Source organism: Micromonospora sp. SL1-18 (assembly GCF_047921505.1).
Lineage (GTDB): Bacteria > Actinomycetota > Actinomycetes > Mycobacteriales > Micromonosporaceae > Micromonospora.
In genome coordinates, this window is sequence record NZ_JBLROA010000020.1 from 1 (window position 1) to 56,249 (window position 56,249).

The 56,249-nt window shown below is 70.9% G+C and carries 52 protein-coding genes (1 of these 52 running past the window's edge); 33 read left to right on the plus strand and 19 right to left on the minus strand.

Translation table 11 applies throughout. The features are described 5' to 3' along the window. Positions 1-82: 82 nt before the first annotated feature. On the minus strand, positions 83-184 hold the full coding sequence (locus ACNAW0_RS12350; RefSeq protein ID WP_416287947.1) for a helix-turn-helix domain-containing protein: 102 nt from the start codon (positions 182-184) through the stop codon (positions 83-85). A gap of 11 nt (positions 185-195) precedes the next feature. Here ACNAW0_RS12350 and tnpA point away from each other — a divergent pair, with 11 nt between their 5' ends. After that, positions 196-612 carry an IS200/IS605 family transposase gene (gene tnpA, locus ACNAW0_RS12355; RefSeq protein ID WP_416287948.1) on the plus strand — a complete coding sequence of 139 codons (417 nt, stop codon included), beginning with the start codon at positions 196-198 and terminating at the stop codon, positions 610-612. A 49-nt stretch (positions 613-661) separates the two neighbouring features. On the opposite strand, the gene ACNAW0_RS12360 is transcribed toward tnpA, so the two are convergent. From ACNAW0_RS12360 to ACNAW0_RS12370, 3 genes are all read right to left on the minus strand, one after another. Then, complete coding sequence (locus ACNAW0_RS12360; RefSeq protein ID WP_416287949.1) at positions 662-1,105, minus strand: GNAT family N-acetyltransferase; 444 nt, start codon at positions 1,103-1,105, stop codon at positions 662-664. Positions 1,106-1,188: 83 nt separating this feature from the next. After that, positions 1,189-1,755 carry a cysteine hydrolase family protein gene (locus ACNAW0_RS12365; protein WP_416287950.1) on the minus strand — a complete coding sequence of 189 codons (567 nt, stop codon included), beginning with the start codon at positions 1,753-1,755 and terminating at the stop codon, positions 1,189-1,191. Between the two features lie 75 nt (positions 1,756-1,830). Then, positions 1,831-2,334, minus strand: a complete 504-nt coding sequence (locus tag ACNAW0_RS12370) for a MarR family winged helix-turn-helix transcriptional regulator (protein WP_416287951.1) — start codon at positions 2,332-2,334, stop codon at positions 1,831-1,833. 68 nt (positions 2,335-2,402) lie between these two features. Between ACNAW0_RS12370 and ACNAW0_RS12375 the strand changes: the two genes are divergently transcribed. Continuing rightward, on the plus strand, positions 2,403-3,638 hold the full coding sequence (locus ACNAW0_RS12375) for an MFS transporter (RefSeq protein WP_416287952.1): 1,236 nt from the start codon (positions 2,403-2,405) through the stop codon (positions 3,636-3,638). A 9-nt stretch (positions 3,639-3,647) separates the two neighbouring features. Here ACNAW0_RS12375 and ACNAW0_RS12380 read toward each other — a convergent pair whose 3' ends face one another. Continuing rightward, positions 3,648-4,043, minus strand: coding sequence for a cupin domain-containing protein (locus tag ACNAW0_RS12380; protein WP_416287953.1), 396 nt, complete (start codon positions 4,041-4,043; stop codon positions 3,648-3,650). Positions 4,044-4,064: 21 nt separating this feature from the next. Beyond that, complete coding sequence (locus ACNAW0_RS12385; RefSeq protein ID WP_416287954.1) at positions 4,065-4,550, minus strand: GNAT family N-acetyltransferase; 486 nt, start codon at positions 4,548-4,550, stop codon at positions 4,065-4,067. Between the two features lie 127 nt (positions 4,551-4,677). Between ACNAW0_RS12385 and ACNAW0_RS12390 the strand changes: the two genes are divergently transcribed. Continuing rightward, a complete protein-coding gene (locus ACNAW0_RS12390) occupies positions 4,678-6,231 on the plus strand; it encodes a glycosyltransferase family 39 protein (RefSeq protein WP_416287955.1) in 1,554 nt (517 codons plus the stop codon). Positions 6,232-6,262: 31 nt separating this feature from the next. Then, complete coding sequence (locus tag ACNAW0_RS12395) at positions 6,263-7,081, plus strand: TIGR04222 domain-containing membrane protein (protein ID WP_416287956.1); 819 nt, start codon at positions 6,263-6,265, stop codon at positions 7,079-7,081. Positions 7,082-7,108: 27 nt separating this feature from the next. On the opposite strand, the gene ACNAW0_RS12400 is transcribed toward ACNAW0_RS12395, so the two are convergent. Both ACNAW0_RS12400 and ACNAW0_RS12405 read right to left on the minus strand, forming a co-directional pair. After that, the gene (locus ACNAW0_RS12400) at positions 7,109-8,578 is read right to left on the minus strand and encodes a YfbK domain-containing protein (RefSeq protein WP_416287957.1); all 1,470 of its coding nucleotides are present in this window, start codon (positions 8,576-8,578) and stop codon (positions 7,109-7,111) included. 270 nt (positions 8,579-8,848) lie between these two features. Beyond that, on the minus strand, positions 8,849-9,397 hold the full coding sequence (locus tag ACNAW0_RS12405; RefSeq protein ID WP_416287958.1) for a GlcG/HbpS family heme-binding protein: 549 nt from the start codon (positions 9,395-9,397) through the stop codon (positions 8,849-8,851). A 186-nt stretch (positions 9,398-9,583) separates the two neighbouring features. On the opposite strand from ACNAW0_RS12405, the gene ACNAW0_RS12410 reads away from it, so the two are divergent. The 5 genes from ACNAW0_RS12410 to ACNAW0_RS12430 all read left to right on the plus strand — a co-directional run bounded on the left by ACNAW0_RS12410 (position 9,584) and on the right by ACNAW0_RS12430 (position 14,162). Beyond that, positions 9,584-10,711 (plus strand): sensor histidine kinase, encoded by a 1,128-nt coding sequence (locus ACNAW0_RS12410; protein WP_416287959.1) that lies wholly within the window; start codon positions 9,584-9,586, stop codon positions 10,709-10,711. Then, positions 10,708-11,340 carry a response regulator gene (locus ACNAW0_RS12415; RefSeq protein WP_416287960.1) on the plus strand — a complete coding sequence of 211 codons (633 nt, stop codon included), beginning with the start codon at positions 10,708-10,710 and terminating at the stop codon, positions 11,338-11,340. The genes ACNAW0_RS12410 and ACNAW0_RS12415 overlap by 4 nt, the downstream gene beginning before the upstream one ends. After that, entirely contained in the window at positions 11,337-12,017 is a 681-nt protein-coding gene (locus ACNAW0_RS12420) for an ankyrin repeat domain-containing protein (protein ID WP_416287961.1), read from the plus strand. The genes ACNAW0_RS12415 and ACNAW0_RS12420 overlap by 4 nt, the downstream gene beginning before the upstream one ends. A gap of 131 nt (positions 12,018-12,148) precedes the next feature. Next, positions 12,149-13,615, plus strand: a complete 1,467-nt coding sequence (locus ACNAW0_RS12425) for a hypothetical protein (RefSeq protein WP_416287962.1) — start codon at positions 12,149-12,151, stop codon at positions 13,613-13,615. Positions 13,616-13,769: 154 nt separating this feature from the next. After that, positions 13,770-14,162, plus strand: a complete 393-nt coding sequence (locus tag ACNAW0_RS12430; RefSeq protein ID WP_416287963.1) for a hypothetical protein — start codon at positions 13,770-13,772, stop codon at positions 14,160-14,162. A 45-nt stretch (positions 14,163-14,207) separates the two neighbouring features. Here ACNAW0_RS12430 and ACNAW0_RS12435 read toward each other — a convergent pair whose 3' ends face one another. Both ACNAW0_RS12435 and ACNAW0_RS12440 read right to left on the minus strand, forming a co-directional pair. Then, positions 14,208-15,374: a mandelate racemase/muconate lactonizing enzyme family protein gene (locus ACNAW0_RS12435; protein ID WP_416287964.1), complete on the minus strand. Its 1,167-nt coding sequence runs from the start codon at positions 15,372-15,374 to the stop codon at positions 14,208-14,210. An 11-nt stretch (positions 15,375-15,385) separates the two neighbouring features. After that, entirely contained in the window at positions 15,386-16,417 is a 1,032-nt protein-coding gene (locus ACNAW0_RS12440) for a LacI family DNA-binding transcriptional regulator (protein WP_416287965.1), read from the minus strand. A 196-nt stretch (positions 16,418-16,613) separates the two neighbouring features. On the opposite strand from ACNAW0_RS12440, the gene ACNAW0_RS12445 reads away from it, so the two are divergent. From ACNAW0_RS12445 to ACNAW0_RS12475, 7 genes are read left to right on the plus strand one after another with little or no spacing between them, the layout of a single operon-like run. Then, complete coding sequence (locus ACNAW0_RS12445) at positions 16,614-17,492, plus strand: ABC transporter permease (RefSeq protein WP_416287966.1); 879 nt, start codon at positions 16,614-16,616, stop codon at positions 17,490-17,492. Positions 17,493-17,508: 16 nt separating this feature from the next. After that, on the plus strand, positions 17,509-18,525 hold the full coding sequence (locus ACNAW0_RS12450; RefSeq protein WP_416287967.1) for an ABC transporter substrate-binding protein: 1,017 nt from the start codon (positions 17,509-17,511) through the stop codon (positions 18,523-18,525). A 5-nt stretch (positions 18,526-18,530) separates the two neighbouring features. After that, the gene (locus tag ACNAW0_RS12455; protein WP_416287968.1) at positions 18,531-19,352 is read left to right on the plus strand and encodes an ABC transporter ATP-binding protein; all 822 of its coding nucleotides are present in this window, start codon (positions 18,531-18,533) and stop codon (positions 19,350-19,352) included. A gap of 25 nt (positions 19,353-19,377) precedes the next feature. Next, entirely contained in the window at positions 19,378-20,529 is a 1,152-nt protein-coding gene (locus ACNAW0_RS12460; RefSeq protein ID WP_416287969.1) for a Gfo/Idh/MocA family protein, read from the plus strand. Next, positions 20,526-21,689 (plus strand): dihydrodipicolinate synthase family protein, encoded by a 1,164-nt coding sequence (locus ACNAW0_RS12465; protein WP_416287970.1) that lies wholly within the window; start codon positions 20,526-20,528, stop codon positions 21,687-21,689. The genes ACNAW0_RS12460 and ACNAW0_RS12465 overlap by 4 nt, the downstream gene beginning before the upstream one ends. Beyond that, complete coding sequence (locus tag ACNAW0_RS12470; RefSeq protein ID WP_416287971.1) at positions 21,686-22,525, plus strand: sugar phosphate isomerase/epimerase family protein; 840 nt, start codon at positions 21,686-21,688, stop codon at positions 22,523-22,525. Before ACNAW0_RS12465 ends, ACNAW0_RS12470 begins: the two co-directional genes overlap by 4 nt. Then, a complete protein-coding gene (locus tag ACNAW0_RS12475; RefSeq protein ID WP_416287972.1) occupies positions 22,525-23,616 on the plus strand; it encodes a glycerate kinase in 1,092 nt (363 codons plus the stop codon). The genes ACNAW0_RS12470 and ACNAW0_RS12475 overlap by 1 nt, the downstream gene beginning before the upstream one ends. 65 nt (positions 23,617-23,681) lie before the next feature. Here the strand turns inward: ACNAW0_RS12475 and ACNAW0_RS12480 are convergent, their stop codons facing one another. From ACNAW0_RS12480 to ACNAW0_RS12490, 3 genes are all read right to left on the minus strand, one after another. Further along, positions 23,682-24,656, minus strand: a complete 975-nt coding sequence (locus ACNAW0_RS12480; RefSeq protein WP_416287973.1) for a ThuA domain-containing protein — start codon at positions 24,654-24,656, stop codon at positions 23,682-23,684. 127 nt (positions 24,657-24,783) lie between these two features. Beyond that, on the minus strand, positions 24,784-26,889 hold the full coding sequence (locus tag ACNAW0_RS12485; protein ID WP_416287974.1) for a PQQ-dependent sugar dehydrogenase: 2,106 nt from the start codon (positions 26,887-26,889) through the stop codon (positions 24,784-24,786). Between the two features lie 38 nt (positions 26,890-26,927). After that, on the minus strand, positions 26,928-27,878 hold the full coding sequence (locus tag ACNAW0_RS12490) for a LamG-like jellyroll fold domain-containing protein (RefSeq protein ID WP_416287975.1): 951 nt from the start codon (positions 27,876-27,878) through the stop codon (positions 26,928-26,930). A gap of 224 nt (positions 27,879-28,102) precedes the next feature. Here ACNAW0_RS12490 and ACNAW0_RS12495 point away from each other — a divergent pair, with 224 nt between their 5' ends. From ACNAW0_RS12495 to ACNAW0_RS12505, 3 genes are all read left to right on the plus strand, one after another. After that, complete coding sequence (locus tag ACNAW0_RS12495; protein WP_416287976.1) at positions 28,103-29,143, plus strand: LacI family DNA-binding transcriptional regulator; 1,041 nt, start codon at positions 28,103-28,105, stop codon at positions 29,141-29,143. 101 nt (positions 29,144-29,244) lie between these two features. Then, on the plus strand, positions 29,245-29,553 hold the full coding sequence (locus ACNAW0_RS12500; protein WP_416287977.1) for a hypothetical protein: 309 nt from the start codon (positions 29,245-29,247) through the stop codon (positions 29,551-29,553). Between the two features lie 44 nt (positions 29,554-29,597). Then, a complete protein-coding gene (locus ACNAW0_RS12505) occupies positions 29,598-29,882 on the plus strand; it encodes a hypothetical protein (protein WP_416287978.1) in 285 nt (94 codons plus the stop codon). A 111-nt stretch (positions 29,883-29,993) separates the two neighbouring features. Here ACNAW0_RS12505 and uxaC read toward each other — a convergent pair whose 3' ends face one another. Continuing rightward, positions 29,994-31,442, minus strand: coding sequence for a glucuronate isomerase (gene uxaC / locus ACNAW0_RS12510; RefSeq protein WP_416287979.1), 1,449 nt, complete (start codon positions 31,440-31,442; stop codon positions 29,994-29,996). A gap of 173 nt (positions 31,443-31,615) precedes the next feature. Between uxaC and ACNAW0_RS12515 the strand changes: the two genes are divergently transcribed. The 9 genes from ACNAW0_RS12515 (at position 31,616) to ACNAW0_RS12555 (ending at position 41,386) form a co-directional block, all read left to right on the plus strand. Continuing rightward, positions 31,616-32,605: a LacI family DNA-binding transcriptional regulator gene (locus ACNAW0_RS12515; RefSeq protein WP_416287980.1), complete on the plus strand. Its 990-nt coding sequence runs from the start codon at positions 31,616-31,618 to the stop codon at positions 32,603-32,605. 70 nt (positions 32,606-32,675) lie between these two features. Further along, positions 32,676-33,893, plus strand: a complete 1,218-nt coding sequence (locus ACNAW0_RS12520; RefSeq protein WP_416287981.1) for an ABC transporter substrate-binding protein — start codon at positions 32,676-32,678, stop codon at positions 33,891-33,893. Beyond that, positions 33,890-35,035 (plus strand): ABC transporter ATP-binding protein, encoded by a 1,146-nt coding sequence (locus ACNAW0_RS12525; protein WP_416287982.1) that lies wholly within the window; start codon positions 33,890-33,892, stop codon positions 35,033-35,035. The genes ACNAW0_RS12520 and ACNAW0_RS12525 overlap by 4 nt, the downstream gene beginning before the upstream one ends. Further along, positions 35,032-35,958 (plus strand): ABC transporter permease, encoded by a 927-nt coding sequence (locus tag ACNAW0_RS12530; protein WP_416287983.1) that lies wholly within the window; start codon positions 35,032-35,034, stop codon positions 35,956-35,958. Before ACNAW0_RS12525 ends, ACNAW0_RS12530 begins: the two co-directional genes overlap by 4 nt. Beyond that, positions 35,958-36,848 (plus strand): ABC transporter permease, encoded by an 891-nt coding sequence (locus ACNAW0_RS12535; protein WP_416287984.1) that lies wholly within the window; start codon positions 35,958-35,960, stop codon positions 36,846-36,848. The genes ACNAW0_RS12530 and ACNAW0_RS12535 overlap by 1 nt, the downstream gene beginning before the upstream one ends. Further along, positions 36,845-37,447, plus strand: a complete 603-nt coding sequence (locus ACNAW0_RS12540) for a bifunctional 4-hydroxy-2-oxoglutarate aldolase/2-dehydro-3-deoxy-phosphogluconate aldolase (protein WP_416287985.1) — start codon at positions 36,845-36,847, stop codon at positions 37,445-37,447. The genes ACNAW0_RS12535 and ACNAW0_RS12540 overlap by 4 nt, the downstream gene beginning before the upstream one ends. Further along, positions 37,444-38,388 (plus strand): PfkB family carbohydrate kinase, encoded by a 945-nt coding sequence (locus tag ACNAW0_RS12545; protein ID WP_416287986.1) that lies wholly within the window; start codon positions 37,444-37,446, stop codon positions 38,386-38,388. Before ACNAW0_RS12540 ends, ACNAW0_RS12545 begins: the two co-directional genes overlap by 4 nt. Continuing rightward, complete coding sequence (locus ACNAW0_RS12550) at positions 38,385-39,905, plus strand: UxaA family hydrolase (protein WP_416287987.1); 1,521 nt, start codon at positions 38,385-38,387, stop codon at positions 39,903-39,905. Before ACNAW0_RS12545 ends, ACNAW0_RS12550 begins: the two co-directional genes overlap by 4 nt. After that, entirely contained in the window at positions 39,902-41,386 is a 1,485-nt protein-coding gene (locus tag ACNAW0_RS12555) for a mannitol dehydrogenase family protein (protein WP_416287988.1), read from the plus strand. The genes ACNAW0_RS12550 and ACNAW0_RS12555 overlap by 4 nt, the downstream gene beginning before the upstream one ends. 70 nt (positions 41,387-41,456) lie before the next feature. On the opposite strand, the gene ACNAW0_RS12560 is transcribed toward ACNAW0_RS12555, so the two are convergent. The 4 genes from ACNAW0_RS12560 to ACNAW0_RS12575 all read right to left on the minus strand — a co-directional run bounded on the left by ACNAW0_RS12560 (position 41,457) and on the right by ACNAW0_RS12575 (position 46,990). Continuing rightward, positions 41,457-42,890, minus strand: a complete 1,434-nt coding sequence (locus tag ACNAW0_RS12560; protein WP_416287989.1) for a glycoside hydrolase family 28 protein — start codon at positions 42,888-42,890, stop codon at positions 41,457-41,459. A gap of 72 nt (positions 42,891-42,962) precedes the next feature. Then, positions 42,963-44,381: a glycoside hydrolase family 28 protein gene (locus tag ACNAW0_RS12565; RefSeq protein ID WP_416287990.1), complete on the minus strand. Its 1,419-nt coding sequence runs from the start codon at positions 44,379-44,381 to the stop codon at positions 42,963-42,965. Between the two features lie 102 nt (positions 44,382-44,483). Further along, the gene (locus tag ACNAW0_RS12570; RefSeq protein ID WP_416287991.1) at positions 44,484-45,491 is read right to left on the minus strand and encodes a LacI family DNA-binding transcriptional regulator; all 1,008 of its coding nucleotides are present in this window, start codon (positions 45,489-45,491) and stop codon (positions 44,484-44,486) included. 53 nt (positions 45,492-45,544) lie between these two features. Beyond that, complete coding sequence (locus ACNAW0_RS12575; RefSeq protein ID WP_416287992.1) at positions 45,545-46,990, minus strand: glycoside hydrolase family 28 protein; 1,446 nt, start codon at positions 46,988-46,990, stop codon at positions 45,545-45,547. A gap of 187 nt (positions 46,991-47,177) precedes the next feature. On the opposite strand from ACNAW0_RS12575, the gene ACNAW0_RS12580 reads away from it, so the two are divergent. Beyond that, a complete protein-coding gene (locus ACNAW0_RS12580) occupies positions 47,178-48,272 on the plus strand; it encodes a LacI family DNA-binding transcriptional regulator (protein WP_416287993.1) in 1,095 nt (364 codons plus the stop codon). A 244-nt stretch (positions 48,273-48,516) separates the two neighbouring features. Beyond that, the gene (locus ACNAW0_RS12585; protein ID WP_416287994.1) at positions 48,517-52,257 is read left to right on the plus strand and encodes a carbohydrate-binding domain-containing protein; all 3,741 of its coding nucleotides are present in this window, start codon (positions 48,517-48,519) and stop codon (positions 52,255-52,257) included. A 136-nt stretch (positions 52,258-52,393) separates the two neighbouring features. Here ACNAW0_RS12585 and ACNAW0_RS12590 read toward each other — a convergent pair whose 3' ends face one another. Then, on the minus strand, positions 52,394-53,551 hold the full coding sequence (locus ACNAW0_RS12590; protein ID WP_416287995.1) for an MFS transporter: 1,158 nt from the start codon (positions 53,549-53,551) through the stop codon (positions 52,394-52,396). A gap of 132 nt (positions 53,552-53,683) precedes the next feature. Here ACNAW0_RS12590 and ACNAW0_RS12595 point away from each other — a divergent pair, with 132 nt between their 5' ends. The 3 genes from ACNAW0_RS12595 to ACNAW0_RS12605 form a co-directional block, all read left to right on the plus strand. Further along, a complete protein-coding gene (locus ACNAW0_RS12595; protein ID WP_416287996.1) occupies positions 53,684-54,502 on the plus strand; it encodes a LysR family transcriptional regulator in 819 nt (272 codons plus the stop codon). Positions 54,503-54,577: 75 nt separating this feature from the next. After that, positions 54,578-54,832: a hypothetical protein gene (locus tag ACNAW0_RS12600; protein WP_416287997.1), complete on the plus strand. Its 255-nt coding sequence runs from the start codon at positions 54,578-54,580 to the stop codon at positions 54,830-54,832. 22 nt (positions 54,833-54,854) lie between these two features. Further along, positions 54,855-56,249, plus strand: the 5' portion of a protein-coding gene (locus ACNAW0_RS12605) for an RNA-guided endonuclease InsQ/TnpB family protein (protein WP_416287998.1). Its footprint extends 63 nt past the window's final position; 1,395 of the gene's 1,458 nt are visible here — the first part of the coding sequence; it begins with the start codon at positions 54,855-54,857; its stop codon lies beyond the right edge, outside the window.

Below are 56,249 nucleotides of genomic sequence, written 5' to 3' on the forward strand. Positions count from 1 at the left end.
AGGCGCATTGGGCGGCCACCCCAAGGGTGACCTTGCGCTGCCGCCACGCGAACTGGCGCTGCTCCAACGCGGTGTTGTAAAGTCAGCGGCACGTGTGCCCCCACGAGGCCAAGCGATCCGCCTGCTCCCCGGTGGGATACAGCCGGTACTTCCGACCCATGTCCGCCTTCACGCTCCACATCATACACTTGGTTTATGGCCGATACCTACCCCATTCGCACCGGCAGACACTGCACTTTCCTGCTCCACGCCCACTTGGTCTTCCTCACGAAGCACCGAGCACGAGTCTTCACCGACGAACACCTGCGCTACCTCGAACAGGTAATGCGCCAGGTGTGCGAACAGTTCGAGTGCGAACTGGTCGAGTTCAACGGCCAGGACAACCACGTCCACCTACTGGTGAACTTCCCGCCCAAGGTGACCCTGTCCAAGCTGGTCAACTCCCTCAAAGGCGTGTCCTCCCGCTACCTGCGCCGCGACTACCCCAACATCCGCCGCCACTTCTGGCGCGGCACCCGGCTATGGTCCGGCTCCTACTTCGCCGGCTCCGTCCAAGGCGCACCCCTGACGGTCCTGCACCAGTACATCGAACAGCAGAACCAGCCGGGATAAAGCACACTCGGGCCTTGGCGACCCTCCCACGCGGACCTTCACCCCCGCCCTAATCGGCGGAGCACTGGCCCGCATCCTGGTAGCTGTGGCGGGCGTAGAGGGCGCGGGCCTCGACGAGGTCGGCACGGGTGTCCAGCCGGATCCGGTCCGCCCCGGCCGCCCGGGCGTACGCCTCAACGGCGGCGAGCAGGGTAGCTCCACCGCCGGTGCCACGCTGCGCGGGACGAACGTAGACGCGGGTGAGTTCCGCCCAGTGGGGACGCCAGCGCAGGCCGGCACACGCGGCGAACTGCCCGTCGCGGCAGGCCAGCAGGAGCACACCGGTGGGCGGGGCCAGGTCGTCGCTGGGCATCTCGGCCAGCGCCGCGGTCACCTCCTCCGGCCGTTCCGGGCGGCCATACCAGCGGCGGACCATCTCCGCCATGTACTCGCGCAGGAGGATCGCCGCGTCGGGGGCGTCGGGCGGGGTGAGGCAGACAGTCCAGGTCGTCACCGTCCGATCGTCGCCGGATGGTCAACGGGTTTTCCGGTCACGGCCGCCGGTAGACGCCGTGGCCGCTGGTCGTGCGTGTCGGCTCAGGCGGGCACGGCCGCGGTGAAGTCGACCTCGGCGGTGCCGACCGTGCCGGCGGTCCGGCCGGGCGCTGTCTGATAGCGCCAGTAGAGGTTGGTGTGGGCGATGACCTGGTCCGGCGGCGGCGCGCCGTAGGACGAGAGATCCTCGGTGGTGTGGGCGTCGCCGACCAGTGTCGCGTCGTAGCCGCGGGCGATCGCGCCGTGCAGGGTCGAACGGATGCACGCGTCGGTCTGCGCGCCGGACACGAAGAGCCGGCCGACGCCGCGCGCGGCGAGCACCGCCTCCAGGTCGGTGTCCTCGAAGGAGTCGCCGTAGGCCTTCTGCACCAGCGGCTCGGCGTCGCGTCGCACGAGCTCGGGCACGTACTGCCAGCTCTCGCTGCCTGAGGGGAACTCCTCGCTGTTGTGCTGGACCCAGACGACCTCGACGCCGGCGGCGCGCGCCTTGTCGACCAGGGTCGCGATGTTGGCGACGATCCGGTCCCGGTCGTGCGCGTGCGCCACGACGCCGTTCTGCACGTCGATGACGAGTAGGGCGGTGTTCGGTCGGTCGATCAGGGTGGTCATGGCTATGACTCCTCCGGGAGGTGCGAATTCTGGTCCGCGGCCACCCTAGACCGGCCTACGGACAGAATGCAGCGGTCAGGACCGGGCCGGCGGACGCTCGGCGGCGAGAGCGGCGCGGCGCAGTAGGTCCGACAGCAGTCGCCGCTCCTGCGGGATGAGCGCGCCGAGTACCCGGTGCTCCTCGTCGCCGACCACTCCGAGCGCGCGCCGCCAGGCTGCCCGGCCGGCGTCGGTCAGCTCGACGTCGATCCGCCGCCGGTCGACCGGGGAGGGGATCCGTCGGACAAAGCCGCGGCGGACCAGCGCGTCCACCCGGGCGGTGATCGAGGCGGGCGCCATGCGCAGGTCGCCGGCGAGCTCTGACGGTGCCGCCCGGCCGCCCCGCCCGGCGAGGGCGTGCAGGGTGCCGTACTCCTTCTCTTGGAGGTCCAGCTCGGCCAGGGCCCGGTCCTTCACCTCGCGTAGGTGCCGGGTGAGGACCGACATGCGGGTGACCGCGCCTTCCACGTCGGGGTCCAGGTCGGGCAGGACGGGCAGCCAGCGTGCCACGTGCTGGTCGGTGCGGTCGCGGTCGGTCACCCCACCACGGTACGCCGTCACCGAAATATTCGTTGTCAAACTATTCGACGTCTAAGTATTCTTCCCGGGTGACTCATCCCCTCCGGCTGCGCGCCTTTCGCCTGCTCTTCCTCGGCCGTACGGTCTCGGCCGTCGGTGACGCCGTCGTGCCCACCGCCCTGGCCCTGGCCGTGCTCCGCGCCACCGGCTCGACCGGCACGCTCGCGGTGGTGCTCGCCTGCGCGATGGTGCCCCGGCTGCTCCTGCTACCCCTCGGTGGCGTGGTCGCCGACCGCTTCGACGCCCGCCGGGTGGCCATCGCCACCGACCTGGTGCGCTGCGCCGCCCAACTCGTCGTCGGCGTCGAACTGCTCGGCGACGCCCCCGCCCTGGTCCACCTCGCGGTCGCCTCCGCCGTCGGCGGCGCCGCCTCGGCCTTCGCCATGCCAACCGCGTCTCCACTGGTGGCGGGCACCGTCGACACCGACGGCCGGCAACGGGCGAACGCACTGATGGGCGCCGCCGGCAACGCCAGCCGGCTCGCCGGCCCCGCCCTGGCCGGCCTGTTGATCTGGGCCGCCGGTCCCGGCTGGGCGTTCGTGCTGGACGCCGCGTCGTTCGCCGTCAGCGCCGTGCTGCTGTCGGTCATCCGGGTCCGGCACGTGGCCGTCCCGCACCGGCCGCTCCGGGCCGACCTGGTGCTGGGCTGGCGGGAGGTCCGCTCCCGCGACTGGTACTGGTCGAGCATGCTCGCCCACGGCGTGTGGAACGGCGCCGCTGCGGTGCTGCTCACCCTCGGCCCGGTGGTCGCCGTCGACCGGCTCGGCGGGGAGGGCGTCTGGGTGCTGCTCCAGCAGGCCGGCGCGGTCGGCCTGCTGGTCGGATCGCTGCTCGCCGCCCGGATGCGTCCCCGCCGGCCAGTGCTGCTGGGCAACCTGGCCCTGGCCACGTACGCCGCGCCGTTGCTGCTGCTCGCCGTCGCCGCGCCCGCCCCGGTGAGTATCAGCGCGTACTGCCTCGCGCTGGTCGCGCTCGGCTTCCTCAACCCGGTCTGGGAGACCGTCGTGCAGGGCCAGTTCCCGCCCGAGGTGCTGGCCCGGGTCACCTCGTACGACTGGCTGATGTCGCTGGGCGCCATGCCGGTCGGGTACGCCCTCGCCCCGCTCGCCGCCGGGGCCTGGGGTCCGTCCGCACCCCTCGCCGTAGCCGGCGTGCTGGTGCTGCTCGCCTGCGTCGGCACCGCCGCCGTCCCCGGCGTACGCCGGCTGGGCTGGCCGGTCAGCGCCCCGGCCGCACCCCCGGAACAGGTGCCGGCGGGGCGCTGACCGGCCCGGTCACAGCCGGTGCCCGGTGGTGGCGTCCACGTCGGCGGGGACCTCGTCGTGCCGGTCCCCCACGCTGGACGTGCCCGACGGCTCGAACATCAGGATCGACGCGCCGTCCGGCGCGGACGGCCGGTGCTCCACCCCGCGCGGCACCACGAACACCGCGCCGCGCGGCAGCACCACCTCCCGCTCGGCGCCGTCCGCGCCGTCGCGCAGAGCGATCCGCAGCTCGCCGTCGAGCACCAGGAAGAACTCGTCGGTGTGGTCGTGGGAGTGCCAGACGTGCTCGCCCGCCACCTTCGCGATCCGTACGTCGTAGTCGTTGACGATGGCGACGATGCGGGGGCTCCACAACTGGTCGAAGCGCCCCAGGGCGGCGGCCAGCTCGATCGGCTCAGCTCTCATGCGTCAATCCTTGCGTACCGGTCACAGAGGGCGATGCATGACATGCAACCCCACCCGGCCCAGGGTGGGGTGGGCGAAGGATTCCGGCACCGTGCCGATCACCGCGAAGCCCAGCCGCCGGTACAGCTCCACAGCCGCATCGTTGGTCTCCACCACCGCGTTGAACTGCATCGCGGCGTACCCCCGTCGGCGGGCCCAGTCCAGGGCGTACTCGGCCAGGGCCCGGCCGACGCCGCGGCCCCGGGCGTGGGCGGCGACCATGAAACTGGCGGTGGCCACGTGCGCGCCGGGGCCGGGTCGGTTGGTGCCCATCTTGGCGGTGCCGAGGATCCGCCCGCCCTCGTCGGCGACCACCGTGTGGCCGGGCGGTCGTTCCACCCACACGTCGTAGGCGACCTCGGCGGGCCACGTCGGGTCGTAGGGGAAGGTCTCCCCGCTGGTGATGACGTCCTCGACGATCGGCCAGACCTGCGCCCAGTCGGCCTCGGTGAACTCGCGAATCCGCATTCCGGGAACACTAGCGAGGCGGCCCGCCTCGCTGCGATCCGGTTTCCAGCGCTCCGTACCCGAACTGTGATCCCGCGGACCGGCGAACGGGACCGCGCGTGGCACCTGCATGGACCATCATGGGCGCATGGTCGAACCCGCCACCGACCTGGACCGTCGCGACGCTGCTCCAGCGCCGCCCAAGGTCGCCGGGCCGCCGCCACCCGGCCCCCGCACGGCCGGCCCGTGGCTGGTCGGCGGCGCTGTCACCGCCGCGCTGCTGCTGCTCGCCGGCCGTTACGGCTACCACCGCGACGAGCTGTACTTCCTGCTCTGTGGCCGTCACCTCGACTGGGGATACGCCGACCAGGGGCCCCTGGTGCCGGCCCTGGCCCGGCTGGCGGACACCATCGCGCCCGGCAACCTGGTGGTGCTGCGCACGCCGTCGGCACTGATCGCCGGCGCGGCGGTCGTCCTGGTCGCGGCGATCGCCCGGGAGTTCGGCGGCGGCCGGGGCGCCCAGCTGCTCGCCGCGTTCCTCGGCGCCGTCGCGGGGATCGTGCTCACCCCCGGCCACCTGCTCAGCACCACCACGGTCGACCTGCTGGTCTGGCTTGCCGCCGCCTGGTGCGCGGTGCGGATGCTGCGCACCGGGGACAGCCGCTGGGCCCTCGGCATCGGGCTGGCGCTGGGCGCCGGCATGCTCAACAAGCTACTGCCCGCCCTGCTCGCCGTGGGCCTGCTGGCCGGGGTGGCGATCGCCGGGCCGCGCCGGCTGCTGCGCGACCGGTGGGTGCACGCCGCCGCCGGCATCGTCGTCGTGCTGGCCGCGCCGTACCTGGTCTGGCAGGCCGCGCACGGCTTCCCCCAGCTGTCCGTGGCCTCCCAGATCGCCGGCGGCGACAGCTCCTACAGCGGCCGCCTCGACGCGATTCTGTTGAAACTGGTCATCATCAGCCCGGTCGCGGTGCCGATCTGGATCGCCGGGCTGGTGGCACTGCTGCGCCGCCCGGCCTGGCAGGCGTACCGGGCGATCGGCTGGGCCTGGCCGGTGGTGTTCGCCATCGTGCTGCTCGCCGGCGGAAAGGGCTACTACGACGCACCGCTGCTGCTGGTCGTCACCGCCGCCGGCGCGGTGGTCACCACCGACTGGGCGGGCCGGGGCCTGATACGGGCCCGGCAGGCGCTGCTCGCCGCCGGCGCCGCCGTGGCGGTGACCGGCAGCGTGATCCTGCTGCTGCCGGTCCTGCCCGCCGACCGGCTGCCCGGCTTCGTGGTCGACGTCAACTACGACGCGGGCGAGACCATCGGCTGGCCCGCGTTCACCGACTCGCTCGCCGCCGTCCACCGTGGCCTGCCGCCCGAGCAGCGGCAACGCGCGGTGATCCTGACCGGCAACTACGGCGAGGCGGGCGCGGTGGCCCGGTACGGGCCGCAGCGGGGGCTGCCGCGGGCGTACTCCGGGCACAACAGCATGGTCGCGTTCGGCCGACCGCCCGAGGGCGCCGACGTGGTGATCGCGGTCGGCTGGGCCCACCCCGACCAGCTACGGGGCTGGTTCACCGAGGTTACTGAGGCCGGCCGGATCGACCAGCGGGTCGATGTCGACAACGACGAGAACGGGTTGCCCATCTTCGTCTGCCGCGGGCTGCGGCGGCCGTGGGCGCAGATCTGGGAGACCGAGGTACGCCACGCCGGCTGACCACGGTCGCAGGCCGTGAATACTTGTCGGCATGCTCTGGGGTGTCAGTGGTCCGGTCTTCCTGCTCGACTATGTCGCGGGGGTGGCCGGGGCCCTCGCGATCGCGTTGTCCGTGCGGGCGCTGGCCGGGTGGCGGGCCCGCGGCGAGCCGCTGTCGACCGTCGAGCTGGCGTACCTCACCGACCGGGCCGGGTTGGCCTGCCAGGTGGGCATGGCGGCGCTGCGCCGGGTCGGCCTGGTGCACCTCGGCGAGCTGGCGACACTGTCTGTGGACGGGCCGCCACCACCCCGGTCCGCCCCGCTGGTGCGCGCCCTGCACGCCGCGCTGCGCCGGCCGCAGACCTGGGCCGCGGTGCTCGCCGACCCCGGCGTGGGCCGCGCGCTGCGCCGGCTGGTGAGCCGGCTCGTCCGCGACGGCTGGCTGCTCACCCCGGCGCAGCGGCGTCGCGTGGCGCTGGGCACCCTGCCGTTGTTCGCGGTCGCCGCCGTCGGGGTGACCCGGCTGCTGGACAGCGCGGTCGAAGTGCGCGATGCCGGCGGTCCCGCCTCCATGGCGGGCCTGCTGCTGTGCTGCCTGGCCACCGTGCTCGGCGGCTGGTGGCTGTGCGAGGTGCCGGAGACCGGCGCGGCCGCGCGGCGGCTGCTACGCCGACAGCGCCACACCTACGCCGCGCTGGCGCCGGAGCAACGGCCCGTATGGAGCGAACGCGGCACAGACGAGCTGCTGACCGCGATGGCGGTGTTCGGGCCGCGCCCGCTGCTCGCCGTCGACCCGGCCTTCGCCGAACTGGTCGGGGTCGACCCCGATCGCACGCGGCCGCGCGACTACGCCACCACCAAGCGGCGCTGATCGCGGTTTTGCGAGCGCGGCCGGGGATCAGCGGAGTTCGGCAGCGAGGTGGATCACCTTCGCGAGGTCCTTCACCTCCACGTCGTCGGTGGCTGCGCCCGCCCGCTCCGCGATCGCCGCCAGGTCGTCCAGGCGCACCTCCCGGCCGGAGGGGCCATCCTGCAGCGCCTGGGCGAAGTAGGCGGCCGCGTAGCAGGTCCGCAACCGGGGGGACGCGTCCCGGAAAGCCCGGTTCAGGTCGGTGACAGTTACCGATTCGTACGCTTCGGCGGCCTCATGGTTCCCAGGATCGGTCCATCGCACGTGCACGCCGGCGACCCGGGCCGACGGGGACGGCTCGTCGGCGAGCCGGACGGCGTAGAGCGCCGTGACGCTGTGGCCCGGTCCGACCTCGCCGCCGTCGACGCGGTCGTCGCGGAAGTCCTCATCGTCGATCGCCCGGTTGTCGTATCCGATGAGGCGGTAGGACCGCACGGTCTTCGGTTCGAAGCTCACCTGCACCTTGGCGTCGAGCGCCCGGACGCTCAATGTCGCCGGCAACTGTCGGGCGAACACCTTTCGGGCCTGGGCCCGCTCGCTGACGTACACCACGAAGCCGTCGCCCTTGTCGGCCAGTTGCTCCATCAACTCGTCGCCGTACTCGCTGCCGACCCCCACGCCGAGCAGTGAGATCTCCTTCTCCGCCTCGTCGCGTACCCGGCGCAGAATCGGCTCCGCCTTCGTCGCGCCCGTGTTGGCGAGACCGTCGGAGAGCACGATGACCCGGTTCGTCTTGCCGGGGCGGAAGCCGTCGCGGGCCACCCGGTAGCCGAGCACCAGGCCGGCTTCAAGGTTGGTGCTGTCCTCCGTCTGGAGGGAGTCGATGGCGTCGTGCAGCTTGTCGGCGTCGGAGAGGCGGGTCATCTCCCGGACCACCCGGGCCCGGTGGCTGAACGCGACGATGGCGATGGAGTCGGTGCGCCGCAGCTGGTCCACGAGCGTGTGCAGCGCGTCCTTGACGAGGTCGAGCCGGCCGGGCTCATCCATCGACCCGGAGACGTCGACGACGAAGGTGAGGGCGGCGTCGGGTCGGCTCTCCTCGTCCTCCGAACGGGTCTGCAGTCCGACCCGCATCAACCGGACCTGCCCGGAAGCCTCGTGGGTGTCCGGGAGGCGGGCGCCGTCGACGTGCACGGCGAAGCCGTCGCCGGCGGGCTCGGTGTAGTCCTGCCGGAAGGAATTGACGAACTCCTCGGGCCGCACCGCGGTCTGCTCCGGCAGTTGTCCGTCCATGATGAGCCGGCGGGCGTAGCCGTAGGACGCGGTGTCGATGTCGACGCCGAAGGTGGAGCGCGGATCGTCCTCCGTCGCGGTTTCGTCCCCGCCAGACCAGGGCGTGTCGCCGTGGTGACGGACGGGTGCGTGGGCCGTGTCGCTTCGCTGCGCGCCCCCGGTGGAGCACGCGGTGACCGTCATCGTGATGGCGAGCGCCGCCAGCAGCAGCGGCGTTCGTCTCATGTGGACCATCGGATCCTCCCGACAGGTTGGGGGCCGGCGATCCGGCCGTTGCGTGCCGGATCCGTCACCGTCATTGACGCAGATGGACAGTGCGGCGGATCCCGTCGTGGCCGAGCCGATACCCAAGCGTGAACGTCGTGACCACTCCGTGTGCGGAATGTGACCTGAACCGGCCGGCAATGCGCTCGCGGGCCGTTCGCGCCAGGCAGCAGCCGTCGACCCCTGGGCTACGATCTGCGGACCTGCGGGCGAGGCGCCTGCCGGCCCCAGTCAGCGCAGGGTGTCCGTCCCGGCGTTGGCGTACTGCTCGTCGAGGTCGCCTGACGGCGCGCCGCCGACTCCGATGGCCCCGACGATCTGACCGCCGACGGTCACCGGCACGCCACCGGCGAGGAACAACGTTCCGGGGATGTCGCGCAGCGTGGCGCCCTGGCCGGTGACCCGGCCGGCGAGCGCGGAGGTCGGCTGGCCGAAGGAAGCGGCCGTGAACGCCTTGCGAATCGCGGACTCGGCCGTCTGGGGGCCCGCGCCGTCGCCCTTGAGCTGTACCTGGACGGTGCCCGATCGGTCGAGGACCACGACGGTGACACGGTGGCCGCCCTTCTCGGCCGCCTTGAGTGTCGCTTTGGCTGCGCGCAGCGCCGCGTCGATGTCGAGTGACGGGTTGGTGACCACGTCGCTCCTGGCTGCGGTAGCGGCGGCGCTGTACGCGACCGCGGGCTCGGCGGCGTTGGCATTGATGGTGACGCCGGTGACGGTGGCCACAGCCACGGCGCCGGCGACCAGGCCGAGCGTGGCCCGGCGGCGGACGTTGATCATCCCAATGCTCCTCTTGTTCGACGGTCGAGTCGAGGTGACGTCCCCCAGGCTGATCGTGATCCGCGGAACGGACATGGCCCACCGGATCCAACCGCGATACATCAGACGGTTGATTCGCCCGCCGGAGACCTGCCGTACGCTGGGCATTCATCAAGATCAGCGGGAAGGCGTGAAGGAGGTGCGGTAATGCGGGAGGACCGGCTGCGCTCGGCGATGCGGTGGGGCTTTCTGCTCCTGCTGGCCGCCTCCGCTTCCCGTTATGTAGCGCACCACGGCTGGGGAGCCGCAACCGTCGGCGTGCTGGCGCTGGCCGGGGTACTACTGGCCGCGTACGCGATGAACGAGCTGGGCCGTTTCGCGCCCGGAGCCCGCTTCGCGGCGCTGATTGTCGCGTTCCTCGCGCTGGTGCTCGTCGCGCCGAGCTTCGCCTGGTGCGCGATCCCGCTGTTCTTCCTGGGCCTGCGCCAACTCCCCCAACGCGCGGTCTGGCCACTGGTCGGGCTGCTGACCGCCGCGGTCGTGATCGCGCAGATCCGCCTCGCCGACCGGTTCGACCCCAGCCTCCTGCTCGGGCCGGTCGGCATCGCCGCCGTCACCACCACCGTCTTCGTCGAACTGGACCGGCAGAACCGGGCCCGGCAAAACGCGCTCGACGACCTCCTGGCCACCCGCGATGAGCTGGATCGCAGCCAGCGCGAAGCCGGGGCGCTGGCGGAACGAGCCCGGCTGTCACGGGAGATCCACGACACCCTCGCCCAGGGCCTGTCGAGCATGAACCTGCTGCTGCAGGCGGCCGACCAGGACTGGGACACCGAGCCCGCGCAGGCGCGTGGGCATGTGCGGCAGGCCGCGGCGACCGCCCGGGAGAACCTGGCCGAGGCGCGCCGCTTCGTCCGCGGGCTGGCCTCGCCGGCGCTCGACAACGCCTCGTTGACCGACGCCCTACGGCGGTTGTGCGCGGCGACCGAGCGGGACACCGACACCCCGGTCCGATTCACCGTGGCGGGCACGGTCGTGCCGCTCGGCGTCGACAACGAGGTCGCCCTGCTACGGGTCGCGCAGAGCGCCTTGGCCAACGTCCGCCGCCACGCACACGCACACCAGACCGCGGTGACGCTGACCTACGGCGACGAGGAAGTGATGCTCGACGTGTACGACGACGGCACAGGTTTCGACCCGGCGGTCACCAGCGGATTCGGGCTGACCGGCATCCGCGAACGGATAGCGCACCTCCGCGGCACGGTCACCATCGAAAGCGCACCCGGTGAGGGCACCGCGCTCGCCGTGTGCCTGCCACTGCGGGAGGCGCGATGACGGCCCCGCTGCGGCTGATCCTGGTCGACGACCATCCGGTGGTCCGCGCCGGCCTCCGCGCGCTGCTCGGCGCCCGGCCGGACATGGCCGTGGTCGCCGAGGCGGCCACGGCTGACGACGCCGTCCGGCAGTCCGCCGCGCTGCGCCCCGACGTGGTGCTGATGGACCTGCAACTCGGCAACGGAGTCGACGGGGTCGCGGCCACCGAGCACCTCCTCGCCCTGCCGGACCCGCCGCGCGTGCTGGTGTTGACCACGTACGACACCGAGGAGGACATCATGCGCGCGATCGAGGCCGGCGCGACCGGATACCTGCTCAAGGACTGCCTGCCCGAGGAACTCTTCCGCGCCGTGCACGCCGCCGCCGCCGGACAGACGGTCCTCTCCCCGCCGGTCGCGGCCCGGCTGATGGACCGGATGCGCGGGCCGCGCACCACCCTCAGCACCCGCGAGGTGGAGATCCTCACGCTGCTCGCCCGCGGCCATGCCAACAAGGAGATCAGCCGGCGGCTGTTCATCAGCGAGGCCACCGTCAAGACCCACCTGGTCCACATCTACACCAAGCTCGGCGTCGACTCCCGTACCGCGGCGGTGCACGCCGCCGTCGAACGGAAGCTGATCCGGCTGTGAAGCGCCGTACCCTGCTGTCCCTCACCCTTACCCTCACCGTGGCCGGCTGCACGCGGCCCGACCCGACACCACTCTGGGAGGAACGCATGACCACGCCCGCCGACCAGGCCCTGCTCGCCGCGGCGAGCGCCGGCGACACGGAAGGCGTACGCGCCGCACTGGCGGCCGGCGCCGACCGGGAAACCCGCGATACGCGGCGGCGTACGGCGTTGCTGCTGGCCGTCGCGAACGACCACGTCGAGGCCGCCCGCGTGCTCGTCGACGCCGGCGCCGACCCGAACGCGCTCGACGACCAGCACGACACTCCGTGGCTGGTGACGGGCGTGACCGGCAGCGTGGCGATGCTCGAGGTCCTGCTGCCGTCGGGGCCGGATCTGACGATCGTGAACCGGTACGGCGGGATCTCGGTCATCCCGGCGAGCGAGCGTGGCCACGTCGACTACGTCCGCCGCGTCGTCCGTACCGGCATCAACGTCAACCACGTCAACAACCTTGGCTGGACCGCCCTGCTGGAATGCGTCATCCTCGGCGACGGAACGAAGCCGTACCAGCAGATCGCGGAGATCCTCGTGGCCGCCGGCGCGGACGTCCACCTGCCCGACAAGGACGGCGTCGACGCGCTGCAACACGCACGCCACCGTGGATACCAGCAGATCGTCGCCGTCCTGTCACGGTGAGCACAGCACGGGTGCTGGCCCGTCTCCACACCGATGGTCCAGGCGAAGTCGCGCTGCTGCGGCCCGGCGGCGCATGCGGCACAGTGACACCGGCGGCCGGCACACGGCCGGAACACGAAGGGCGGTGGCCGGTGGAGGGTCCGACCGGGGTGGTCTTTCCCCTGACCGACGGGACGCGCAGCACGACGGCACTGGGCCGCGCCGTGCTCGCCGACGCCCTGCGCGCGGTCGACCCGGTCGGCACGCGCTCGGCGGAGCACGAGACGAACTGGCGGCACGGCTACGTGGGCCATTTCCGCCGGCTCGTCGAGGCGGGACTGCTCTCCCGCGACGCCGCGGTGAGCATCGCCCGCGACGGTCTCGCCGCCCTGCACGCCCGGATGCGGGTCGTCGGTGCGGACGGGGCGGAGTCGCCGCTGAACGACGTCTTCGCCACCACCGACGCCGGGCAGCCGCCGCTGGAAACCGCCACCGTCGCCGGCACCGGCGAGCCCGAACGGGAACTGTCGCTGCCGTACCGCGGCCAGCGGCTGCGCGGCGACGAGCTGCACCGCCGGCTCGACACCTGGGTCACCGCCGGGGTGATCGAGCCGTCCTGCGCCGAGGCGGTCCGCGCCGTCATGGTCAACCCCGACTGGCTCGACCTGCGCGACCAGCGCATCGTCGTGCTCGGCGCCGGCGCCGAGATGGGCCCGCTGCCGTCGGTGCTGCGCTGGGGCGGCGACGTGGTCGCGGTGGACCTGCCGCGGCCCGACATCTGGCGGCGGCTGCTGCACACCGCCCGCCGGTACGCCGGCCGGCTGCACCTGCCGGTGCGCCCCGGCACCGGCGACGACGACCAGGCCCTCGCCGCCGGCGCCGGCGCGGACCTGCTGCACCGCCTCCCCCAGGCCGCGCAGTGGCTGCTCGGCATGGACGGCCGGCTCGTGCTCGGCAACTACGTCTACGCCGACGGCACCACCAACGTCCGGGTCGCCATGGCCGTCGACGCGCTCACCCGCCACCTGCAACAGTGCCGCGACGACGTGGCGTTGGCCTTCCTCGCCACACCCACCGACGTGTACGCCGTCCCCGCCGAGGCGGTGCAGCACGCCGAGCGGGGGTACGCCGCGCGCGGCCTCGCCCGCAGGTCGCTGCGCGTGCTCTCCGGCGGCCGGCTGCTGCACCGCAACTACCCGCCCGGCGCCGACCCGGGCGTCAACGACAGCCTGGTGCCGCAGCAGGGCCCGAACTACGCCCTGGCCAAGCGGCTGCAACGGTGGCGGGCGACGGTGGCACGCGAGGCCGGGACGACCGTGTCGTTCAAGGTCGCCCCACCGACGCGTACCCGCTCGGTGCTGCGCAACCGGGCACTCGCCGCCGCATACGCGGGCGCGCACCGGTTCGGCATCGAGGTGTTCGACCCGGCCACCAGCAACACCCTGATGGCCGCGCTGCTCGTGCACGACCTGCGTACCGGTGGCGGCCCGGCGCACGAGCAGCCGTGGCGGGATGAGGCGTACGGGGCGGCGCACGGCGGGCTCTGGCGGGTGCCGTACGCCCCGCGCAGCGCCCTCGGCCTCGCGGTCCTGCTCGGTCTCGGTGCCGCCCGCGGCTGAACGTGTGATCGGGGCGGCCGGGGTGAATCATGAACGGGTGGTCAAGAGACCCGGGAAAAAGCCTCGGCCGTCGCGTTCCCGGCGCGGACTGGCCCCGGGGCCGTCCGGGCTGCCTGCACCGCCGGCACCGCCCGTGTGGCGGCTCCAACTCGCGATGTACGGCTGGCTCGCGTTCACGGTGCTCGCCGGGGTCGGCTTCTGCGTTGGTGCGGGCATCTACGTCCGCGACGAGGTCGCGCTCGATCTCCATCACCGGTACGCGGTCGGGCGCGTGATCGACGTGCACACCTCTGTCCGGGGGCCGGGCTCGGTGCGGGTCAGCTATCTGGCCGACGGGCGGCAGGTTGAGGCGTGGGTCGAGCAGCCGTGGTTCGGCCGCGACGCCGACGTCGACGATGAGGTGCGCATCGAGTACCTGGCGTCGGATCCCACGGTCGCGCGCCGCGCCGGCGCACATGACCTGGTGGGGGTCGTCGTGGCGGTTGGCGTCCCGCCTCTCGTCGCACTCGCACCCGCGCTGCTGCGCCACCGCCGTCACCGGGCCTGATACCGCATCCTCCCCGGGACATTGTGATCGCCCGGCCAGGATGGTCTACCGGGCGAGGACGTCGACGGCGAGCTCCCGCACCACCGACTCGTCGACGTCCACGCCGAGCCCTGGCCCGGTCGGCACCCGGGCGACGCCGTCCTTGATCTCGACGGTCGCCCCGCTGGCGTATGACGACTCCAGGAACTGCCGCCCGTTGAGGTCCACCGGCGTGTCGATGCCGTACGCCGCGAACAGGTGCAGCGAGGCGGCCAGGCCGAGGTCGGAGTCGGTGAGGCCGGAGCCCATCAGCCGCACCCCGGCGTCCTCCGCGAGGGCGCAGAGCCGCCGCGACAGCGTCAACCCGCCGCTGCGCTGCACCTTGGCGATGGCCACGTCCACCGCGTCGAGCTTGACGAAGGTGGCCAGGTCGCTCGGGTGGCGCAGGCTCTCGTCGAGCGCGACCGGAACCGGCGACGCCTCCCGCAGGCGGCGCAGTCCGGCGACGTCGTTGGCCGGCAGCGGCTGCTCGAACGCGGTGACGTCGAGGTCGGCCAGCCGCCGGGCCATCCGCAGCGCGGCGTCCACGGTGTACGCCTGGTTGGCGTCGACCCACAGCGCGCCCTGCGGCGCGGCCTCGCGGACCGCCCGCACCACGGCGACGTCCTCGGCCTCGCTGTGCAGGCCGATCTTCACCTTGAACGCCCGGTAGCCGAGGGCGTGTCCCTCGGCTACCGCGTCGGCCACCTCGGCGGCGGTCTGCCCGGACACGATCCAGCCCAGCTCGATCGTGTTCCGGCGGCGCTGCCCCCACAGCACGCCGACGGGCACGCCGAGCGCCCGGCCGAGCAGGTCGTGCAGCGCGACGTCGACGGCGCACTTGGCCAGCGGCGCGCCGATGGTGAAGCCCCGGTTGACCGCGCGGTCGAAGGCGGTGGTCACCCCGTCGAGGTCCCAGGCCGGGCGGCCGAGGACGGCCGGGGCCAGGTACCGGTCGATGGTGGTGACGATCGACTCGGCGGTCTCATACGTCCAGGCCGGGATCGGGGTGGCCTCGCCCCAGCCGGTCAGCCCGTCGGCGGTGACCTTGACCAGCACCCGGATGCTGGGCTGGCCGGCGACGGCGACCGACCCGCCGGACACCCCGAACGAGCGCACGGTGGGTAGGGCGACGGCATACGTCCGCACCGAGTCGATGGCCAGCCCGGCCAGGTCAGCGGCGAGAGAATTCACGATGTCCTCCGTCAGTTCAGCTCGGCGGTGCTGGCCCGGAGGACCACCTCGCCGCCCATCCTCAGGATCCGGCGGCGGTTCCGCCCGGTGTTGTCGGTGAGCGCCAGCTCCATTGCCTTCTCCCCGATCTGCTGCAGCGGCAGCGCGACGGTGGTCAGCGGCGGGGTGAGGTCGCGGACGATCGGGATGTCGTCGAAGCCGGCGACGGACACGTCGTGCGGGACGGACAGCCCGTGGTCGCGCAGCGCCGCGCAGGCGCCGATGGCCATCACGTCGGTCAGCGCGAACACGCAGGTGGCGGTCAGCCCGCGGGCGAGCAGCTCGGTCATCGCGCCGTAGCCGCCGTCGCGGGTGAACGGGCCCTCCACGATGTCGGTCGGGGCCAGCGGCACGCCGGCCTTCTTCAGCTCGTCGCGGAAGCCGCCCAGCCGGTCGACGACGGTGGTCAGCGCCGGCGGCCCGGCCAGCACCGCGAACCGGCGGTGACCCAGGTCGAGCAGGGCGCGGGCCATGGCGGCCGCCCCGGCCCGGTTCTCCGGCAGCACGCTGTCGACCTTGAGGCTGCGGTGCCGGCTGACCACGGCGACCCGGCCCCCGCCCTCCAGGTAGGGCTTCAGCTCGGCGTCCAGCGCGCCCTCCCAGCGCGGGTCCTCGAATCCGGAACCGATGAGCAGGATGGCCAGCGCCCGCTCGGCACGCAGCATCGACACGTATGCGATTTCCCGCTCCGGGTCACGGAACGTGCTGGCCAGCATCACCAGCAGGTTCTTGTCCCCGACGACCCGCATGACTCCGCCGGCGATCGCGGCGAAGTACGGGTCGCTGACGTCGTGGCAGATCACCCCGACCGTGCGGTGCGACGCCCCGGCCAGGGCGCGGGCGTGCGCGTTCGGCGTGTACGCCAACTGCTCCGCCGCCGCCAGCACCCGGTCCCGCAGCTGTGGGGTCACCCGCATGCCGTTGAGCGCTCGGGAGGCCGTGGCGAGTGAGACCTCGGCGGCTCTGGCCACGTCCTCCAGCGTCACGTGCGTCCGTGGCTGCATGGACTTCCCCCTGCGGAACTTCTTGACCGGAAGATTTCGGCATGGTTACCGTAGCACCCTGAAAGCGCTTACTGAAAGCGCATTCAGGGTGGGCTCACCGGGGTGTTTCCCGGTGGGTTCGGCCCTGCTGACGGCACGCGCCTACTCAACGGCTGGGTTCCCGGAGTCGCCGGCCAGCCACGGAGAACGGAGGGTCATGGCCGCGCAGAGCACCATCGAGCAACCGGAGCCGACCGCGGCGGCCCGCACCCCCGCGTCGGTCGCCCGTCGCCGGGATCCGGCCGGCGCGGGGCTGCTCCGCTTCGTCCAGGGCGCCTGGCGCCCCGCCGCGGTCCTCGCGGCGATCTTCGTCGTCTGGTGGGCGGTGACCGCGGCGGAGTTGGTCAAGCCCTACCTGGTCCCCTCGCCGGGCGCGACCCTGGACGTCGTCCTCAGCCAGACCAGCTACTTCGCCCACCACACCTGGATCACCAGTTACGAGACGGTACTGGGCTTCGCCATCGCGATCGTGGTCGGCGTGCTGTCCGCCGTCGTCATGGTCTATTCCCCGACGGTCGAGAAGAGCCTCTACCCACTGCTGCTGTTCGCCCAGGTGATCCCGAAGATCGCGATCGCGCCGCTGTTCATCGTGTGGCTCGGCTTCGGGCTCTCACCGAAGGTCGTCGTGGCGGTGCTGATGGCCTTCTTCCCGATCGTCATCTCCACGGTCACCGGCCTCAAGTCGATCGACCCGGAGATGCTGCAACTGTCGGCGACCATGGGCGCGGGCCCCGGCCAGACCTTCATAAAGATCCGCTTCCCGGCCGCCCTGCCGCACCTGTTCGCCGGCCTCAAGGTCGCCGCCACGATGGCCGTCACCGGCGCCGTGGTGGGCGAGTTCGTCGGTGCCAACGAGGGCCTCGGCTACGTGATCCTGCAGGCCAACGGGAACCTCGACACCCCGACGCTGTTCGCCGGGCTGCTCATCATGTCGCTGCTCGGCGTCGTCCTGTTCGTGCTCGTGGAACTGCTTGAGCACCTCGTCCTTCCATGGCACGCCAGCCGCCGTACCGACACCGCTACGACGTCGCTCTGAATAGGAGACCCACCCCATGAAGTTGCGCACCCTCGCCGCCGCGCTCGTGCCGGCGCTCCTACTGGCCACCACCGCCTGCGGCTCGTCCTCGGACAAGCAGAGCAAGAACCCCCAGGGCCAGGACAAGGTCACCCTCACCCTCAACTGGTACCCGTACGGCGAGCACGCGCCGTTCTACTTCGGCAAGAAGCAGGGCATCTTCGCCAAGCACGGCATCGACCTGACCATCCAGGCCGGCCAGGGCTCGCAGAAGACCGTCCAGGCGACCGCCGCCAAGCAGACCGACTTCGGCTGGGCCGACACCCCCGCCCTGCTCTCCGCCGTCAGCCAGGGCATGGACGTCAAGAGCGTCGGCGTCTTCCTGCAGACCACCCCGTCGTCGGTGCAGTTCTTCAGCGACAAGAACATCAACTCCCCCGCCGACCTCAAGGGCAAGACCATCGCCTCCACCGCCGGCGACGCGCTGAGCAAGACCTTCCCGGCGTTCCTCAAGGCCAACGGCCTCAGCGAGGGTGACGTGACCCTGCAGAACACCGACCCGGCCGGCAAGATGGCCGCCGTCATGTCGGGCAAGACCGATGCGCTGCTCGGCTTCGCCACCGACCAGGGCCCGACGATGCAGGAGAAGGCCGGCAAGCCGGTCTCCTATCTCAAGTTCGCCGACAACGGCCTGACCTTCTTCAGCAACGGCCTGATCGCCTCCACCGACACCATCAAGGACAAGCAGGACCTGGTCAAGCGGATGGTCGCGGCCACCAGTGAGGCGTGGTCCGCCGCCGAGAAGGACGCGGGCGGCGCCGTCGCGGCGATGGCGGGCGCCTCCCAGCAGCTGCCGTCGGAGAAGGTCCTCACCGACCAGTTCAGCGCCACGGTGCAACTCCTGCACACCGACGCCACCAAGGGACAGGCCCCCGGCGTCAACGACGAGGCCGACTGGACGAAGACCATCACCGTCTTCGCCGACGCCGGCGTGATCACCAAGGCGGAGTCGCCGTCGACCTACTGGGACGCGAGCTTCGCGCCGAAGGGATGAACCCGATGACGGCCGGCAACACCACCACGCAGCGGTCCACGGACGCCACGGCGACCGGCGCCGCGGTCGAGATCGACCAGGTCGCGGTCCGCTTCCGTACCAAGAAGAAGGACGTCACCGCGCTGCGCGACGTCTCGCTGCGGATCGAGCCAGGTGAGTTCGTCTCGATCGTCGGCGCCTCCGGCTGCGGCAAGTCGACGCTGCTGAAGTTGGTGTCCGGCCTGCTGCGGCCGTCGTCCGGCCAGGTCCGCCTGCACGGCGAGGACGTGCGGGGGCCGCGGCGCGACATCGGGTACGTCTTCCAGCGCGCCGCCCTGCTCGAGTGGCGCACCGCCCGGCGCAACATCCTGCTGCAGGCGGAGATGCGTCGCATGCCCCGGGCCGAGGCACGCCAGCGGGTCGACGAGCTGATCGCGATGACCGGTCTGACCGGCTTCGAGGACGCGTACCCGAACGAACTGTCCGGCGGGATGCAGCAGCGGGTGGCCCTGTGCCGCGCGCTGCTGCACCGCCCCCCGGTCCTGCTCATGGACGAACCGTTCGGGGCCCTGGACGCCCTCACCCGCGAGCAGATGAACGTCGAGCTGCGGCGGATCTGGCGGGAGACCGGCACCACCGTCCTGCTGGTCACCCACTCCATCGCCGAGGCGGTATACCTGGCCAACCGGGTGATCGTCATGACCCCTCGACCCGGCACCGTCGCCGAGGTCATCGACGTCGACCTCCCCGTCGAGCGTGAATACGGCCCGACGATGTCGGAGCCGGAGTTCGCGCGCGCCACGGGACGCATCCGAAACCTGCTCGGTGCGACGACGACCGCCGAATAACACCGGACCTGGGAAGGAAACACACGTGGAGCGCACGTCTATCGGGATCATCCTCAACGGCGTGACCGGACGGATGGGCTACCGCCAGCATCTCGTCCGGTCCCTGCTCGCCATCCGCGAGCAGGGCGGCCTGCCCGCCCGCGACGGCAGCCGCATCTGGCCCGAGTTGACCCTGGTGGGCCGCAACGAGGCCAAGCTCGCCGAGATCGCCGCTCGGCATGGCCTCACGTCGTACACGACCGACCTGGACGCCGCGCTCGCCGACGACTCCCACCAGATCTACTTCGACGCGCAGGTCACCGCCCAGCGGGAGAAGGCCATCCGCGCGGCGATCGACGCGGGCAAGCACGTGTATACCGAGAAGCCGCTCGCCGAGGGGCTGACGGGCTCCCTGGAACTGGCCCGGCTCGCCGCCGCCAAGGGCATCAAGAACGGCGTCGTGCAGGACAAGCTGTTCCTGCCCGGCCTGCGCAAGCTCAAGCGGCTGGTCGACGGCGGCTTCTTCGGCCGGATCCTGTCCGTACGCGGCGAATTCGGCTACTGGGTGTTCGAGGGTGACTGGCAGACCGCCCAACGGCCGAGCTGGAACTACCGTGCCGAGCACGGCGGCGGCATCGTCGTCGACATGTTCCCGCACTGGCACTACGTGCTGGAGCAGATCTTCGCTCCGGTCACCGCGGTGACCGCGCACATCGCCACCCACATCCCCGAGCGGGTCGACGAGAACGGCCAGACCTACCAGGCCACCGCCGACGACGCCGCGTACGGCATCTTCGAGCTGGCCGGCGGCATCACCGCGCAGCTCAACTCCTCCTGGGCCGTGCGCGTGTACCGGGACGAGCTGGTCGAGTTCCAGGTCGACGGCACCCACGGCAGCGCCGTGGCCGGGCTGCGCGAATGCCGCATCCAGCACCGGGGCGCCACCCCGATGCCGGTGTGGAACCCGGACCTGCCCGCCACCGAGAACTTCCGCGGCCAGTGGCAGACCGTCCCCGACAACGAGGACTTCGACAACGGGTTCAAGGTCCAGTGGGAGGCGTTCCTGCGCCACGTCGTCGACGACGAGCCGTTCCCGTGGGACTTCCTGGCCGGCGCCCGCGGCGTGCAGCTCGCCGAGGCCGGGCTGCGCTCGGCCCGGGAGGGACGGCGGATCGAGATCGAGGAGATCAGCCTGTGACCGCCCGGATCACCCTGCCCACCCCCGGCGGCGGCAGCGAGGTGCTGACCCTGCGGGAGCCGGCCGGCTGGCAGCGGCCGGCCGGCCCGCCGGCCAGCCGGATCGCGTACGCCGCGGCGCACGTGGTCGCCGACCCGTACGCCGACAACGCCCCCGGCCAACCCGCCCGGCTGGACTGGGACGCCACCCTGGACGTGCGGCGCAACCTGTGGTCCTGGGGACTCGGCGTCGCCGAGGCGATGGACACCGCCCAGCGCGGGATGGGGCTGGACTGGGCCGCCACCCGGGAACTGGTCCGGCGCAGCGCCGCCGAGGCCGCCGCCTGCGGCGGACGCATCGTCGCCGGGGCGGCCACCGACCAGCTCAACGGTGTGCCCGACACCCTCGACGACGTCGTCACCGCGTACGCCGAGCAGGTCGCGTTCGTGCAGGAGTGCGGCGCCACCGCGGTCGTCATGGCGAGCCGCCAGCTCGCCGCGCTGGCCACCGGCCCGGACGACTACCTGCGCGTCTACAACCAGGTGCTGTCCGACACGACGGCGCCGGTGGTGCTGCACTGGCTCGGCGACATGTTCGACCCGGCCCTCACCGGCTACTGGGGTTCGACCGACCTCGACGCGGCGACCAAGACGTTCGTGTCGCTGGTGGCGGCCCACGCCGACGTCATCGACGGGGTGAAGGTGTCGCTGCTCGACGCCGAACGGGAGGTCCGGTTGCGCGAACTGCTCCCGGCCACCGTCCGGGTCTACACCGGCGACGACTACCACTACCCGGAGCTGATCGCCGGCGACGGCCGGCAGTTCAGCCACGCCCTGCTCGGCGCGTTCGCGGCCATCGCCCCCGCGGCCTCGGCGGCCCTGCAACGCCTCGACGCCGGCGACACCGCGGGCTTCCGGGACATCCTCGACCCGACCGTGCCGCTGTCCCGGCACGTCTTCGCCCCGCCGACGCAGTACTACAAGACGGGTATCGCGTTCCTGGCCTGGCTCAACGGCTCCCAGCCCGGGTTCACCATGGTGGGCGGGCTGCACAGCGGGCGCAGCGTGCCGCATCTGGTGCGGGCGTTCCGCCTCGCCGACACCGCCGGCCTGCTCCTCGACCCCGACCTGGCCGTCGACCGGATGCGCCGGTACCTGTCGGTCGCCGGGGTGAGCGCGTGAGCGCCGTCGACCCCCGCCTGGCGAAACTGTCCCTCAACCAACGCACCACCGAGTCCTGGTCGGTCCGCGAGGCCGTCGAGGGCTGCGTCCGCGCCGGCATCCCGGCGATCGGCCTGTGGCGCGAACCGGTGGCCGAGATCGGGGTGGCCGCCGCCGCGAAACTCGTCGCCGACGCCGGGCTACGGGTGTCGTCGCTGTGCCGTGGCGGCTTCCTCACCGCCGACGGCGAGGCCGGCCGCGCCGCGCTGGTCGACAACCGGCGCGCCGTCGACGAGGCCGCCGGCCTGGGCACGGACTGCCTGGTCATGGTGGTCGGCGGTCTGCCGCCCGGCTCCCGCGACCTGCGCGGCGCCCGGCAGCGGGTGACCGACGCGCTCGCCGAACTGGCCCCGTACGCGGGCGAACGCGGCGTACGGCTGGCCCTGGAACCCCTGCACCCGATGTACTGCGCCGACCGGGCCGTCCTGTCGACCCTGGGGCAGGCGCTCGACCTCGCCGAGCGGTTCCCGGTCGAACAGGTCGGCGTCGTGGTCGACACCTTCCACATCTGGTGGGACCCGGACGTATGGCGGCAGATCGCCCGCGCCGGTGCCCGCATCGCCAGCTTCCAGGTGTGCGACTTCCTCACTCCGCTGCCGGCCGACGTGCTGCTCGGCCGGGGCATGATGGGCGATGGTCACATCGACTTCCCGCCGTTGCGGCGGGCGGTCGAGCAGGCCGGATACACCGGCGACACCGAGGTGGAGATCTTCAACGCCGAGGTCTGGGCGACCGACCCGGACGAGGTCCTCGCCACCATGAAGGAGCGCTACGTCCAGCTCGTGCTGGCCGACTGATGCGGGTCGTTGTCGCACCGGACTCGTTCAAAGGCAGCCTGAGCGCCCACGACGCCGCCCGGGCCCTGGCGGACGGCTGGCTCGCCCGCCGGCCCGGTGACGACGTACGGCTGCTCCCCATGGCCGACGGCGGCGAAGGAACAGTCGACGCCTTCGCCGCCGCCCTGCCCGCGGCCGAACGCCGCACGGTGGCCGTGCCCGGACCCGACGGCAACACGGTCGCCGCCGCCTGGCTGCGGCTGCCCGACGGCACGGCCGTGCTGGAGCTCGCCCAGTCCAGCGGCCTGCCGCTGATGGCCGCCCCGGATCCGCTCGGCGCGCACACGTACGGGCTCGGCGCGGTCGCGGGGGCCGCCCTCGACGCCGGCGCCATCCGCCTCGTCGTCGGCCTCGGCGGTTCGGCGTCGACCGACGGCGGCACCGGCGCGTTGCGCGCGCTGGGGCTACGGCTGCGCGACGCCCAGGGCCGGGACCTGCCGCTCGGCGGCGCCGCGCTCGCCGACCTGGCCGAGATCGACGCCACCGAACTACTCCCACCACCGCCGGGCGGGACGCACCTGCTGGTCGACGTGACCGCGCCGCTGACCGGGCCGGCCGGGGCCGCCGCGGTGTACGGCCCGCAGAAGGGTGCCGGACCGGACGACGTGACGCTGTTGGATGTGGCGATGCGCCGGTTCGCCGCGCTGACCGACGGTGACCCCGACCAGCCGGGCGCCGGCGCGGCCGGCGGCACCGCGTACGGTCTGGCGGCCCTGTGGGGCGCCCGGATCGCGCCGGGCGCCCCGACGATCGCCGCGCTGGTCGGTCTGGTTGACGCGCTCGCCGACGCGGACGTGGTACTCACCGGTGAGGGGCGGTTCGACGAGACCTCGCTGACCGGCAAGGTGGTCGGCTCGCTTTTCGAGCAAGCCGGACGGGATACGCTACGCGTCGGCGTCGTCGCCGGCCAGGTGACCGGCCCGGTGCCCGGTTCGGTGTCGGCTGCGCTCTCGCTGGTCGAGCTTGCCGGGTCGGTCACGGCCGCGCTGAGCGACCCTGCGATGTGGCTGTTCGAGGCCGGCGGCATCATGGCCCAGCGGCTAACCCGCTGACCGGCGGCGGCGAGCGCAGGGCGGCGGGGCGTCACACCAGCGTGCGATGCCCCGCCGTTTGCTCATTACTTCTGGCAGAACGGCTTGACTCCCATCGTGCTGAGGATGCCGTTGACCACGTGCTCCTTGAAGTACTCCTTTCCGGTTAGCGGGTCGTCGTTCCAGGCCGCGACGTCGTGTCCAAGGCTCGTCACCCACGAGCGGCCACCGTCGTAGTACTGGCACCAGGACACCGGATGGAAGTCACCGTGGCCGGGGTGCCCGTTGCTGCCGGTCGCACCCCCGGGCATGGTCGACTCGTCCGCTGCGGCGAGGAAGTTGACGAACGACGGGAACGGCTCCAGGTTGTACCACTCGTCCTTGAAGTCGAAGCGCTTCGGCAGGGTGCTGGTGGACACATCCCGTGTGTTGAGCACCTCCACCTCACCGTCGCGGTGCGCGCCGTGGTCGTAGAAGTTCGCACCGCCCAGCAGGCCCTGGAACCACGGCCAGTGATACATGGCACCGAGCGTGTTGTGGATCGCGACGAAACCGCCGCCGGAGCGGACGTACTGCATGAGGGCGGTTTGTGCTGCGTCATCGAGGATGGTGCGCGAGTTGCTGAGGAAGATCACGGTGTTGTAGTTGCGCAGCCGGGCGGTGGTGATCTCGTTGACGTCCTCGGTCCAGTCAACGCGGAATCCGAACTCGTTCCCCCATCGGATCATCGCGTTCTGTGCGGCGTTCGCCGCGGTCAACGGCGGATTCATTCCGGGTTTGAGCAACGGCCCGAGGTGAGCGTGCCGGGACACGCCGGTGGCGGTGTACACGAGCGCGCGAGGCGTCTGGTTCTTCTTGAACGGGGTATTCCAGTCGTGATAGCAGGACGGGTCGACGCCACGGCAGACACCGTAGACCGAGATGTTGCCGTTGTAGCGGGCGACGGGACTGTTGTCGGCCGGTCCGGCCCCTGCGGGATGGGCGAGCCAAGCCATCAGCGCGGCCACGCCGGCCAGCGCCAGGGCAACCAGCGTGCCCTGTCTGCGATTGATGCGACGCATGTTCTTCTCCTGTTTGGTAGCACGTCGACCACCTGGAGTGTGGATGGCAGGTGTCGTTGACCCAGGACGGCGCCGGTGCGCCGGGCAGGGACGGCGGCACCGGCCGCCGCCCCTGCCGGATGGTTCGTCAGGCCGGGCTGCCCGTCACCGTGAACAGACGGGTGCGGCCGATGTTGTCGAACGAGCCGAAGCCCACCCGACCGGAGGTGAAGGTGGTGTCCTTCGCGGTCAGCAGCGGATCCCGGTGCCCGTCGACGTAGACGGCGATCTCACCGGTGGCGGGCAGGTGCACGACTCGCACCTTGTGCCAGTCGGTGTCGACGATCGCCGGGTTGGCGCCGCGGGAACGCCCGTTCCACTGCTGGTCGATCCGTTCCCGGTCGGCGTTGTTGACCTTGAAGATGCCGTTGTGCGGGTAGATCGTGTTGTCGGTGGACAGGTGCGCGTAGTAGTACTGCGTGTCCGACTGCCAGCCGAAGACGATGATCACGTCCCGGTTGGTGACCTCCACCGGCGTGTCGAGGCGCACCCGCGCGTCGATCTGCACCGACGACCAGGCCGCCGGGCCCTTGTTGAGGATGGCGTACTCGAACGGCCGGCGCGGGCCGGGACGGCTCACGCCGGCCTCGGCGAGGATCACCTCGTCGCCGTCGAACTGCCACTTCGACGGGGTCACCGGCGTCCAGTTGTCCGCACCACCGGTGTGGACGACCTTGGTCTTGCCCACGTCGCCGTCCGCCACCGTCCTCGTGCCGACCACCTTCCAGATCTTCCCGTTGGCCTTGGCGAGGATGTAGAGCTCACCGGCCGCGTCGGTGCCGAAACGCAGGTCGACCCGGTTCGGGTCACCCGGCGCGCCCGGGCCGGACAGGTCCCGCATCCGCACCAGGTCGCCGGCGGTGGTGTACAGGGCGAGCTGGTGGATGGTGGCGAGCCCGGCACCGCGCTGCATCTCGTCCGCCTCGGTGTACATGATCCGGCCCTCGACGAGGTCACCGAAGACGTACTTGCCGATCAGGGCCGGCAGCGTGTGCCCGCGGTAGACGAAACCGCCGGCCACCGCGACGCCGACGTCCGAGGTGCAGTTCCAGCCCGGGGCCGGGTCGTGGTCGTACGCGGCCACCGGGTAGATGTAGCCGTACTTCGCGTCGTCGGCCGGCAGCGGGTAGAGCTTGTCGCAGGGCTTGGTAGACGTCTTGTCGAAGACCCACGAGCCCTCGCGCTCGCTCCAGCCGAAGTTGTCCCCGGCCCGCACCTCGTAGATCGACTCGACGGCGTGCTCGCCGATGTGGCCGAGGAACATCCGGCCGGTGGCCCGGTCCCAGCTGAAGCGGTGCGGGTCACGGAAGCCCACCGCGTAGACTTCGCCCACCGCGCCGGCCTGCCCGACGAACGGGTTGTCCGCCGGGATGCCGTACCGGCCGTTGGGCGCGTTGGTGCCCTGCGGGTCGATACGCAGCAGCTTGCCGTGCGGCATCGCCATGTTCTGCGGGTCGGTGTTGCGTACGCCCACGCCGCCGTCGCCAACCGCCAGGTAGAGCAGCCCATAGTCGCTGTCGCCCGACTTCGCTGTCGGGTTGAAGTTGATCTCCTGGATGCCGTGGACCTGGCCGCCGAAGCCGATGCGCAGCAGCTCCCGGTGGGTGCCGGAGAACGTGTCCGCGGCCGGGTCGGTCGCCGTCCACTCGTTGATGACGCCCTGGTAGATGGTGTTCGGCTGGGCGTAGTCCGGCGTCCTGGTGGCGAGCGACGCCTGTTCGGTGTGGATGGTGTAGAAGCGGCCGTTGCGCTTGAAGTCGGGGTGGAACGCGACGTACCCGAAGCCCTGGCCGAGGCCGCGGCCGGAGAAGAACTGCGGCGCGAACGTCGACGCCACGTCCAGGTAGACGTGCGGCACGCCGTTCTCGACCAGGTACAGGTTGCCGTTCAGGTCCGGCACCGCCCGGCGGCCGGAGCCGTCGGGCAGCTCTGTGATCGTGTTGATCCGGGCCTTGCGCATCAGCCGCTGGTCGGTCGGGGCCGGGTTCGGTTCCGACTGGGGGAAGCTGGTGAACTCCTGCAGCACCAGCCCGAGCCGGGACTGGGTCGGCGTCTCGCGGATGGGGTCGTAGACGGCCCCGGCGGCCTGGGCGGGCCCCGCGACCAGAGTGGACAGGACGAGGGTGGCGGCGGTGACCCCGGCGGTCAGTGCGGCTCTGCGGAGCCTGCCGGTTCTGCCAGCGCGAATGAACACGCGGATTCTCCTTGTAGGTGGGACGGTCCGAGCAACGGTCAGTCGGTCATGTAGCGGTACTGCTTGGCGATGTCGCGCGCCGGGATCACGCTGTCGAGGAACATGAGGCCGTCCATGCGGCAGTCGCACGGGTTGCGTTCCAAGGTGTTCTGCGGGAAGCTTCCGCCGATCTTGATGCCGCGCGGATCGGTGGCGCTGGTGGCGTGCGGGCCGGGCCCGGACACCTTCCACGGGTCGCCGGCGACGGTGTAGAAGCCGTCGACCGGTTCGCCGTTGCGGTAGAGCGCCATGGTTCCGTTGGTGAAGTCGTAGGTGGCGGCGAGGTGCACCCACTCCCCCTTGGGCAGCAGGGTCCGCCAGTCCTCACTCGCGGCGAACGTCTGCGAGGCGCCACCGTCGAGGCGCCGACCCAGGGCGACCAGGCGCAGCTCGCCGTTGACGTCGATGAGTTCCAGCAGGGCCCGTACGGCGTGCCCGTCCGAGTCGCCGGTCAGCACACCGGCCAGGCCGATGGCGTTGAAGCGGTCGGTCGGGTTCGCGGTGGTGGAGTTGAGCGCCGGACCGTCCATCTCGCGGTTGAACCAGCCCATCACCGTCGCGCCCTGCGCGTTGTTGAACGCGCGCAGCGTCGGGACGCCGCTGGACGACCAGATCCCGGCCTTCCAGTCGTCGTTGCCGGCGACCTCCGGGTTGACCTGCCGGGTCTGCAACGCGTTGCCGCTGCCCTCGTACGCCTGGTCGGGCACCCGCATGGCCGCGCCGCCGTTGATCAGTTCGATGTCGGTCCCGGAGCGGCCCAGGTCGCGTTCCAGCGCGGGGTCGTCGGGCGCCGGGTGGTCGAAGTCGTAGAAGGCGACCAGGTGCGACCACAGTGCCGGGTGGACGTCGTGCGGACCGGGTCGGTCAGCCTGGGCCGGGCTCGCCCCCGCACTCAGGGCCAGACCCAGTAGGGCGGTGGCCGCGACCGCTGCCCGTCTGGTTCTTCTCATCGGAGGTGCTCCATTCGTCGTTGCGATGCTGGTCGCTGACGGAAGCGCTTACGTGACGTGTGCGGAACCCTGCTCGGGTCGCTGACTATGGGTACGTCTGGACGGGACAGATGGCCGGTGTCACGGGTACGAAAGCGCTTACGAAAGCGCTTTCGTACCCTATGCTGTGCCTTGCGCCACAGGCAAGAGCCCGGCGCGGATCAATGCTTCCCCAGGAGTTGCGGATGCCCAGACCCGGTCCACGGGTGCGCCTCGTCGACGTGGCGGAACGCGCCGGTGTCTCGCTGGCGACCGCCTCGCGTGCCCTGGCCGGCCGCGAGGGCGTCAGCGAAGAGGTGGCCGACCGCGTCCGGCGAGTCTCCCGCGAGCTCGGCTACGTCGCCAACCCGTACGCCCGCACCCTCGCCGGCGGCGTCAGCTCCACGGTCGGCCTGATCGTCCACCAGATCGACGATCCCTACTTCTCCGAGATCGCCAGCGGCGTCATCGAGGTGGCCGCCGAGGAAGGGCTGCTGGTCCAGATCGCCCACTCCGGCCGCGACCCGGGAAACGAGCTGCGCCAGCTGCACCACCTCATCGCCCAGCGGGTCGGCATCATCCTGATCGCCGGGTCCGGCTACACCGACCAGCGCGTGGAGGCCGAGGCGCGCGCCGAGCTGGCCGGGTTCCAGCGCGCCGGCGGCCGGGTCGCGGTCATCGGCCGGCACGCCCTGGGCGCGGACGCGGTTCTGCCCGGCAACGAGCCCGGCGGCCGCGCGGTCGGCGCGCACCTGCTGGAACTCGGCCACCGGCGGATCGCCGTCGCCGCCGGGACCCCCGGACTGACCACGGTGGCCGACCGGCTCGCCGGGGTCGCCGCCGCGCTCACCGAACACGGGCTCTCCCTCGACGAGTTGCCCGTCGTGCACAGCGACTTCACCCGCGACGGTGGCCGGGTCGCGGCCGAGCGGATCCTGCGCGAGCATCCGGAGAGCACGGCGATCATCGCGCTCAACGACGCGATGGCGATCGGTGTGCTGTCCATCCTGCGGGCCAACCGCATTCCGGTGCCCGAACGGATGTCGGTGGCCGGTTTCGACGACGTGTCGGTCGCCGCCGACCTCGCGCCGAGCCTCACCACGGTGCGCCTGCCGATGACGCAGATGGGGCGGATGGCGCTGGCCCTCGCTCTCCAGCCGCGCACGACCCGCCCGCGCCGCCGGCCCACCGGTCACACCCTGGTTGTGCGCGACTCGACCGGCCCGGCCGCGGTCCTGCCGGCCTGACCCGGGCCGTCCCGTCCCGCGGGCCCCGTCGGCACCCGATTGGTCGAGCACCCAACCGCCGCCAACGGGTTTCCCGTGCCGAGGTCGGGGAAGGCACCGGCATGGCCGATTCTTTCGTGGATGAAGACCTGGTGACGCTGCGGGCCATCGCGTACGCCGCCGGAATCCCGGACAGCGACCGGATGCCCCACGACGACCTGGTCGCCGCGCTGCGCCGGGCCGGCCTGGCCAAGCCGACAGGCGAGCCGATCGACACCAGCCTGGCCGATCCGGGCGATCCCGGCACGAACGAGGGCGTGTACCACGGCCAGGGGGTGGGGCGACGTGAGTCCGCCGGTGGCCCGGCCGCCCAGACGGCGGCGTTCCGAGCGAGTACGCCGAAACCGGAAGGTTCGGGCACCGACCACTGACCGGCGCTGCCGATCAGTTCGGCAGCCACCACACGGGAGGCGACATGAGCGACGACATCAAGCGCGTGGCGAAATCCCGAGCCGACCACCTGCCCGGCGAGACCGCGCACCGGAGCGTCGACGACCGCGGCGTGACGCGGGGCCGTACCGGGGACTCTCGCACCGCCGGCCCACCTGGCGGCACCGGCACGGTTTCCGGCGTGGAGGGCATGCCCCGTAGCGACCTCAACCTGGGTGACGAGAGCACCGGCAGCCGCGCCGCAGAGCAGGCGATCGGGGCCCGCCCCGAGGAGTCCGGCACCGAGATCGAGGACCGTACCGAACGGTGAGGGTGCGGCGGCGACGGCGGCCTCGCTTTAGCGAGGCCGCCGTCGCCGCATTGTGAGGTCGCGCAGGGCCGCGCCGCGTACGGCAGGGACCCGTCCGCCTCAGGCGACGGCCTACCCGGCGGTCGGTGAGGCGTGGCTGCCGGCAGTGGACGGCCGGTACGCCTGCTGCGGCAGGCGGTACGCCAGGTCGATCGCCGTCTCGATGGCCTCGTCCTCGGCGAGCCGGTGCTCGATGACCAGGCGGGCCAGGTAGCCGGCGTCGATCCGCCGGGCGAGGTCATGGCGGGCCGGGATGGAGAGGAAGGCGCGGGTGTCGTCGACGAAGCCGGAGGTGTTGTAGAAGCCGGCCGTCTCGGTGACGAGTTCGCGGAACCGGCGCATTCCGTCCGGGCTGTCGAGGAACCACCAGGGCGCGCCGAGCCGGACGGCCGGGTAGACGCCGGCGAGTGGGGCCAGTTCCCGCGAGTAGACCGTTTCGTCGACAGTGAACAGGATCAGCCGGAAGTTCGGGTCACGCCCGAAGGTGTTGAGCATCGGTCGCAGCGCCCGGGTGAACTCGGTGGCGATCGGGATGTCGAATCCACGGTCGGAGCCGAAGGCGTGGTGGATGGCGGTGTCGTGGTCCCGGAGTACGCCGGGGTGGATCTGCATGACGAGACCGTCGTCCCGGGACATCCGGGCCATCTCGAAGAGCATGTGGCCGGCGAACGCGGCGGCCTCGTCGTCGCTCGCGTCGCCGCGGCAGGCCGCCGCGTAGATGCGCTTCGCCTCGGCGTCCGACAGGGGCTCGGCGGCGGCGGTGAGGTGACCATGGTCGGTGGCTCGAGCCCCGGCCTGGGCGAAGGCCTCTCGTCGGCTCCGCAGGGCCGCGATGAAGCCGTCGTAGTCCCCGGTGTCGACTCCCGACAGTTCTTGCAGCTGGCGTACCCGCTGGGTCCAGCCGGCGGACTTGACGTGGGTCAGCGCGTCGGGGCGGAACGTGGGGACCACGCGCGCGCCCAGCCCGTCGGCCCGAAGCCGGGCGTGGTCGGCCAGCGCCGAGGTGGCCGGATCGGTCGTGGAGATCAGCTCGATGTTGAAGGCGTCGAGCAGCGCGCGGGGCCGGAAGGCCGGCTCCGCGAGCCGCGCCTCGATGAGGTCGTAGAGCGTGTCGGCGGTGTCCGGGCCGGGGGCCACGTCGATCTTGAGAACCTCGACGATCTCATGCTCCAGCCAGTACCGGCTGGGGGTGCCGCGGAAGAGGTGCCAGTGGGCGCAGAACCGCCGCCAGATCTGGCGGGGGTCGGCCTCGACCTCGCCGCCGTCGATGCGGGGTACGCCGAGGTCCGCCAGCGGTACGCCCTGCGACACGAGCATGCGCGTGACGTAGTGGTCGGGTACCACCAGCAGCTGCGCCGGGTCCGAGAACCGCTGGTCCTCGGCGAACACCACCGCGTCCACGTGCCCGTGCATGCACAGCAGCGGCAGCCCCCGGGTGGACTGGTAGATCCGGCGGGCGACGGCACGGATGTCGTCTCCGGCTGGCAGGGCTCGGTCGGGATGCAGACGCAGCTGGGCCACGCAACTCTCCTCGTCGGCTAGGGCGGAACAGTCCTGCAAAGGATTGCACCGACCCTGTCCCGAGACAAGAGGCAGCTCTTTCGGCTTTATGAAATCCTTACGCACCCAGGTATTGACATTCGACTGCAATCGGTTTCAGACTGCGAGGCACGCCACAGCCGAGGAGGTGAGCCGTGCGAGCAACGATCCGAGAGGTGGCCCGTGAAGCGGGTGTCTCCGCGTCGACCGTGTCCAGAGCGCTGTCGACGCCGGAGATGGTCAACGCCGTGACTCGGGAACGGGTCCTGCGAGCGGCTCAGCGACTCGGTTACGCACCGAACCGGGCAGCCCGAGGCCTCATCACGGGCCGTACCGGGAACCTGGGGCTGATCGTGCCCGACCTGACCAACCCCTTCTTCCCCAGCGTGGTGAAGGGGGTGCAGGCGCGGGCACGGGAGGCGGACTACGCGGTCTTCCTCGCCGACACCGACGAGGACCCCGCCGCTGAGGTCGGGCTGGTCCACGCCCTGGCCAAGCAGGTGGACGGGCTCATCCTCTGCTCTCCCCGAGGGCGCGAGGAGGAGATCCGCGACCTGACCGAACACACCACACTGGTCATGGTCAACCGCCGCTTCGGCGCCATTCCGTCCGTCGTGTTCGACAGCGTGGACGGCATTCGCCAGGCCATCGCCCATCTCCAGGCGCTCGGCCACCACCGGGTCGCCTGGGTCGGCGGGCCACGGACCTCCTGGTCCAACCGGGACCGGCTGCGTGCCCTCCGTACGGCGGCCAGCGCCGCCGGCATGGAGCTGTTCGTGGTCGGTCACTTCCCGCCCTACTTCGAGGGCGGGGTCGCCGCGGCGGACCTCGTCGTCGCCTCCGGCGCCACCTCAGTTATCGCCTACAACGACGTCATGGCCCTCGGCCTGCTCAGCCGGCTACGGGACCGTGGCGTGGACGTACCGCGGGACATCAGTGTGATCGGCATCGACAACATCCAGATGTCGGTGATGTCCTCCCCGGCACTCACCACTGTGTCGGTCACCAAGGAACAGGCTGGGCGGGCGGCTGTCGACCTGCTGCTCGCCCTGCTTCTGCAGCCCGACGGCGTACGCAACACGCGCCGTGAGCTGCCGACGCAACTTCTCGTGCGCGGCTCCACCGGGGTCGCGCGAACCACCTGATCACACCCCCACCAAAGGCCACGGCCACACCCCGACTCCGGGGTGTCGTTCCCAGAGAGGGATCGTCATCATGGGCATTACCAGGCGGAGCGCCCTGATCGCCGCAGCATCGTCCGTCCTCACCCTCACCGCCGCTTGCGGAGCGCCGAACGGCTCCGGAGGCAGCGGTGACAGCACCGGCCCGGTGCCGGAGAAGCCGAAGAAGGCGGTCACGCTCAACGTCCTCGACGTGGCGGGCAACCTTCAGCTCAGCCAAGACATGATCGACGAGTTCGTGCAGAAGAACCCCGACATCATCTCCAAGGTCACCTACTCCAAGTCACCCGCCCCGGAGCTGGCCGGCAAGATCAAGGCACAGCAGAACGCCAACCGGGTGGACATCGGCCTGGTCCTGACCGGTTTGGACGGCCTCGCCGCCGGCATCGACCAGAACCTGTGGGTGGATCTGCTGCCGACCTACGCGGACCGGCTGCCGGGCATGAAGGACTACCAGGAGCCGGCCGCCGGGATGCAGCAGCTGGCGGGCAACGCCGGCGTCACCGTCGCCTACTACCCGTCCGGCCCGCTGCTGGAGTACCTGCCCGCGAAGGTGTCCAACCCGCCGACCACCGCCGAGCAGCTCCTCGCCTACGCCAAGGCGCACCCGGGCAAGGTCCAGTACGCCCGCCCGGCCAACTCCGGCCCCGCCCGGACCTTCCTGATGGGCCTGCCCTACATCCTCGGCGACAAGGACCCCAAGGACCCGGTCAACGGGTGGGACAAGACCTGGGCGTACCTGAAGGAACTCAACCAGTACGTCGATTACTACCCGAGCGGCACGAGCGAGACGATGAAGAACCTGGCCAACGGGTCCGCTGAGGTGATCGCCTCGACCACCGGGTGGGACATCAACCCGCGCGTGCTCGGGACGGTGCCGAAGGAGGCGAAGGTCAGCTCGCTGCAGGGCTTCCACTGGGTGACCGACGCCCACTACGCCGCCATCCCCAAGGGCGTCGACACCGACACCCAGGCGGCAGTGCTGGCCCTGCTGAAGTTCATGCTCACCCCCGAGCAGCAGGCCAAGGCGTACGACCAGGGCTACTTCTACCCGGGGCCGGCGGTCAAGGGCGTCGACCTGTCGATGGCGCCGCAGAAGAGCCAGGACGCGATCAAGGAGTTCGGCCGGCCGGAGTACGACGCGCTCATCGCCAACAACCCGACCGAGACGCCGCTGGACGCGAAGTCTCTCGTCGCGGCGTTCGACCGCTGGGACCGCGAGGTCGGCAGCGGGAAGGTGAAGCAGGGATGAGCGTCGCCACCTCAGGCTTCTCCGAGCTGCGGCTCGACGGGGTGTCCCGTCGGTTCGGTAGCCAGGACGCGCTGAGCGGCCTCAACCTGACGATCCGAGCGGGCGAGTTCATCGCCCTGCTCGGGCCGTCGGGCTGTGGTAAGTCCACCGCGCTGAACTGTCTCGCCGGGCTGCTGCCGCTGACCGGCGGCAGCATCTGGCAGGACGAGAAGCGGGTCGACACCCTGCCGCCGGAGCGGCGCGGTTTCGGCATGGTCTTCCAGAGCTACGCGCTGTTCCCGCACATGTCCGTACGCGCCAACATCGCCTTCGGCCTGCGGATGCGGCGGCTGTCCAAGGACGAGATCCGTCGGCGTACCGCGGAGGCGATCCGGCTCGTCCGGTTGGAGGAGCACGCGGACAAGCTGCCGGGCCAGCTCTCGGGCGGGCAGCAGCAACGGGTGGCCATCGCCCGGGCGGTCGTGCTCGAGCCGTCGCTGGTGCTGATGGACGAGCCGCTGAGCAACCTCGACGCCAAGCTCCGCCTGGAGATGCGCACCGAGATCCGCCGGCTGCACCAGTCCCTGGGGCTGACCACGGTCTACGTGACGCACGACCAGGAGGAGGCGCTGTCGCTGGCCGACCGCCTGGTCGTGCTGCGGGGTGGCCGGGTGCAGCAGATCGGGTCGCCGCAGGAGCTGCACACCCGGCCGGGCAACTGGCACGTCGCGGACTTCATGGGTTACCGGAACCTGTGGCCGATGCGGGTGCGGTCGGTGGAGGCTGGCCTCGCCACCGTGGAGGCCGACGGCCTGCGGCTGGTCGGCGACCCGGTCGCCCCGGTCGGCCCCGGTGCGGCAGTGATCGCGGGCGTGCGGCCGGAGGACGTTCAGGTCGACGCGCCGGGCGCGGAGAACGCGGTCCCGGCCGAGGTCGAGGTGGTCGAGTACCAGGGCCGGGAGTTGGCCGCCGAGGCCCGCACCGCCTCCGGCCTGCAGGTCCACGTACGCACCGAGCGGCGGATCGCCCCCGGCGATCGGGTCACCCTGAGCGTGGCGCCGCAGCGGCTGCTGGTCTTCCCCGCCGAGCCCGGCGAGCACCCCGCGCTCACCTCGGGCGACCCCGGGGACGCCGTGGTCGAAGAACCGGGGCTGGTCGGATGAGCGTCCCGACTGCGCGCCGGTCCTCGCCGGCCGGCGCGCCGCAGCCCTCGCGGGCACACTGGCAGCACCGCCTCGCCGAACGGGGCGTCGACCGGCAGCTGTGGCTGCTGGCACCGGCGGTGCTCTTCGTCGTCCTGCTCTTCCTGTACCCGTTCTTCTACGGCCTCGGCCTGTCCTTCCAGCCGACCAAGGGCGGCCCGTTCAGCGACTACGCGCGCTTCTTCGGGGACGCCTACCAGCGGGACACGATGTGGATCACGCTACGCATCGCCCTGCCGGCGGCCCTGCTGAACGTGCTCGCCTCGGTGCCGATCGCCTATCGGATGCGGGGCCGGTTCCGTGGCAAGCGGCTGGTCACCATCCTGCTGGTCGTACCGATCACGCTGGGTACGGTGCTGACCGCCCAGGGACTGCTCAACTTCCTCGGTCCGACGGGCTGGTTCAACCGGGTGCTGATGAACCTGCACCTGATCGACGAACCGGTACGGCTGGTGCACAACTACTGGGGTGTGTTCTTCTCCCTGGTCATCACCGGGTTCCCGTTCGCCTTCCTGCTGGTGCTGTCGTACCTCACTGGCATCGACCCGACCCTGGAACGGGCGGCGTCCACGCTGGGCGCGGGCTGGTGGCAGCGGTTCCGGACGATCACACTGCCGCTGCTGATGCCGGGGCTGGCGACGACGTTCTGCCTGACGTTCGTGCTGGCCTTCAGCGTGTTCCCGTCGGCCGTGCTGGTCGGTAATCCGGCCGGCGAGACCCGGGTCATCTCCATCGCCGCGTACCAGGCGGCCTACGAGCAGTACGACTACCCGTACGCGTCCGCGATCGCCATGATCATGGGCTTGATCGAGCTGGTTGTCATCTCGGTCGTGCTGTTGGGCCGTACCCGCCTCTACACCGGATCGACGGGGGGTAAGGGCTGATGAGTACCGTCACCGAGATCCGTCCTGACGCGACAGCCGCAGGCGAGGGCCGGCCCCGACGGCGGCTGGTCGGGCGTCCCGCCGCCTGGCTGGTCTGGGGCGTGGTCGTCTTCTTCTTCCTCAACCTGCTCGGCGTCGTCGGCTCCGTTCTGGTCAGCTCCTTCGGCCAGCGCTGGTTCGACACCTGGCTGCCCGACGGCTTCACCGCCAAGTGGTACGGCGAGGCGTGGCACGAGTTCGCGCTCTTCGACGTCATCGTCGTCACCCTGCAGGTCTCCCTGCTGGTCGTGGCGCTGTCACTGCTGGTCGGTGTGCCGGCGGCCTACGTGCTGGCCCGGCGCAACTTCCCCGGCAAGCGGGTCGCGTACCTGGTCTTCCTGCTGCCGATCCTCATGCCGCCGATCACCTACGGCATCCCGCTGGCGACGGTGCTCTACAAGTTCGGCCTCGCCGGTCATCTCTCGGGCGTCGTGCTGGCGAACCTCGTGCCGTCGGTGCCGTTCGTGATTCTCACGATGACGCCGTTCATCGAGCAGATCGATCCGCGGATCGAGAGTGCCGCCCGGATGTGCGGCGCGGGGCTGAGGTCCGTGTTCGTCCGGGTGCTGGCCCCGCTGCTGCTGCCCGGGATGCTCGCCTCGGCCATCCTGGTCCTGGTCCGGACCGTCGGCATGTTCGAGCTGACCTTCCTGACCGCCGGCCCGGACTCGCAGACGCTTGTCGTCGCCCTGTACTACTCGATGTCCGCGGCGGGCATCCGGGCACAGCAGTCCGTGGATGCCATGGCCATCATCTACACGTCGATGATGCTGGTGCTGCTCGTGGTCAGCCTGCGCTACGTCAACCCCACGCAGTTGGTGGCCCGGGTCAAGGAGGAGCCGGATTCATGAGCGGCGTGATCGAGCTGCTGCGCCGGCAGCGCGTCCTGCCGGTGCTGCGGCTGCCGTCTCCGACGGCGGCCACGGCGGCGGCGACGGCGATGTTCGCGAACGGCCTGCAGGTGGTCGAGCTGACCGCCACGACACCGGACTGGGCCACCGCGCTGCGGGACGCACGCCGCGAGGCGCCCGACGGGGCGCTGGTCGGGCTCGGCACCGTGACCAGCGGGGCACTGGCCGCGCAGGCCGTCGAGGCGGGGGCGCAGTTCCTGGTCAGCCCGTGGCCGGCGGCCGACGTGCGGGCGGTCGCAGACAGCGCCGGACTGCCCTTCCTGCAGGGGGCGTTCACCCCCGGCGAGGTCGCGGCCGCCGCCGCGCACGGACCGGTCAAGGTGTTCCCCGCCCATGTGGGCGGCCCCAGCTTCCTGGTCAGCCTGCGGCAGCTGCTGCCGGACGCGGACCTCGTACCGACCGGGGGGATCGCGCTGGAGGCGGTGCCGGACTGGCTGCGGGCCGGCGCGTGCGCGGTCGGCGTCGGCAGTGACCTGCTCCGGCCGGGTGCGGCCGACCGGCTCCGCTCCCTGCTGCGCGCATTCGAGGAGTCCTCATGACCCCGGACGTGCTCGTCCTGGGCGAGATCCTGGTCGAGCTGACCGCGCGGGAACCGCTGCGGGACGGCGCGTCGCTCCAGCTGGGTTTCTCCGGGGACGCGCTGAACGCCGCGGCGGCCGCCGCGGCCGCCGGCGCGCACACCTGCCTGCTGGCCCGGGTGCCCGACGACGAGCTGGGCGACGAGCTGGTGGCGCGGGTGGCCGGACTCGGCATCGACACGTCGTGCCTGATCCGCACCCGCGGGCAGCACGGCCTCTACCTGCAGCACGCCGACCCGTCCGGGCAGCGCGAGTTCGTCTACGTCCGGCGCGGCAGCGCCGGCTCCGGGTTGTCCGCCACGGACGTACCTGAAGACCTCGCCGGGCGCGCGGGCGTGGTGCTGTCCAGCGGCGTGGCCTGCGCGATCTCGACGACGACGTTCGAGGCGGTGCAGGTGGCCGCACGCGCCGCCCGCTGTTTCGTCTACGACCCCAACTGGCGGCCACGCCTGGTCGGCGCCGACACCGCCGGCGCTCACCTGCGGGCGCTGGCCCCGCACGCGCGGCTGGTCACGCCGGCCTGGCCGCGGGAAGCCGCCGCGCTGCTCGACACCGCGGTGCCGGGTCCCGCCGCGGCATGCGCCGCATTCCGCGCGCTCGGCGCGGCGGCGGTCGCCCTCACCCAGGGCGCCAGCGGCGTCCTGCTCGACGACAGCGGGCACAAGACCGAGATTCCCGCGTACCCCGCGGAGCAGATCGTCGACCAGACCGGCGCCGGCGACGTGCTGGCCGGTACCGTGGCCGCCCGGCTGGCCCTCGGCGACGGCCTGCCGGACGCGGTCCGGCTCGGCGCGGCCGCGGCGGCGCTGTCGCTGCGGGGCCACGGCGGCACGGGATACCTGCCGGAGCTCGCCGAGTCCCGCCGGCTGATCGCACAAATCGGAGTGGAGGTGCCGGGATGAGCCTGGTGGTGCTGCACGAGAGCGACGACGTCGCCGTAGCGACCACGGCGATGCCGGGCGGGATCCCCGTGGCAGTACGCGGGGCGGACGAGGTGACGCTACGCGGCGACCTGCCCGCCGGGCACAAGGTCGCGCTGCGTGACCTGCCCGCCGGGGCGCTGGTGCGTAAGTACGGCCAGGTGATCGGGCGTACGCTCGCCGAGGTCCGCGCCGGCGAGCACGTGCACGTGCACAACCTGGGCATGCCGGAGAACACCGCCATCCGTGCGGCGCAGAATGCGACGGGCTCCGCCGCCCGGCTGCCCGCCGACCTGCGGCGTACGTTCCACGGCTACCGCCGACCGGACGGTCAGGTGGCGACCCGCAATTACATCGGCGTGCTGACCACGGTCAACTGTTCGGCGACAGTGGCCCGCAAGGTGGCCCGACTCACCGAGGACCTGGCCGAAGACGTCGACGGCGTCGACGGCGTGGTCGCCCTGACCCACGGCACCGGCTGCGGCATGGCCGCCCAGGGAGACGGCTGGGACCTGCTCCAGCGCACCCTCGCCGGATACGCGCGCAACCCGAACATCGGCGGCCTGGTGGTGATCGGGCTCGGCTGCGAGGTCAACACGGTGACCGGCCTGATGGCCGACCTCGGCGTGGCCGACCACGTGCCGGTGTCGTCGTACACCATCCAGGAGCTGGGCGGGACCTCGTCGGCGGTGCAGCGCGGCGTGGACCTGGTCCGCGGCATGATGGACGACCTGACCGGCACGGCGCGTACCGAGGTGGACGTCGCGGAGCTGGTGCTCGGCCTGCAGTGCGGCGGGTCCGACGGCTGGTCCGGCCTGACCGCGAACCCGGCCCTCGGTGTCGCGTCGGATCTGCTGGTCGCCGCGGGCGCCACCAGCGTCCTCGGTGAGACGCCGGAGGTGTACGGGGCGGAGCACCTGCTGGCCGCCCGGGCCACCAGCCCGGCGGTGGCGGACGCGTTGCTGGCTCGCATCCGTTGGTGGGAGGAGTACACCCGGCAGCAGGGCACGACGCTGGACGCGAATCCCTCCCCGGGTAACAAGGCCGGCGGCATCACCACGATCCTGGAGAAGTCGCTGGGTGCGGTGGCCAAGGCGGGCCACAGCCCACTGGCCGCGGTCCGCGAGTACGGCGAGCAGATTCCCCGGCCGGGGCTGGTGTTCATGGACACCCCCGGCTACGACCCCGTCTCGGTGACCGGGATGGTCGCCGGCGGAGCGAACCTGATCTGCTTCACCACCGGCCGCGGTTCGGTCTTCGGCAGCCGCCCGGTGCCGACAGTCAAACTCGCCACCAATGCAGAGCTGGCCGCCCGGATGGTCGGCGACGTCGACCTGGACTGTTCACCCGTGGTGGAACAGGGCGTACCGCTGGACGAGATGGGCCGCCGGGTGTACGACCTGCTGCTCGACGTCGCGTCGGGGCGGCGCACCGCCAGCGAGGAACTGGGCCTGGGCGGAGAGGAGATCGTGCCGTGGCAGCTGGGGGCGGTGCTGTGAGCGACGAGGCCGAGGTCGGGCAGCGGCTGCGCCTCGACGCGCTGGACCGCCTGGCCGGGCCGGGCCGGGCCTGGGCCGGCCCGGCAGTCGATCCGCGCGCGCTGCGGGTCGGGATCGTGCACCTCGGGATCGGGGCCTTCCACCGGGCACACCAGGCCGTCTTCACCGAGTTGGCTGCCGCGGCGACCGGCCGCGACGACTGGGGCATCACGGGCGTCACCCAGCGGTCGGCGTCCGTACGCGAGCAGCTGATGCCGCAGGACGGCCTCTACACGGTGCTCGAACGGGGTGCCGACGTGGCGTCGCTGCGCGTGGTCGGCAGCGTCCGGGAGGTCGTCTTCGGTGGCGGCGAACCGGCGGCGGTCGTCGACCGGATCGCGGACCCGGCGGTACGCCTGGTCACCCTGACCGTGACCGAGAAGGGGTACCGGCGCGACGGCACCGGCGGGCTGGACCGGTCGGATCCGGAGGTGGTGGCCGATCTCGCCGGCCGGCCACCCCGGACCGCCATCGGCCAACTGGTACGCGGGCTGCAGCGCCGGCACGCGCAGAGCGGGGCACCGGTCACCGTGCTGCCCTGCGACAATCTCAGCGACAACGGTCAGGTGCTGCGCGGGCTGGTGCACGACTTCGTGGACGCGCTGCCCTCGGCGCAGGCGGCCGGATTCGCCGACTGGATCGCGAGCTCCGTGCGTTTTCCCTCCTGCATGGTCGACCGGATCGTGCCGGCCACCACCGAGCAGGACCGCGCCGACGTCCGGCGGGTGCTGGGCCTCGAGGACCGGGGCGTCGTGGTCGCCGAGCCGTTCAGCCAGTGGGTCGTCGAGGACGACTTCGCCGCCGACCGGCCGGCCTGGGAACGCGCCGGCGCGGTGCTGACCGCCGACGTGGCCGGGTGGGAGGCGGTGAAGCTGCGCATGCTCAACGCCAGCCACTCGCTGCTCGCCTACCTGGGCGCCCTGGCGGGGTACGACACCATCGCGGCCGCGCTCTCCGACGACCGGCTGTCGGCGGCCGCGGAGGCCCTGATGGTGGAGGACGTGACGCCCACCCTCCGGGTGCCCGACGGGCTCGACCTGACCGATTACCGGCGCCAGGTGCTGACCCGATTCGCCAACCCGGCGCTGCGGCACCGCACCGTGCAGGTGGCGATGGACGGCTCGCAGAAGCTGCCGGTGCGACTGCTGGGCACGGTGCGGGACCGGCTGTCCGCCGGGGCGGTGCCGCGGCACGCGGCCCTCGCGGTCGCGGCCTGGATGGTGTACGTGTCGCAGGGCCGCGACGTGCGGGGGCGGGAGCTTCCGCTGGACGATCCGATGGCCGACCGGCTGCAGGCTGCTGCTGCGGCGGCCGACGGTGAGCCGCACCGCCTCGTCGAATCGCTGCTGCGCATTCCGGAGATTTTCGGCGCGGATCTTCCCGAGCACGACGGGTTCCGGGCGGTGCTGGTGGACCACGTCGCGGTGCTGCTGAAGGGCTGATCCGAGTCCTGTTCGACACGGCGGTGCCGCTGCCCGACCCTGAGCAGCGGCACCGCCGTGTCGAACCTGATCAGCGGAGCTGGCCGGGTTCGGTGACCTTCGTGCCGTTGACCCGGAAGTTGTGGAAGGCGATATCGACGTCCTGCAGCGTGCTCGGTTGGAGGATCTCCTCGAACGTGCAGTTGACGATCCGCACGTCCTGGATCGGCGAGCGGGGATAGCCGGTCATGGAGAAGGCGTTGCGGGCCCGGCCCACCCGGACGTTGCGGAACTCGACGTTGCGCACCCGCGGGGTCAACGGGCCGGTGTCTCCCTCACCCCGGTAGAAGTTGCAGGAGATCACTTCCTTCGTCAGGTTCGAGATCTCGATGTCCTTGAGGAAGATGTTCTCGGCGAAGCCGCCCCGATAGGAGTTAGTCTTGATGTACAGGCCGAAGTAGAGGTTCGGGCCGCCGATCCGGCAGTTGCGTACGAACACGTTGCGGACCCCGCCGGTCATCTCGCTGCCCAACGTGATGGCGCCGTAGCGGATGTTCATGGTGCACTGCTCGATCAGGATGTCCTCGGAGGGCACGTTCACGCGCAGCCCGTCGGCCTCCCGGCCTGACTTGATCGCGATGCAGTCGTCGCCGACGTCGAAGGTGCAGCCTCGGACGACGACGTAGCGGGAGGACTCGACGTCGACGCCGTCGTTGTTCGGTCCGCGGGTGTCGATGTGCAGGTCCTCGATGGTGACGTTGCGGGAGAGCACGGGGTGCACCTCCCACATCGGTGAGCGGAGGATCCGCACCCCGGAGATCAGCACGTTGGTGCACCGGTACGTCTGGATGAAGCTCGACCGCAAGTAGTAGCCGGGACCGAAGGTACGCTCGGAGACAGGCACACCATCGGTCGCCATCTGCGTGAGCCGGTTGACTCCCTCCTTGGCCCGGCTACCCCACGCCCACCAGTTGTCCCATGACGCCTGCCCGTCCAGCGTCCCGGTGCCGGTGACCGCCACGTTGGTGCAGCCGTTCGCGTAGATGAGCGGCGAGTAGTTCATCAGTTCGACGCCCTCGAACCGGGTGAGCACAACCGGGAGGTAGTCCCGGGGGTCGGTGCTGAACAGCAGCGTCGCGCCGTCGGAGACGTACAGGTTGACGTCGTCGCGCAGGTGGACGGCACCGGTGAGGAACGTGCCGGCGGGGACAACGACCCGGCCGCCACCGCTCGCGGTGCAGGCTTCGATCGCCGCCCGGATGGCGGCGGTGGCGGGGGTGACGCCGTCGCCGACCGCGCCGTAGTCGGTGATGTCGAAGTCGCGCTGCGGGAAGCATGGTGGCTTCACGTTGCGGATGACACGGCCGACGTCGCTCCAGGCGTCGGCGCCGGTGCTGGCGCCCGGCTCGAGTTCGGCGGTCTCGGACGCCCGAACCGGCGCGCCGCCGGCCAGGGGCAGGAGGGTGGTGCCGGCCGCCGCCCCGGCCAATCGCAGAAAGTTCTTACGGCTCCATCGGGTGGACACGCACATGCTCCTTCATCTTGTGTGCTTGGGGCCGACCGGGTCGGCGGGCGAGCCCGCCAACCCGGCCTCGGCTCAGGTGTCGATGCGGGACCCGTTGACCCACACCTGGTCGAGGGCCAGCCCGTCCACGTCGCGGACCAGGTTGGGCCGCGTGACGCCGTCGAACCGGCAGGCGTGCAGCCGGATGTCGCGCAGCGGGTGGCCGTCGTTGCCGAGCAGGGTGAATGCCTGGGGCGTCGAGGCGGCGGTGACCTGGCTCAGCACGATGTCATGCACGTCCGGGTGGTAGTCGCCCGTGGTGACGTTGGCGTAGTTGAGCACCATCTCCACAGCGACGTCGCGCCCCACCCCAATGTTCACGCGGTGGATGTAGATCTTCTCGATCGTGCCACCGCGCTGCGGGTTGCTCTTGAGGCGGATGGCGCGTTTGAGTCGCGGACTGCTCATCCGGCAATCCCGCACGAAGATGTTGCGGATGCCGCCGGTGGTCTCGCTTCCGAACGTCACGCCGCCGTTGCCGTCCGCCATCTCGCAGCCGAGCACGACGACGTTCTGGCAGGGTACGTTGACCCGTCGGCCGTCAGCGTCCTTGCCGGCCTTAAGCGCGATGCAGTCGTCGCCGGTGCTGATCCGGCAGTCCTGGATCACCACGTCCGTGCACGACTCCGGGTCGATTCCGTCGTTGTTGGGCCCGCGCGGGCTGTCCACGGTGACCGACCGGATGGTCACGTTCTGGCACAGCACCGGGTGGATGTTCCACATAGGGGAATCGCGTACGGTGACACCTTCGATAAGCACGTTCTGGCACGAGTAAAGCTGGATGAGGTTCGGCCGTAGGTAGTGGCCCTCGCCGAAGACCCGCTCGGCGACGGGCACCCCGTCGGCCGCCATGCTGGCGAGAGTGGTCTTGTCCGGGCCCTCGTTGGGTGGCGGCCCGCCGGTCCAGTCCCACCAGTGCTCGGCGTCCGCCCGGCCGTCGAGCACACCACTTCCGGTGATCGCCACATTGCGCGCGCCGTAGGCGTAGACGAGGGCGGAGTAGTTCCACAATTCGATTCCCTCGTAGCGGGTGTAGACGACCGGCAGGTACGCGGCCGGGTCCCGGCTGAAGGCGAGCGTGGCGCCCGCCGCGAGGTGCAGGTTGACGTCGCTGAGCAGGTGCACGGCACCCGTGGAGTAGGTACCGGCCGGTACCATCACCCGGCCGCCACCGGCATCATGGCATGCGGAGATAGCGCTGCGGATGGCCGCGGTGCAGTCGGTTACCCCGTCGGCCACCGCACCGAAGGCGGTGATGTCGAAGTCCCGGTTGGGGAAGGTTGGCGGCTGGACTCGTCGGAGGATATGTGCCGCTTCGTTCCACGCGCGGTCCGCGTTGGCCTGGCCGGGCACCGCCATCGCCGCTTGCGGTCGGATGATCGTGGACGTGCCGGCCGCCAGAGCGAGGCCGGTCGCGGCTAGGAGGTCCCGGCGTCGGAATTGATAAGCCATGCTGCTGTGCCTACTTCCAGTCGAGGTTGCCGTCGCCCCGGGTTGTCGAAGCGCAGTCGCTCGACGTTCTCGAGGATGAACGAGCCCGGTTCGAGCTGACGCCTACCGGCGCCCTTGGCGGGGTGGGGCGGTGGAGCCGCGTACGGTCAACTCGACCGGCACCCTGGTCGCCGTCGTCGACGGCCCGGTGCCCTCCGTGGCGAGCCGCTGCCAGGCCAGCCGGCCCACGGTCCGCTTGGGCACGGCGACGGTGGTGAGCCCCGGTGGCGTCAGCCCGCTCAGCGGGATGTCGTCGAACCCGGTCACCGAGATGTCGTCCGGGACGGCGACCCCGAGTTCGCTGAGTCGGCTCAGCACCCCCAGCGCGACGTAGTCGTTGAAGGCGACGATCGCAGTCGGTTTGTGCCCCAGGGCCTCCTCGGCCGCCCGATAGCCGTCCGGGGCCGTCGACCCGCACGGGATCTGCACGAGGTCGAGCCCGCCTCCGGCTGCCGCCCGCAGGGCGCGCAGGCGCTGACCGTCGGACCACGCGTGGGGCGGTCCCTGCAGGTAGACCAGGCGCCGGTGCCCGAGAGAGGCGAGGTGCTCGCACAGCTGTGTCATCCCCTGGTGGTAGTCCACCAGCACCGCCGCCACCGACGGATGCCGCACCAGGCGGTTGACCAGCACCAGGGCCGGGAGCTTGGCGGCCAGCTCTTGGACCCGGGCGGTACTCATCCGTGGTGAACACAGCATCAGGCCGTCCACCCACCGCCCCATTTCGGTGGCGACCCGGTACTCGACCTCGGGGTCCTCGTCGGTGTCCGCCACGAGGGTGTGCCACCCGCGCTCGCCGGCCGCCGGCGTCGCGCCCTTGAGCACCTCGGCGAAGTAGGGGTTCGCGAGGTCCGGGACGACGACGCCGACGGTGTGCGAGCGTCCACTGAGCAGCACCTGGGCCGCGGGGTTGGGCCGGTAGTCCAGCCGCGCGGCGGCCTCACGTACCCGCTCGGCCAGGTCCGCCGAGACCGGTTTGGCACCGGTCAGCACCCGCGACACGGTCGCGGTGGACACCTGGGCGAGTCGGGCTACGTCGTGGATGGTCGACCGTGGCGGTGAACTCCTCGGCATTCGCTGCACCGCCTCATTTGACCATGGGGCCGCCCGCGGTCTGGACAACCGGCTCAGCCCGCCGCGGAGGCGAGCACGAGCGGCTCGCCGTTCTCGAGGACGTTGCGCAGCACGAAGTTGTCGACGTACTCCACCACCCCCGGCTTGCCGGTGGTGCCGAAGTCCACGTTGGTGAGCTTCACGCCGGTGATGTGGTCGTCGGCGTAGCCGCGCAGGTTGAGGCTGCGGCCGGCCTGGCGGACGGTCAGGTTCTGTACGTCGATGTTGCGCACCACCGGGTTGAACCCGTAGCCAGGGCCCTCCTCGTAGTAGAAGTTGATGTCGATGACGGCGCCGGCGACCTCGCCGATACGGATGTCGCGGGCGTAGATGTCGGTGATGAACCCGCCGCGCACGGAGTTCGTCTTGAACCGCAGGGCGATGTCGAGGTTGGGGCTGGACATCTCGCAGTTGCGGGCGAAAACGTTGCGCACCCCGCCGGACATCTCGCTGCCGATGGTCACCCCGCCGTGGCCGTCGCGCATCAGGCAGTCCTCGATGAGGATGTCCTCGCTCGGTACGTTGACCCGGCGTCCGTCGGTGTTGCGGCCGGCCTTGATCGCGATGCAGTCGTCGCCGGTGTCGAAGGTGCAGCCGCGGATGACGACCATGCGGCTGGCCTCCGGGTCGCAACCGTCGTTGTTCGGCCCGTGCGAGTTGACGGTGACGTTCTGCACCAGCACGTTCTCGGACAGCGTCGGGTGGATCTCCCACATCGGCGAGCGAAGGATCGTCACGCCCTCGATGACCACGTTGCGGCAACGGTACGGCTCGATGAAGGACGAGCGCAGGTAGTCGCCCTCGCCGAACACCCGCTCCTCGACCGGTACGCCCTGCTCGGCCATCGCGAACAGCCGGGCCCGGGCGGCGTCCTGCTTCGGGTCACCCTTCTTCCAGCCGTACTCGGCCTTGCCCTTCCACGGCCACCAGTGCGCGTTGTCCGCCTGGCCGTCCAGCACGCCAGAGCCGGTGACCCCGATGTTCTCCTGCTCGAAGGCGTAGATCAGCGGGGAGTAGTTGTAGAGCTCGACGCCCTCGAACCGGGTCAACACGGCCGGCAGGTAGTCGGCGGGGCGCTGGCTGAACAGCACCACCGCGTCGGCGGTGACGTGCAGGTCGACGTTGCTGAGCAGGTGGATCGGCCCGGTGAGGAACCGGCCGGCCGGAACCAGCACGTGCCCTCCCCCGGCGGCGTGGCAGGCGGCGATCGCCTGCCTGATCGCCTCGGTGCAGTCGGTCGTGCCGTCACCGACGGCGCCGTACTCCTGGATGTCGAACCAGCGGTTGGGGAAGTGCGGGCGGCGCACCTTGGCGCTGATGTACTCGGCGCGGGCCCAGGGGTTGCCGGGGGGCAAGGGATCGGCGCTCGCCCGGCCCGGGACCAACGATGCGAAGGCGGCGGCGGAGGCGGCCGCGCCGGCCCACCGGAAGAGGTCGCGTCTGCTGTGCTCGGTAGCCATGGTGGGTGCTCCTGGTTCTGGTGGTGGCAGATAGGTAAAGCTTTTCCTACCGTCCGGAAGGACCGGCGTCAACGGATTGACGGACGGAAACAGTTCCTGCGACGGTGGAGGCGGGAAAGGCTCTGCCTGCACCTTCTCCCCACACCGGGGAGGTTGGGAAACATCCGCGTAACCTCAAGGAGGCCCGGTGGCAGGTTCGACGGGCAGTGCCGGACAGGCGGCGCCAACCATCTACGACGTCGCGCGGGCGGCGGGCGTTGCCGCGTCAACGGTGTCCCGGGCGTTCGCCCGCCCGGGCCGCGTCAACGCCGACACCGCCCGACGGATCCGCAGGATCGCGGCGGAGCTGGGCTACCGCACCGATCCCCTCGCCCGCGCGCTGCTCGACGGGCGTTCGTCGATGATCGCGCTGGCCATCTCCGACATCACCAACCCGTACTACTTCGAGATCATCCGTGGTGCTCAGGCGGCGGCGATGGAGGCCGGCTACACGATACTGCTCGCCGACGCGCAGGAGTCCGACCAGCTCGAGCGGGAGGCGTTGGGTCGGGCCGTCCAGACGGTGGAGGGCGTCGTGCTGGCCAGCACCCGGATGTCCGACACCTCGATCCGGATGACGGGCAAGCTCCGGCCGCTGATCGTGCTCAACCGGGTCGTCGCGGGTGTGCCGTCGGTGGTGGTCGATCACCGGCACGGCATGCGGGAGGCCGTGGAGCACCTGCACGGGCTTGGCCACCGCCACATCACCTATCTGGCCGGGCCGGAGGCGGCGTGGTCGGACGGGATCCGCTGGCAGGCGTTACGTGAGGCCAGCGTCGAACTGGGCCTGCGACCGCACCGTCTCGGTCCGTATCCGCCGACCGTGCTCGGCGGCGTCGCCGCCGCCGACGACTTCTGGCGACGATCGACCAGTGCGGTCATCGCCTACAACGATTTGCTGGCCCTGGGACTGCTGCGCGGCCTCTCGGCCGTCGGCGTCCGGGTGCCGCAGGACGTCAGCGTCGTGGGCTTCGACAACATCTTCGGTACTGACCTGGTCACGCCCGGCCTGACCACCCTCGCCGCGCCGCTGGGCCTCCTCGGACGCACCGCCGTGCAAGGCCTGCTCGCTCTCATCTCCGGCACCCACCCTCCGGTCGACAAACCGGTCACGATTCCGACCCGCCTGGTGGTCCGCGCCTCCACGGATCAACGGTGCCCGACCCGGATCGCTCCCCCCGCCGAACAGGCGGAACTCCCCGACCTGCCGCAGGCCCCATCGGTCGGGGTCAGCACCAGGTAGGCCAGGTCGACCCGGAGAGTGGACCGCCGCCGGCCCGGGTAGCAACCGGGCGCAGGCGGCGCGCGATGGATTCCAGTATCTGGTCGGCCTGGCGCCGGGCCCGCTGGCCTCTTACGATGCGCCAGGGCAACTTACGGCAACTGATGGTCTGCCGGCCCGCCCGGAACTACGGTCACCTGCGGCTCCCTCCCGGGGTCGGCGAGCCCACGCTGCCGGGCTGATCGAAGGTAGAGGTCGTGGAACGATGACGAACGTCCCCCGCAAAGCATTCATGGGCGCTGCTCTGGCGGCTCTGGTGCTCTCCATCGCCCCACCCGCCCTTGCCGCAGGTGGGCAGGGGCCTGACGAGGTGCCCGCACCGGGCACCACTGTCCCGGAGTCCGTGTCCGTCGTCCCCTCGGCAGAGGGCATCCACGTCGTTGACATCTCGAGCGACACGATCACCCTGGCTTCCGGTGACACGTTCATCTATTCGGTGGACACCCCCGAGGGGCAGGGCCGCACCACGCTCGAGGTCAAGACGGTGGACCAGCTGCTGAAGGAGATCACCTCCAAGGACCGCTCCGCCCAGACCTACACGGTCGAGGACTCGCAGGGTGCGCAGAAGCAGGCCACCGACCGCGTCGTGCCGGGCGACGTCCTCACCGTGAGTGCAGGACAGGAGACACACCGCTACGCGATCGACATCGTCAAGGGCGCGGTGCGCGGCCAGCTGGAGCTGCCACACGACAAGATCACCGCGAACACCAGCTCGGACGTGGTCGTAAACTTCACATCCGGGATGAGAAGTCCCGCCACCGACGTGCGCGTGAAGGTGCCACGGGGCATCCGCGCCACGATGGACAACACGACCGTCAACGTCATCGGCCGGGGAGAAGTCAGCCTGTCCGGGCTCGCGACGCAGTCGGTCGGCAGGGTCGGAGCGGGCTACCGGTTCCCGAGGGTGGGGACGGCCACGATCGAGGACGCTCGAGACGGCAGCCAGGTCATCACGTTCCGCGGGCTCGACCTCAGGCCGTCGAACGGCACCGACCTGCAGATCCGGTTCACGCAGGTCTCGGTCAACCAGGGCAGATACTCGTTCGAGGCCTCCTACACCACCTCCGAGCCGGAGGCACTGACGAGCCCGGCAGCCACGGCCACCCTCCAGGTCGTCAGGAACGTCAGCGACTTCCACAGGGTGCTGGACAAGAGCCTGACATATAAGGGAGCCCCGGACACCTACACCAAGGCGCGGTTCCAATGGACGCCGCCCCAGCGCGCAGTGTCAGTCATGCTGCTGCGGTCGACGGACGGGGGCGCAACCTGGACGCAGAGCAACGCCAAGGTCGATACCCGCACCGGCGAAGTCGAGGTCAAGGACCTGACCCCGAACACCGAGTACGACTTCAAGCTGCACGTCACAGGCGGTGAGAACAACGGCGAGTCGAACGTCGCAACGTTCTACACCGGCAAGCTGGACGTCAAGCTGATGGGGGCCAAGGGCGACGGGGTTGCCGACGACACGGAAGCGGTCAATCGGGCGGTCCGCCACCTGAACAAGATCGGCGGCGGGACGTTGCTGTTCGAGAACGGCCGGTTCAACGTCAGGACCGTCCACCTGCTCAGCAACGTCTACCTGTACGTCAACAGCGATGCGACCATCTCCGCGCTCAAGGGCGCCGACGCGCCTGAGACCTCGTACTTCTCCGACCGGGCCTATCGCTCGGGCACGTCTGCGACCGACACGGGGCCCTACCGGGACCCCGAGAACTACACGACCAAGCAGGACGTCGGCCACACCTACTTCAGGAACAGCATGTTCTTCGGTGAGCGGGTCGACAACATCAAGATCATCGGGAATGGCCGGATCACAGGCAACGGCAACATCGTGACCAGCGACGGCGTCATGAACAACGCTCCGGACCTCAGGGCCGACAAATTGATGACCCTGAAGCTCAGCACCAACGTCGAGATCGGCGGGCTCGACAACGGCTTGGATCTCTGGTACGAGGAGACCGGCTCACCCACGACCGACCAGCCGTACTACATCAAGAGCCTGGCCAAGGACGGTACGACCGAGTCGAAGCAGACAGACATCAGCAACATGCTGAAGGTCGACAACGCCGGACACTTCGCGCTGCTGGCCACCGGCACGGACCACATCAACACGCACGACTTCTACTACGACAAGGGCAAGGGCGGTCAGGCGCGGGACGTCTTCGACTACATGGGCAGCAGCTACGTCACCGCCAGGAACATCTACGCCAAGGGGACGTCCGACGACATCGTCAAACCCGGCAGCGACTCCTCCCTGGGGTTCACCAGGCCGGCGACAGACTTCTACGTCCGGAACATCATCGGCGACACGAACTGCAACCTCTTCCAGATCGGCAGCGAGACAGCCGACGACATCAGGAACGCCTACGTCGACAACATCTATGTGCTGGCAGGCAACAAGGCCGGTTTCTCCATCTCCACGAACGATGGCGCGACGGTCGAGAACATCTACCTGAACTCGGGTAGGACGGGCCCGGTCCACCACCAGGCGCAGATGCGGCGCACGCGGGCCCCCTTCTTCATTTCGATCTCCAACCGTGGCCGCTTGATCGGTGGGCAGGCGCAGCGAACGAAATTCATGGAAAACGGCGTGCAGCGGGACGAGTTGCTGAGCACCAACGTCAACATCGGCCACGTCCGCAACGTTCACGTCAAGGACGTCAACATCGAAGAGGTCTACGGGGGCAGTCAGTACGGTGACCCCTCGAAGCGATGGGTTCCCTACACCAACCAGAGCAAGGCGACGCCGATCATCGCCGGCTACAAGGTCGGCGAGGGCGGACCGGCCCTCCCGGACGGCCGCACCGTCGGCTACGTCGAGAACGTCACGTTCGAGAATGTGAACCTGCTGGTGAAGGGCGGCAACAGCTACGAGGACTCGCAGATCAGCCCTCCGGAACTCGGCGTGGGTAAGTACAACGTCGCCGACTTCGGGGTGCAGCCCTCCTACGGGTTCTGGGCGAGGCACGTGCAGGGGTTGAGCTTCAAGAACGTGACGACGAACTTCGAGAGCAACGACGACCGCTACGCCTTTGTGCTCGACGACGTCAAGAACGCGGAGCTCGACGGTGTGACGATGGTGAAGGGAAGAAACAACCCCAGCGTCATCGAGCTGGAGAACGCCAGCAACATCACCGTGCGTAACTCCGCCTTCTACGACGGCGCCTGGGGGAACCAACTGACTCCTCTCCAAGACCTCACCAACGTGACAGTGTCGGACGCCCAGGCCTATCCGCCGAGAGTGACGGATCCGCACAACACCGCCATCCAGCTCAAGCGGGGCGGGCACGACAACGTGACGGGCCTGGACACCGAAGCACGGGTCATCACGGCGGTGCTGGGATCCACGGTGGCCGACCTGACCACGCAGATCGAGTCGACGGACGGCGCCACCCAGACGTACGCGGTCGCCGCTCCCGACGGTCGGCCGCGGAGCGCGGACGAATTGATCGACACCGGGGACAGCCTGGTCGTCACGGCGGAAGACGGCACGACGCGAGCGGAGTACGGGATCGTCGTCCCACTTGAGCTGGTGATCGAGGGAGAGTCGCAGCTCGGTTCGGTCGAGAAGAGTATCCCCAGCATCACCCTGTCCACCTCCTCGACGAACGGGAGGACGTACCTGCAGACCAGCTCGGTGCCGACCGGGGAGTGGATCCAGTTCCCCGTCGATGTTCCCGTCGCCGGCACCTATGACGTGTCGTACCAGTACAAGACGAACACGTCCGGGAGGGCGACGGTCCAGGCGTACGTGGACGAGGTCGCGAGTGGGGCGGCGGTCGACCAGAACAGCTCGACGGCCAACGTGTACGTCCCGGTGAGCCTGGGGCGAGTGACCTTCGCGGAGGCCGGAAAGCATACGGTCCGCTTCGAGGCCGTGAAACCAGGGTCGATCGTCATCGACTACATCAAGCTCACGAAGGTAGCCGGCGGACAAGCAGGTTGACAGGCGGTGAGGCCGGGGTCGCTCCACGCGCTGCCCCGGCCTCACCGCCCACCAAGCCGAAGTCGGGGGTCGAGGAAGATCGGAACACCACCTCCCCGACCTGCGAGAGCTGCGCGCCACCAGCTCCCCGCCGGCGTTACCGACTGACCGGATACAAGACCACCCGCGTTCGGGCGGGCGACCGGCGGGACAGCAGGCATCCAGTCAGCGCGGCGGCGAGGCCGGCCAGCCCGGCTGCCGCGAAGCCGCCCGCTGGCACGGATACGTCGACCGCCAGCCCGACGATCGGGGACCCGAGCGCGAAACCCGCGCTCTGCGCCGAGGACTGCAGACCTGTCGCCTCACCCCGCACGCTGGCCGGCGCCAGCCGGCTCACCGCATCGGCCACCGTGGAAAGGGTCGGCGCGGTGAGAAGCCCGGCGCCGACAACGGCCACGCACAACCAGGGCCAGTCGTGGGCAAGCCCGGCGGGAATCGTCACGAGCCCGAGCAAGCCGAGCAGCAGCCACGTGGGCAGCGGCCGGGGCAGCGCGCCATAAATCAGCCCGCCGGCGACGGAGGCCACGCCGAACACGGCTACGACCACGGCGGCCCAGGACACCTGACCTGCTTCTTCGAGCGTGGCGACGATGGCGAGGTCGACCCCGCTGAGCAGCGTCGTGGCACCGAACGCCATCATCAGTACGGCGATCATGCCGATGCCCAGCCACTCCCGGCGCGCGGGCCGTCCGGCCGCGCCGGCATCCGCCTCGTCCTCGGCACGCAGCGGCGGGTTGAGCAAGGCGATCCCGGCTCCGCCAGCCGCGATCGCGGCGCCGATCCCCCACGCGACCACACTGGGGGACATCTTCGCCGCGCACAGGATCACCACCGCCGGGCCCACGATGTACGACAGTTCGCCCTGCACCGATTCCAGCGCGAACGCGGCCCGGCGCTGTCCCGCCGTCGTCATCGCGGCGATCGCCTGCCTGGTCACCGGCTGGGCCGGCACCATCAGCAGACCCGCCGCGAAGGCGGCGCCCAGTAGGATCCCGTACGGCAGGATCGGCACGCTCAGCCAGAACACGACCTGCAGTACGACAGTTACCAGCAGCACAGTGCGCAGGCCCCGCCAGTCGATCATGCGGCCAAGCAGCGGCCCGCCCAGCGCCACCCCGGCGGTCAGAGCCGCCGCGACACCACCCGCTGCCGTATAGCTCATGTCCAGGCCCAGCACGACATACATCGTCAGCGCCATCACGTCAGCCGTGATCGCGGCACGGGCGAGCAGCGAAACGCCCAGCAGCGGTGCCATCCCCGGCACGGCGAGTACCTGTCGGTATCTGGTCACCTGCGGGACGCTAGGTCATCCGCGAGCTCATAGGAAGTGGCCAACTTCTTGGACCTGGCATAATGAATGCTTATGGCAAGGGATCTTGAGACCGCGTTGCTGCGGTCGTTCGTCACCGCCGTGCGGGCGGGCAGCATCAGCCGCGCCGCGACCGCGCTCGGACATACCCAGCCCGCGCTCAGCCAGCAGTTGCGCAAGCTCGAGAGCGCCGTCGGCCGTCCACTGCTTTACCGGTCGTCATCTGGCGTCTCGCCGACCCGGGCGGGTGCGGAGCTCCTGCCGTACGCCGAACGCATTCTCTCGCTCTCCGCACAGGCACTCACCGAAACCGGGCGCGCGCTTACCGGCCGCTGCGGCGTCGGGTTGCTCGAAGACCTCGCCGCGTCCCAGCTTCCACAGGCCCTCGCGGACCTCGCCGGGCTGCACCCCGGCGCGACGCTGGAGGTGCTCACCTTTTCCAACGTCGCCATGCGGGAGGCCTACGACGCGGGCCGCGTCCAACTCGTGCTCGACGAGGTGCCGTACATTCCCGGGCCGCCGCGCTGGACGGTACGCCGCCCGCTGGTGTGGGCGATCGGCCAGGGTGTGGACGTGGCTGCCGATCCACTGCCGGTGGTGCTGTTCTCGAACCCGTGCTTCTGGCGTACGTCAGTGCTGGAAACGCTCGAACGTGCCGATCGACGCTCGCGGGTGGCGTTCGAAAGCAACAGCCTGATCGGTGTGCTCGCCGCGGTGCGGGCCGGGCTCGGCGTTGCGGCGCTCATGCCCGCGAACCTCGAACCGGTCATGGCCTGCCACGACGTGGACGCCCTGCCCACCCTGCCGGACGTCGAGCTCGGTCTCGCACGGCACCCACGAACCGAAGGTGATCCGCTGATCGATGCCGTGGAGACCGCGCTACGACGCATGATCTGAAGTCGGTCGCGGGTCAGCGCGGGCTCACCCAACCCGGCGAAGGCTAGTGGACACCGCCTAGCTACCCTCGCGGGTATGTCCGACTCCCGCCTGCTGCGTATCGGTACCCGCAACTCCCCGATGGCGCTGGCCCAAGCCGAGCGGGTCCGCGCGATGCTCGCCGACCGGCACCCCGAGGTCACCGTGGACGTGATGTCGATGTCGACCAGCGGGGACCGGTGGCACGGCGACCTGGCCGCACTGGATGGCAAGGCGGCGTTCACCAAGGAGGTGGACGCCGCCTTGGTCGCCGGGGACGTCGACCTACGCCGTGTTTCGGAAGTGTCGTAGGTGGCAGGCATGCTGTGGGGCTGTGGGGAGGTTTACCGCGTTCCGGTTCACCGTCGATCCGTCACCGTTGCAGGTGGTGGTGTTGGCCCGTCATGCGGGGGCGTCCCGGTTCGCGTTCAACCAGTGTCTGGCTCTGGTGAAGGAAGCCCTGGATGCGAGGCATCGGGGTGTGCCGGTGGTGGTGCCGTGGTCGGGTTTTGACCTGATCAACGCGTTCAACTCGTGGAAGTGCTCGGCTGCGGCGGGTCGCCGGTTCGTGGTCGATGCGGCCGGTTCGGTCGAGGTCGTGGTGACGGGGTTGGCGTGGCGGGCGCGGGTGTGTCAGCAGGTGTGTGAGGAAGCCGCTGTCGACCTGGGTCGTGGCCTGAGCGCCTGGGCCGAGTCGCGGCGGGGGAACCGGCCGGGCCGCCGGGTGGGGTTCCCGACATTCAAACGCAAGACCCGCACCCGGCCGTCGTTTCGGATCCGCTGCAAGACCACCAAGGCCGGTCGGGCGAGTATCCGGGTCGGGGATCCCACGGCGGGGCCGCGCAGTGTGTGTCTGCCGAGGATCGGGATCTTGAGGGTGCGGGAGGACACGCGCCGCCTGCGGCGGATGATCCGCACCGGCCGGGCCCACATCCGGTATGCCACCGTCTCCTGCCGGGCCGGCCGGTGGACCATCACCGTGACGGTCCAGGCAGTAGATCTGCATCCCGCCCGCCAGCACCCGCCCCGCCCCGACACCGACAGCAGCGGTTGGGTGGGTGTCGATCGAGGTCTTGCCGCTCTCGTCGTGGCCGCTGACCGCACCGGCCGGCAGGTGTTGCGTGTCGATGATGCGCCGCGCCCGCTGCGGGCCGCCCTGCCGAGGCTACGGCGTCTGTCCCGCCAGGTCAGTCGTAAACAGCGAGGCTCGCGTAACCGGGCTGAGGCTGTCGCCCGGCTGGCTCGTGCCCACCTGCGTGTCGCGAACGTGCGTCGATATTTTCTGCACGAGGTCGCCAATCGGCTGGTCAAGACCCACGACCGGCTGGTTCTGGAAGACCTGCACACCGCCGGCCTGCTGCGTAACCGGCGTCTGGCCGCCGCCATCTCCGATGCCGGCTGGGCCGACCTGGCCCGCATCATCGGCTACCAACAACGCTGGCGCGGCGGGCACGCCATCGCGGCGCCCCGCTGGTACCCGTCGACCAAGATGTGTAGTGCCTGCGGCACCGTCGGCCCGGCACTGCCCCTGTCCGTACGCATCTTCCGCTGCGGCGAGTGCGGGCATGCGGCGGACCGGGACGTCAACGCGGCGGTCAACCTCGCTGTCTGGGCCGAGGAACATGTTCAGACCCGGGACCCCGAAGTACGAGGCCCGGTCATCAACGCCTCTCGAGGGGACGGCTCTGGCCGGCGCCCACGCGCCGGTGAAACCAGCCCCGATGACGGA

Excerpts from the sequence above, each read along its gene's own strand:
- ACNAW0_RS12350 (WP_416287947.1), bottom strand. The coding sequence starts at position 184 with ATGATGTGGAGCGTGAAGGCGGACATGGGTCGGAAGTACCGGCTGTAT.
- tnpA (WP_416287948.1), top strand. The coding sequence starts at position 196 with ATGGCCGATACCTACCCCATTCGCACCGGCAGACACTGCACTTTCCTG.
- ACNAW0_RS12365 (WP_416287950.1), bottom strand. The coding sequence starts at position 1,755 with ATGACCACCCTGATCGACCGACCGAACACCGCCCTACTCGTCATCGAC.
- ACNAW0_RS12380 (WP_416287953.1), bottom strand. The coding sequence starts at position 4,043 with ATGAGAGCTGAGCCGATCGAGCTGGCCGCCGCCCTGGGGCGCTTCGAC.
- ACNAW0_RS12385 (WP_416287954.1), bottom strand. The coding sequence starts at position 4,550 with ATGCGGATTCGCGAGTTCACCGAGGCCGACTGGGCGCAGGTCTGGCCG.
- ACNAW0_RS12390 (WP_416287955.1), top strand. The coding sequence starts at position 4,678 with ATGGTCGAACCCGCCACCGACCTGGACCGTCGCGACGCTGCTCCAGCG.
- ACNAW0_RS12395 (WP_416287956.1), top strand. The coding sequence starts at position 6,263 with ATGCTCTGGGGTGTCAGTGGTCCGGTCTTCCTGCTCGACTATGTCGCG.
- ACNAW0_RS12400 (WP_416287957.1), bottom strand. The coding sequence starts at position 8,578 with ATGAGACGAACGCCGCTGCTGCTGGCGGCGCTCGCCATCACGATGACG.
- ACNAW0_RS12405 (WP_416287958.1), bottom strand. The coding sequence starts at position 9,397 with ATGATCAACGTCCGCCGCCGGGCCACGCTCGGCCTGGTCGCCGGCGCC.
- ACNAW0_RS12410 (WP_416287959.1), top strand. The coding sequence starts at position 9,584 with ATGCGGGAGGACCGGCTGCGCTCGGCGATGCGGTGGGGCTTTCTGCTC.
- ACNAW0_RS12415 (WP_416287960.1), top strand. The coding sequence starts at position 10,708 with ATGACGGCCCCGCTGCGGCTGATCCTGGTCGACGACCATCCGGTGGTC.
- ACNAW0_RS12430 (WP_416287963.1), top strand. The coding sequence starts at position 13,770 with ATGTACGGCTGGCTCGCGTTCACGGTGCTCGCCGGGGTCGGCTTCTGC.
- ACNAW0_RS12440 (WP_416287965.1), bottom strand. The coding sequence starts at position 16,417 with ATGCAGCCACGGACGCACGTGACGCTGGAGGACGTGGCCAGAGCCGCC.
- ACNAW0_RS12445 (WP_416287966.1), top strand. The coding sequence starts at position 16,614 with ATGGCCGCGCAGAGCACCATCGAGCAACCGGAGCCGACCGCGGCGGCC.
- ACNAW0_RS12450 (WP_416287967.1), top strand. The coding sequence starts at position 17,509 with ATGAAGTTGCGCACCCTCGCCGCCGCGCTCGTGCCGGCGCTCCTACTG.
- ACNAW0_RS12455 (WP_416287968.1), top strand. The coding sequence starts at position 18,531 with ATGACGGCCGGCAACACCACCACGCAGCGGTCCACGGACGCCACGGCG.
- ACNAW0_RS12475 (WP_416287972.1), top strand. The coding sequence starts at position 22,525 with ATGCGGGTCGTTGTCGCACCGGACTCGTTCAAAGGCAGCCTGAGCGCC.
- ACNAW0_RS12480 (WP_416287973.1), bottom strand. The coding sequence starts at position 24,656 with ATGCGTCGCATCAATCGCAGACAGGGCACGCTGGTTGCCCTGGCGCTG.
- ACNAW0_RS12490 (WP_416287975.1), bottom strand. The coding sequence starts at position 27,878 with ATGAGAAGAACCAGACGGGCAGCGGTCGCGGCCACCGCCCTACTGGGT.
- ACNAW0_RS12495 (WP_416287976.1), top strand. The coding sequence starts at position 28,103 with ATGCCCAGACCCGGTCCACGGGTGCGCCTCGTCGACGTGGCGGAACGC.
- ACNAW0_RS12500 (WP_416287977.1), top strand. The coding sequence starts at position 29,245 with ATGGCCGATTCTTTCGTGGATGAAGACCTGGTGACGCTGCGGGCCATC.
- ACNAW0_RS12505 (WP_416287978.1), top strand. The coding sequence starts at position 29,598 with ATGAGCGACGACATCAAGCGCGTGGCGAAATCCCGAGCCGACCACCTG.
- ACNAW0_RS12520 (WP_416287981.1), top strand. The coding sequence starts at position 32,676 with ATGGGCATTACCAGGCGGAGCGCCCTGATCGCCGCAGCATCGTCCGTC.
- ACNAW0_RS12525 (WP_416287982.1), top strand. The coding sequence starts at position 33,890 with ATGAGCGTCGCCACCTCAGGCTTCTCCGAGCTGCGGCTCGACGGGGTG.
- ACNAW0_RS12530 (WP_416287983.1), top strand. The coding sequence starts at position 35,032 with ATGAGCGTCCCGACTGCGCGCCGGTCCTCGCCGGCCGGCGCGCCGCAG.
- ACNAW0_RS12535 (WP_416287984.1), top strand. The coding sequence starts at position 35,958 with ATGAGTACCGTCACCGAGATCCGTCCTGACGCGACAGCCGCAGGCGAG.
- ACNAW0_RS12540 (WP_416287985.1), top strand. The coding sequence starts at position 36,845 with ATGAGCGGCGTGATCGAGCTGCTGCGCCGGCAGCGCGTCCTGCCGGTG.
- ACNAW0_RS12545 (WP_416287986.1), top strand. The coding sequence starts at position 37,444 with ATGACCCCGGACGTGCTCGTCCTGGGCGAGATCCTGGTCGAGCTGACC.
- ACNAW0_RS12550 (WP_416287987.1), top strand. The coding sequence starts at position 38,385 with ATGAGCCTGGTGGTGCTGCACGAGAGCGACGACGTCGCCGTAGCGACC.
- ACNAW0_RS12565 (WP_416287990.1), bottom strand. The coding sequence starts at position 44,381 with ATGGCTTATCAATTCCGACGCCGGGACCTCCTAGCCGCGACCGGCCTC.
- ACNAW0_RS12570 (WP_416287991.1), bottom strand. The coding sequence starts at position 45,491 with ATGCCGAGGAGTTCACCGCCACGGTCGACCATCCACGACGTAGCCCGA.
- ACNAW0_RS12575 (WP_416287992.1), bottom strand. The coding sequence starts at position 46,990 with ATGGCTACCGAGCACAGCAGACGCGACCTCTTCCGGTGGGCCGGCGCG.
- ACNAW0_RS12585 (WP_416287994.1), top strand. The coding sequence starts at position 48,517 with ATGACGAACGTCCCCCGCAAAGCATTCATGGGCGCTGCTCTGGCGGCT.
- ACNAW0_RS12590 (WP_416287995.1), bottom strand. The coding sequence starts at position 53,551 with ATGGCACCGCTGCTGGGCGTTTCGCTGCTCGCCCGTGCCGCGATCACG.
- ACNAW0_RS12600 (WP_416287997.1), top strand. The coding sequence starts at position 54,578 with ATGTCCGACTCCCGCCTGCTGCGTATCGGTACCCGCAACTCCCCGATG.